Genomic DNA, 55,495 nt, shown 5'->3' on the forward strand with positions numbered 1-55,495 from the left:
TGGTCACCGTGGGCGATGCCGCCCGGCCCTTCAACATCGGCGAGGCCATCTGCTCCGCCAACGCCGCCGCCCGCGCCCTCTAGCGAGCCCCGGCGAAGCGATGTCCATCCATACCATCTGACAGCCGAGAACACCAGGGGCCCTTCACCGCTTGTGCGGTCCCCGGTGCCTCGGACAAGCTGCACCCTCCCGAGGCGGGCGACTCACCCAGATCGCCCGCCTCCCTTCGACGAATCTCGCCCTTGGCTCTCCCGTCCGTGGCATGATGCCCCGTCGAAGAGGGGAGGCCTCCATGAACATCAACCAATTGGAATGGTTCTGCCTGGCGCGTGAATCCCTCACCCAGCGCTTCATGACCACGAGCCTGTACGCCTTGGGCGTGCGCCCCTACACCCACGCTTCCATCACCTCGGTGGCCGACGGCTTCGCCACCGTGCACGGGAAGGCCCATCGGCCGCTTCGGAAATGACGGCAGCGACGAGACCCCAGACGGAGAGGCGACTCCGAACCGCGGTCCGCGACTTGGCGCCAACGCCGTCTGTCCCTAAGCGAGGGCCGCATCGTCGGCGGGGAAGGTGAGGGTGATGGCCAGCTCGTCGCCTTCCAGCGCCGCCGCGACTTCCATGCCCTGGGCAGCGGCGAGGCTCGCCACCACGGCCAGGCCGAGGCCCGCGCCGCTGCGAGCCCGGGCGGCATCGGCCCGGTAGAAGCGCTCGAAGAGGCGGTCGATGTCGATAGCCGCCGGGTCTTCCACCACATTGGCGAAGGTGATGGCGCGGCCCTTTTGGGTGATGGCGGGCGCTGCCGCTCCGTAGCGCAGGGCGTTGCTGATAAGGTTCTCGAAGATGCGAGCAAGAGCCTCCTCGTCGGCCTCCACTGCAAGCGACTCGTCGGCGATGCGCACCTCCGGCTCCCAGCCGCGCTCCTCGAAGGCGGGAAACTGCCCCGTGAGCACGGCGGCCAGCACGGGCATCACCGCCGTGGGCCGCAGATCCAGCGCGGCGGTTGGGTCGGTGGCCCGAGCGTAGGCGAACAGGGCATCCAGCAGCCCTTCCATGTCGTCGAGCCGGGTCGAGGCCGCACCCAGGTAGTGGGCCCGACGCTCGCCGTCGGCCTCGTCGGCCGCCAGGGCCACGTAGCCCTTGGCCCCCATGAGCGGCGTGCGAATGTCGTGGGACAAACTCGCCAAGTCGCGCTGGAACTGGCGCTGCTCGGCGGCTGCCTCGCGGCGCTCCGCTTCGGCATCGTCCAGGGTCTCGTTCACGGCCCGAGCCAGCGCCGCGAAACCCGGTCCCGGCATCTCGGTGGACAGCCGCCCGTTGGAGCGCCGCTCGCGCCCCCGCAGGAAGGCGGCCATGCGGCGCAACTCGCGACCGTACAGCACCACCGTCGCAAAGGCGCACAGGGTCAACGCCCCCATACCCAGCGCAAGCGTCATGAACCGCTCCTTTCCCGTCGGCGCCCCAAGCGCCCCACTTTACCCTCGTAGCGCCTGGGACGTCTCGCCTCACTCGCACGGCACCCTCTCGCCCCGCCATCCACTCGCAGCGCCCCGGCGCCCCGTTTTCCCACAGCAGCGCCCCGCACCGCCGCTCGCTATCGACGATCCCGCCGGCGGAGAGGCACCGCCGCTCGCTCACAGGTCGCGCTTGCGCAGCACGCCTAAGGCTAGGGCGCTGCACAGCCCGGCTGCAACCGCGCCCACGATCAGCACCTGCACCGCCACTGGCACCATGGTCAGGGGCGCGGCGGCCGGAGTGCCGAGCAGCGCGCCCGCAAAGGCCCCCAGATCCTGCACGCAGGATGACAGCAGCCACGGCTCCAAGGCGCCGAACCACGGAGCGATAACGGCGAGCGACAACAGCACCTGGCCCACCACGGCGCCCAAGAAGCCCGAGCACACCACGATGGCCCAGGCCACACCGGCGCCCGCGCTGCGGCTGATCCACACGATAACCGCCGCCGAGCAGCCGTAGGCGAAAATGACGAGCCACGTCAGGCCGAAGAACGCCAGCAGATCGGTCAGGCTGTTCGCGGCCTCGTAGGTAAAGCCCGCCACCGCGAAGGACGCCACGCTGGTCAGCGAGACCACAGCCAGGAAGAATGCCGCCAGCACCCCCACGAGCGCAATCTTCTCCCCGTAGTAGCGCACGCGCCCGCGACGATCCATCACGAGGTTGCGGGCGAACCGCGTTGTGAAGTCCTGGGCGCAGAACAGCGCCGCTACCAGGGCGACGATCAGAGTCAGCATGCCGCCCGACACCACCGAGTCGCCCAACATGTCCGCAGGCGTGGCGAAGGTGCGCATCTCCCGGGACACGCCCTCGAAATCGGCCTCGCTCAGAGCCTGGGGGTCCTCGGCGACCGAAGCCCACAGCTCCGCCGAAGCCGAGCCAGACGCAGCGCCCTCCTCCGCTTCCGCAGCATTTTCGGCGACGTCCTCGACCGCTTCCGCCGCAGCTGCCACCGGCGCTTCGAACGCGGCCGGGCCCTCGGCCTCATCGCCCGAAGCCGCGCCACGGGCTCCTTCGTCTTCGCAGGCCGTCACCGTCATATCCACGGCCGATGCGGTCATGGAAAGAAACTCCGGCGACGACACCGCATGCATCATGGCGACCACGAGAACGGATGCCGCCACCACGATGGCCGTTACCACCCACAGCATCTTCCCATGCGCCAAACGGTACATATCGCTCTTCAGCAGGTTAAACATGGGTCGCACCCCCTTCCATCAGCTCAACGAAGTAGTCTTCGATGTCACGGTGGTCCTGGGAGAATTCCAGGACCACCTGGCCCGCACCGCTTAAGGTGCGGGCGACGGCCTCAGCATTATAGTCGCCCGACACCACGATAGTGCCGCCCGGCTCCGCGCGAAAGGCCGCCGCCGGATAGGCCTCCTCCAGCACGGCCAGGGCCCGGGGGCTGTCGGCCGTGCGCACCCGCAGGCTGCCGCCGCACTCGGCCGCCACCTCCTCGGCGCTCATCTCGCGCACCATGCGGCCGTTGGCGATCACGCCGTAGCGGGTGGCCATGCGATCCAGCTGATCGAGCACATGAGACGAGATCACCACGGTAATGCCGAAGGTTTGGGCCAGGCGCACGATGAGGTTGCGCATGGCACGGGTGGCCTCGGGGTCCAGTCCGTTGAAGGGCTCGTCTAACAGCAGCACGTCGGGACTGCCCAGCAGGGCCAGGGCCAGGCCGAGGCGCTGGCGCATGCCGAGGGAGAACCCACGCACCTTCTGCTTGCCCGCACCGGCGAGCCCCACAAGCCGCAGCACCTCCTCGCAGCGGGCCGGCCCGTCTACGATGCCCCAGGCAAGCGCCTTGGCCTGCAGGTTCTGATAGGCCGTCAGATTCGGCAGCAGCCCCGGCTGCTCGATGAGCACGCCGATGCGTCGGGCTTGATCGCCCTCGCCGGATGTCTTCTGCACAGAGCCGATACCCGTCGGCACGCCGAACAGCGCCACCTCGCCGGCCGTCGGCGCCACCTCCCCGCAGATCATCTTCATCACCGTGGACTTGCCGGCGCCGTTCTTCCCCACGAAACCGTAGATATCGCCCGCTGCCACGGTCATGGCGAAATCATCCACCACGCGCCGACCGCCGTAGGCCTTGGCCAGACCGCACGCCTCAATCACATTCATGGCTCTCTCCTTTCTCCGTACAGATATACCCTATTTCCAGCGCTTTCCAGTGTGGAGGGGAATAGTAAAGAAAGTTCTGGCGAAGCGTTAAGAATGTTTGAAGATGGCGCCTCGCGCTGGCGCACCGTATTATGCTGCCAGAAAAGCACCTGGCGAAGGAGGCCCGAACCACCCGATGGATACCCCCTTGGACATACTGGTCATCGAAGATGACCCTTCCATCAACGAAGTGGTGACCGCCCACCTGGAACGTCAGGGCCATCGCTGCCGCCAGGCCTTCTCGGGCACCGAGGGCACCCTGCTTCTGCGCGAGCAGCGCCCCGACCTGGTCATCACCGACCTCATGCTGCCGGGCATCACGGGCGAGGAGATCGTCCGGGCCATTCGCGCCGCCGACGGCGCGCTGCCCATCATCGTCATCTCGGCCCGCATCACCGCCGCCGACAAGATCATGCTGTTGCAAGAAGGGGCCGACGACTACCTGACCAAGCCCTTCGACCTGGACGAACTGAGCGCGCGCATCGCCGTGCAGTGCCGTCACCGGACCGCGTGCAACCGCGATGGCGTCTCCGTCTCGGACGATGCGGCCGCCGATGGGCACGGGCCCGACAGCTCTGGGGCCGCCGTGCTGCGCTTCCGCGATTGGGAACTCAACGGCGACGAACGCACCTTCGCCGTAGGGGGCATCCCCGTGGCCCTCACCCGCACCGAGTTCAACATCCTGGAGCTGCTCATGGCCCGCCCGCGCAAGGTGTTCACCAAGCAGGAGCTGTTCGAGCTAGCCTGGGGCGAGCCCTATTCTGTGGAAGATTCCACCGTGAACGTCCACGTGTCGAACTTGCGCCGCAAGCTGAAGCCCACCGGCACCGACGGCTACCTGCAAACGGTCTGGGGCATGGGATTCAAGCTGACGACCGGGTAGGACTCCCACACCCGGTAGGACTCCCACACAAGGCTCCGCCGCGCCGCAGAACTCCTCCGCGCTGCGTCCCCCCGCAAGGCTCCGCCGCGCTGCGCCGGCCGCCCACCGCGGTGCGCTAGCCCGGGCCAACCGCTCCCGCGGCCCGCAAGGCCTTCCATCACGCACATCTGTCGTGCCTTCCGACCGCCCCCGCTCTGACCAACTCGCCCGCACGCGCCGATTTGCTGACAAGCAATCGCCTTCGATCAATGTTCTCAGCTCATTCCCTGGTCTTGCGACAAATCATGAGATTGGGCGACATCTCAACGCTCGGATTCGCTCGAAGCGCGACAAATCAGACGATTGAGCGACATTTCCAGCGTCCAAATGTCGCTCAATCAATCGATTTGTCGCAAAAAGCCGCCCTCACTCCGGGAAACCACAGCGCGCTTAATCGAACCGCTCTTTCTGCGCCACACAGGCCACTGTCAGCAACGTCGCCACGCGCACAGCCCTTCCCATAGTGAGGAGCAGCCCCCTTCCCAGAAGATGCAACTGCCCCCGCTGTGGGGGGCGTGTGGTGAGGTCGGGCGATTTCCCCAAGCCTCCCTTCCTATTAACGCGGGGATGTGGGACAATAGATTGACTTGACTTCTACAGCTTCCCCATGGGAAGGAGCACAGGGTGTTTGACTTTTTCCGCAAGAAGAACAACGGCGGCCGCGACGGGGACAAAGGGGGGCCGGACGGCGCGTCGCGCTCCAGCGCCGGCGAAGGCGGCGCAGCCGATCCGAGCGATAAGACCACCCGCGACGTGCTGGGCGAGTTCATCACCGCGCCGCTGCCCGATGCCGTGGACGGCCTGTTGTTCCGCGTGTCCATGGCCGACGGCGCCAACCCGGCCCCGGGCTTCGAGGCCTATGCCGCCCGCCTGCTCTCCGATGCCGAGGCACCCACCCTGCGCGCCATCGCCGTGGAGCACCCGGTGGAACTGCGCCGTCTGAACACCACCGAGCTGTTCTGGTCGGTCTTCGACGACAGCACCATCAGCGCCGGCGCCCGCGGCACCATCCTGCGCATCGAGTCGGTGCTCGACCGCCTGGCCCTTATCTCGAAGCTCATGGAGGACGGCAACGGCGCCGTGGCCGCTACCGCCTACAGCGAGGAACAGTGCAGCGAGGCCGACTGGCGCGTGCTGCGCTCCATCGCCAACGATGCCGGCGACTACCTGGGCGCCGCCGACCGCGACAACAAGCTGGACACCCAGTACGGCACCACGGGCACCCGCGGCGGCAACTGGGATCTGGCCACCCGCTTCGCCGCCGCCTGCGAGGCCATGGTGCTCCCCTTCCGCCTGGAGTACCGCTTCGTCTGCGACGCGAGCACCGGCACTATCGTGGCCGATGTGTCCACGCCGGCCCCCGACGTCTTCCCCAAGTCGCGCTACGACGCCGCGGCCGGCCAGTGGGTCGACAACACTCCCCGTCGCGCCGACGCCGCTGCGGCCTACGGCCTGCGCCTGGCGGCCCTCATTGCCGCGGCGGCCTTTGGCTGCTCGGTGGGCATCACCCGCGTGGTGATAAATGAGAAGGAGGGCTCCATCGCCGGCGCCACGGTCATGTCCCTCGAGTTCGGCCGCATCCCCTTCACTATGGGCACCATGGCGAAGATCCGCAGCGGCGAGTTCGCCTCGCCCGAGAGCGAATGCAACCCGGGGCTGCTCTTCGACATGCTGCACCTCCAGAACCGCGCCATCGATCTGGCCGATGACGGCACGCTGCGCCCCGTCGAGCCCCTGGCGGTGGAGCTGGCCGTGGTACGCACCCCCGTGGCCGAGGACGACCGCGAGCTGTCGCCCGAGCTGCGCGACCTGCTGCATGCCGATGTGGTGCGCGACCTGGACGTGATGAGCGAGCAGAACGCCGACCTGGCCGCCCGCTATCGCGCCATCATGGACGAGAAGGACGATTCCCTGCTGTTGGCCGTGGCCCAGCTGGAGGACATCGTGGCCGAAACAAGCAAGGCCACTGAAGAAGAGGAAGCCGCCCGCGCCCTGCGCGAGGCCGGCGTGACCGTGAAACCGCTGTACTGCGAGAACGTCTTCGCCCGGTACCTCACGAGCGTCGTGGAAAGCGACCCCACGGTGCGCTACCAGCGCCTGTCCGACATTGGCCAGGCAGCCCGCTCGTCGCTGTCGCGCATCTACCGCGACATGGGCGACCTGGACGCCGCCGAGGCCCAAGCCCGCGTGTGCATCGAGCTAGCTCCCACAAGCGCCCCGGCCTTCAACGACCTTATCACCTGCTTCGCCGAGGGCGACCACTACGACCGCATCATCGAGGTGACCAAGGACGCCCTGCGCGTGGCCGTGACCGGCAACGACATCTCCTATATCTTCTATCGTCTGGCCTTCGCCTACTGGCAGACCGGCCGCTTGCGCGAGGCCCTGGCCTGCTATCTGCGGGTACCCGAGACAAGCCCCATGGGCGAGGCCGCCCTGCGTGAGCGCAACGACCTGCTGAGTGAGATGGGCAACAATGTGCCCGGCAACGACTGGGATCCCACGGCCTGCCTGCGCACTGCCGGCGTGCCTCTGGCCCCCTTGGACGATGTCATGGAAGTGGTCGGTCGCGCCCTCGTGCTGCTGTGCGACCAGAACATGCCCCTGGCCGCCGCTCCGCTCGCGAGCCTCGTAGCCAGCACCCAGCGCAACGACATCCTCCACGCCGTAGCCGCAAGTTTGCGCCAGGGCGTGTAGAAGCCCGGCGAAGCCCCGAGGCAGCCGCCCTCCCGGAACGGTACCCTGGAGGCCCACCAACCTACTCCCAACACCCGAAGGGCCCGCAATGCGGGCCCTTCCCATATATCTTCTTCTCTTTTTGTCCCCGGAATGCGCCCCAGGAAGTCAGCGAGGTTCCGACCGGCGCCTGGAATTGGCCCGCCTTTGGGCCAAGCGGCCTTCGCGCCGCGCCGAGCCCAAAACAAGGGCCAAGGCCAGGTGCCCGTCGGAACCGCAGCGTCAGGCATAGGTAGGAGGGGAATCCCTCCTACCTATGCATAAAACAAAATCTCGTTGTAGGTGGGCACCGGCCAGGCCTCGCGCTCGACGATGATCTCCAGGCTGTCCACGGCCTCGCGCAGCGCATTCATCACCGGCACGATCTCGTGGGCGTTCATGTTCGCCCGCTCCTGCTGGTCGGCGATCTCACGGGAAGCGTGGTGCAGGTCGTTCAGCTTCTCCAACTGGCGGTTGATTTCGGCGGCCCCGGCCACGAGCTTACGCAGCTTGTCCTCCATAAACGAGGTGTCGCCATCGGGCAGCACGCCGCGGATAGCAGCGATGCCGTTGGCAAGCTTCGCCGCATAGCGGTTGATGGCGGGCAGGTAATCGCGGCGCACGAGACGCTTCATCACCCGGCATTCGATGTTCATGATCTTGTTGTACTTCTCCAGCTTCACCTCGTAGCGGCTGCGCACCTCAGTCTCGGTGAGCACGCCGAACTCGGCGAACAGCGCGATGGACTTCGGCGATACATAGCAGGGCAGCGCTTCGGCCGTGGTACGGTGGTTGGCCAGGCCCCGACGGGCCGCCTCGGCCTCCCACTCGGCGGAATAGCCGTCGCCGTTGAAGATGATGCGCTCGTGATCGCGCAGGGTCCGCTTGATGTAATCGATGGCCGCCGCCTCGAACGCATCGCCGGTCTTGCCCTCCATGGCATCGGCGAAACCCTTGAGCGATTTGGCCATGGCCGTGTTCAGCACCATGTTGACGTCCGACAGGTTCTGGGCGGAACCGGGCATACGGAACTCGAACTTGTTGCCGGTGAAGGCGAAGGGGCTCGTACGGTTGCGGTCGGTGTTGTCCTTGATGAAGTTCGGCAGCACATCCACGCCGAGATCCATGGACACGCGCTCGGCCGAGGTGTAGTCGTGCTCGTCCACCAGGGCCTCCACGATTGCCCCCAGCTCATCGCCGAGGAACATGGACACAATGGCCGGCGGCGCCTCATTGGCCCCCAGGCGATGGTCGTTGCCGGCGCTGGCAGCCGACATGCGCAAAAGCTCCTGATACTCGTCCACAGCCTCGATCACGCAGGTGAGAAACACCAGGAAGCGTAGGTTCTCCATGGGGTTCTCGCCGGGATCGAACAGGTTCTTGCCGTCGGCAGAGATGGACCAGTTGTTGTGCTTGCCACTTCCGTTGATGAACTCGAAGGGCTTCTCGTGCTGCAGGCACACCAGGCCGTAGTGGCTGGCCAAAAGCTTCATCTTCTCCATGGTGAGCAGGTTCTCGTCTACGCCGCGGTTCGTCTCCGCGAAGATAGGCGCCAGCTCGTGCTGGGCCGGGGCCACCTCGTTGTGCTTGGTGCGGGCCGATACGCCCAACGCCCACAGCTCGTCGTCGAGCTCCTTCATGAACTCGTTCACCGTGGGACGGATGGCACCGAAGTAGTGCTCCTCCAGCTCCTGGCCCTTGCAGGGAGAATAGCCGAACAGGGTGCGGCCCGTGAGCATGAGATCGAGGCGCTGCTCGTAGTCCCTCTCGGAAACGAGGAAGTACTCCTGCTCGGCGCCGAGCGTGGTGGTCACACGCTCACCGGCCTCGCCGAACAGGGCCAGCACGCGCTTGGCCTGAATCTCAATGGCCTTCATAGAGCGCAGAAGCGGGGTCTTCTTGTCGAGGGCCTCGCCGGTGTAGGAGCAGAAGGCGGTGGGGATGCACAGCACCTCATCTTTGATGAAGGCGTAGGAGGTGGGGTCCCAGGCGGTGTAGCCGCGGGCCTCGAAGGTGGCGCGCAGGCCGCCGGAGGGGAAGCTGGAGGCGTCCGGCTCGCCCTGGATGAGCTCCTTGCCCGAGAAGGTCATGATGGCGCGGCCGTCAGGCGTAGGATCGATGAAGCTGTCGTGCTTCTCGGAGGTGATGCCCGTCAGCGGCTGGAACCAATGGGTGAAGTGGGTGGCGCCCTTCTCGATGGCCCACTCCTTCATAGCGTGGGCCACCACGTTCGCCACGTCGATGTCGAGCGGCTCGCCGCCCTTGATGGTGCGCATGAGCTGCTTGTAGGTGGCAGAAGGCAGGCGCTCCTGCATGGTGTGCTCATTGAACACCATGGAACCGTAGATATCGGTGACTTTCGACATAATGGGCCGCTCCTCACTCGGATCAATGATCGGACAAAGATACCACGTTGCTGCGAAGTCGGCGAGCCGAGCCGCCCGTTTACCAAACTAACGGCGCATCGTTTCGGGAAGTTTCCGGTCAGGAAAACCGAGATTGCGAAACAGGAGCCCTCGGAGAAGCTGCCGCCCTCTTAAAGAGCGAAGGGGCCAGTGCGGGTAAACGGCACCCGCACGTTTGCCACGAACGGCAGCTGCGAGGGCTGCACTTCATCAGCCGAAATGAGGCAGAACCTTGTTATAGGCCATAAACCTGGCAAAGGCTCTCCGCCACTGCAGGATCGGCCATGGCAGCGAGGGCGTCCTCGGCACGGTCTTCCTCCGCAAGTCGGGCAGCGAGGGCCGCCATACGTGCAGCAAGCTCCGCGCGACCTTCCTCGCGGCCTTGGGCCATACCTTGAGCCATACCTTGGGCCATGCCTTGGGCTATACCCTCCGCCCGACCTTCAGCCAGACCCTGCTCTTGAGCATCAAGGCGAACCTCCTCCACCAAGTCTCTCACGGTCATCACGGAGCCCACCCACTCTCTGTCCTCGTTGGCTGTGGAAACCTCGGCGTCCATGGCAGTAACGAGCCTGTCGCCTGGGGCCACAGCACCCTTTCGGATGTATTCTAACAGATTGCGCATGCCCTCGGTGGGAGCGCAACCGGCAGCCCGAGCATTCAGGATCTTCCAAACGGCGCCGGTGGAGGCGCTGAGCGACGGATCCTCGCGGCACAGACTCTCAAAGGTGTAAACGGGAAGTCCCGCGCCAAACCAGTCGAAGTCGCAAGCGAAGATGATATAGCTGTCGCGCAGATCCCTCCATGCGGCACCATGCTCCATAAGTCCCGAGTCGATGCCAGCTTGATAGTAGCGCAACCGGCGGCCTGGGGCGGTGTGGGGATTCGCCTGCATCTCCACATCAACGACACCTGCGTCCGTCTCGGCGTACACATCCAGCCGCACGCCACGCGCATCGACAGCCGGTTGGAGCACCTGTTCCCGGTTGAGGTAGGCGATGTCGCCCACCTCGATGCCCAAGACACGTTCCAGGAAGCCGCGACACACCTCCTCGTTGCAGAGCACGCGCCCGAACATGAAGTTGTCGGATATAGGAAGTCGACCGGCCATGGCAGCCCCTTTCTCTCGGCGGCTGTCCCCGCAAGCGGGTTAGGGGCTCCCCAGCCTAGATTTCCTCCAATGAGCAATTTACGAACGTTTGTTTCATTATAGTCTCCTAAACCGACCAATGCAAGCAAAAATAGAACATCAGTTTTATTTTTTGGAAGACGCAGGCCGAATACTCGGAAAAGGACAACGGCAGGTGAAGAGATTGTCCGCCGGGCAAGCGAGGCGCTCCCTGATGACAAGAAGGGCGGCCCGGAGGTCGCCCTTGGTTTGCGTTGGAAGATGTCGCCGCTTCGCTACTCGATAGGCTTCCCGTATCGCTCCTCGGTGATCTCGTCGAGGGTGCGGCCCTGGGTGTTGGGGCACCACACCACACCCACCACGAGCGACACCAGCAGAAAGCCGCACATGATAATGCCGGCCATCACGAAGCCCGCAGGCGTCTCCACGCCGAGGCCCGCCACCGCCACGAGCGACCAGATGCCCAAAACACCGCGCACCAGGAAGAACATGATGCCCTGCACGCCGCCGCGGTACAGCGTGGGGAACAGCTCCGTGGACCACAGGGCGTAGAAGCACTGGGCCGAGAAGCCGGCCGAGATACCCCACAGCGCCACGAACACCCACAGCAGCCAGCCCCACGCATCAGCGGTGCCGGCCTCAAGCTGCATGCCGAAGAACACCATGATCGCCCAGGCCGCCAGGGCCATGAGGGCCGTGGCTGCGAACAGGATGCGGTGCGGGATGCGGTCGCCGAACTTCGAGAAGATGGCGAGCGACCCCACCGCCGTGAGGATCCACATGACCGCCTGCAGAAGCGAGATGGTGGTGTCGTCCAAGTGCCCGGCCGCCGCGTACATGTAGGGCATGAACTGGCCCATGGTGCCGGCCACGATGTTCCAGGTCAGGTATACCGCCACCAGAAACACGATGGACTTCACGTTCACGGAGTTCGTCAGCGCCCGGCGCATCATTTGGATGAACGTATCGCGCGGGCCGGCCGCACCCTGCTTCTCGGTCCAGTCCTTCGACTCCTCCAGCTTGCGCTGCAAATTCCACGCCACGAGCGCCACCACGAACAAGATGAGGAACAGCAGGCGCATGGCGAACAGGCCATCGAAGGGCCCGTAGGTGCCCGCGGGCAGCAGCGCGCCGTCCGGCCCGAACGTGGGAAACGCGAACGAGAACAACAGCGCGATGACGAAGATGACCGCCGGGCCGCAAGACCAGGCGAACTGGCTGATGCCGATGTTGGCGGCACGGCTCGTGGAGGACGACATCTCGGAGATGTAGCTCCACGACGACGGCACGCCGGCGCCCACCGACAGGCCAGAGACAACGATGCCGAGGCAGAGCATAGGCAGGTTCACGGCGCACATGATGATGAACACGCCGGCGGCGTACACGAGCAGGTTGTAGGTGTAGATGAACTTGCGCCCGAAGCGGTCGGCCAGAAAGCCGCCGATGAGCGCACCCACCGCCGCGCCGAAGGCGTTCGCGCCCACGGCGCCCAAGATGGACACCCACACGTTGTCGAAGTTGAAGGCGATGGCCCAGGCGGCCAGAGCCACCGACGAGGCCACAATGCAGCCCGAGTCGAGGAAGTTGGTCAGCGAAACGGCAATGGTGCCTTTTTTCTCTTGGGACAGTGCCATAGTCGGTTGGAACCTTTCTAGTCGATGGCCTCGCCGGCCACGGGAGATTCCAGCATGGCCTCGTTCAGCGGAATAGCGAACTCGCGGGCGATGGCCTTAAGGCCGTCATCGGTGATGGTGTTCATGAAGTCGTCGGAGCCCCCGTTCATGGAGCGGGCGCGCACGTAGATGTCGGCGGCCTTCTCCACGGTGTGCATGAGGCCGAAGGTGGTATCGAAGTCGGGGCCGGAGGCGAACAGGCCGTGCTGGGCCCAGATGACGGCGTCGAAGGTCTCCATCATGGCCGCGGTCTCCCGCGCGATGTCAGCGCCGCCCGGCACCATCCACGGCACCACGCCCACGCCGCCGGGGAACACCACGACGCACTCGGTCATGGCCTTCCACAGCGCCCGGGTGAAAGCGCGCGATTCCAGGGGCAGCACGAAGGTCATGGCGATGACGTTGTTCGGATGCGCGTGGTAGAGCACCCGCGAGGCGCCGCCCGTCGCCCGCATGCGCACGGCGTGGCACATGAAGTGGCTCGGGAATTCCGAGGTGGGACGGCCGCCGTCGGTCAGCCCCCACACGATGCGCCAGGCGTCGCCCTCGGGGTTGATCTCCACGATGCCGATGTTGTGGGCCGGATCAGCGGCCACATTGCGCATGTAGCGCCCCGAGCCCGTGGTGAGGAAAAACGCCCCGCCCAGATCGGCCGCTTGCACGCCCATGGGTACCCACGGACTCGGCTCCGGGTTGAAGAAGGGCCGCGCGGCGCTTGCGTCGGCCTCGGTCATGCGGTAAGTGAGGTTACCGCCGTTGCGCTCGTGCCAACCCTGGCCCCAGCCGTCGCTGCACAGGCGCACGAAGCCGCGCACGAAGCCGAGCTGTTCCACCGCCACGCCCGACACCGCCCCGCGGGCCGCGCTGGCCCCCTTCGCCAACAAATCCTGTGCCTGATCGATAAATGCCATGGTTGCTCCTCTTACTGTCGGGTCGGCAGAATCTTCGCCTCGTAGGCGGCAACGAGAGGATACACCTCGCCGTCGGTGGGACAGCCCTCGCGGCGGCAGTACTCGTCCCACACGGCGCCGAAGGGCATGGACTTCGCCTGCTCGGACAGCGCCATCTTCTCGGTGAAGCGGTAGGTGTCCTGCATCTCCTTCAGCTGAGCCGCCGGCTGCAAAAGCGCGTACAGCAGCGACTTCTCCATGGCGCGAGTGCCGATGGCCCAGGCGCCCACGCGGTTGATGGAGGCGTCGAAGAAGTCCAGTCCGATGATGACCTTCTCCCAGGCACCGGGGCAGTGGGCCACTTCCATGGCCATCTCCTTCACCGGGTCGTCGAACAGCACCACATGGTCGGAGTCCCAGCGGATGGGGCGCGTCACGTGCAGCGGCACCCTGTCGAAGAACAGCAAAAGTGCGCTCAGCTTATCGGCCACGTTCTCGGTCGGGTGGAAGTGCCCCAGGTCAAGCAGGTCGTACACGCCGGGGTGCGTGGCGGCGTAGGCCAGGTAGAACTCGTTGGAGCCCACGGTCATCGATTCCAGCCCGATACCGAACACCTTCGACTCGCAGGAGTCGATCACGCGGTCGTACTTCTCGGCGTAGATGGCGTCCAGCGAATCGCGCAGGCGCTCGCGCAGCCCGTAGCGGTCGGCCGGCACGTCCTTCAGGCCGTCGGGAATCCAGATGTTGCAGAGCGTCTCGTCATCGAGCGCCTCGGCGATCTGCTGGGAGATCTTGCGACAGGCCTTGCAGTGGCGAATCCAGAAGTCGCGCGTGGCCGCGTCGGGCGAGGACAGCGACAGCTCGTTGTTCATCATGGGATGACCGAAGATGGTGGGATTGAAATCGATGCCGAAGCCGTGCTCGCGCGCCCAGGCCACCCACGGCTCGAAGTGCCTGTACTCCAGCGCGTCGCGGTCGACCCAGGGGTTCTCATCGGTGAACACGGCATAGCTCGCGTGCAGGTTGATGCGCTTGGCTCCGGGCACGAGCGCCATGGCCACCTCGAAGTCGGCCGTGAGCTCTTCGAAGGTGCGGGCGCGGCCGGGATAGTTGCCCGTGGTCTGGATGCCGCCGGACAGACCGCCTTCCTGGTCGAAACCGAGCACATCGTCGCCCTGCCAGCAGTGCACCGAGATGGGCTTTCCCGCCAGCTTCTCCATCACGGCCTCGGTATCGATCCCCAGCTCAGCGTAGGCATCCTTCGCCAGTTCGTACATAGTGGTCATAACGCTTCCTTTCGTTTCGTCCTGTTACGGCAGTAACTCATCGAGGTCGGAACCGCCCGGTATTCCAATTCGCTCAGACAGTCCTCGCTTTGTGGAACAGGACATTAAGTCCTGTTCCAGTCGCTGCGGAACTCGCTCGGTTGGAACACCAGCCGTTTCCTCTACGCTCAGCCATGGTCGAGCAGAGCGCGGATGCCCATCACGGTTCCACCTTCGTTACCTCGAAACTCTCCGCGATGGCAGCCCGCACGGCTTTGAGGTGTGGAAACACGCCGTCGGCGAGCATCTGCACCGCCAGGTTGCCCAAAGCCGTCCCCTCCACGGGGCCGGCGTACACGGGCAGCCCGCACACCTGGGCGGTGCGGCGGTTCAGGTGGTCGTCGCGGCAGCCGCCGCCGACGATGTTGATGGAGGCGTAACCGTGACCCGCCAGCGAGGCCAGCTCGTCCACGGCGTCGCGGTAGCAGCGCGCGAGACTCTCGTACACGCAGAGCATCAGCTCACCCAAGGTCTCGGGCACCGGCTGGCCCGCCTCGTCGCAGGCCGCGCAAATCTCCTCGATCATAGAATCGGGCGCGAGGAACCGGTCATCGTTCACGTTCACGATGGATGCGATCACGCCTGCCGCCTCGGCCTCGTCGGCCGCCTTGATAAGGTCGGGGAAATCCACCTCGTGGCCGAGCCCCTCCACGCGCATGTACTGGTGCAGACGGCCCTTGCGGATGGCCTTCTCATCCACCACGTAGGTGATGCCGTTCAGCTCGCGGCGGATGGACTGGATCATCCACAGCCCCATGATGTTCTTCAGAAAGCGGTAGCGGAAATGGTAGCCGCCCTCGTTGGTGAAGTTCGCGCGGTAGGCCGGCTCGGCGCAGATGGGGCTGCGGTTCTCCACCCCCAGCAGGCTCCACGTGCCCGACGAGAGGAACACCGCCGGCGGCTCGCAAGCGGGCACGGCCAAATAGGCGCTGCCCGTGTCATGGGTGGCCGGCAGCACCACGCGCGGCTCGTAGCCGATGGCCTCGGCCACCTCGGGCAACACCGGCCCCAGGCTGGCACCGGCATGGGTCACATTGGGGAACAGACGCCGCGGGATGGCGAAGGCGGCCATGACCGTCTCGTCCCACGCGCCGGTTTCCGCGTTCAGCAGGCCCGTGGTGGAAGCGTTGGTATATTCCACCGCCTTCTGGCCTGTGAGCAGGAAGTTCAGGTAGTCGGGAATCATAAGGAAGGTGTCAGCCGCCTCCAGCTGCTCGGGGTGTTCCCGCTGCAGGGCCAGCAGCTGGTAGATGGTGTTGAAGGGCTGCCGCTGCAGACCGCAGTGACGGTACAGCTCCTCGGGGGCCATGATGGCGTCGGCCACCGCGTACATGCCCGCCGTGCGACCGTCGCGGTAGGCCACGGCATCACCTACCAGGTTGTCGTCGGCATCCAGCAGCACGAAATCGACGCCCCAGGTGTCGATGCCCACGGTCTTGGGCGCGAAGCCGGCCTCCTTGCAGCGGGCCAGGCCACGCAGAAGCTCGCTCGAGAGCAGATCGAGATCCCAGCAATCGTGGCCGTCGCGGCGCACCTGGCGGTTGTCGAAGCGATGGACCTCCTGAAGGCGGATGAGCCCCTCTTCCAGATAGCCCACCACCACGCGCCCCGACGATGCCCCGATATCCACCGCCGCGTAGCAGTCGGTTCGCGCACCTTGCGCTTGCTGCGCCATAGCCGTCCTATCTCTGAGCGTATTTCTCACCATTTACCAGGAGAAACACCTAATCGGAAATAATGCGCGGCACAGTGTACCAGTTGGCGCACCCCCGCAAGCCCGCATGCCCAAAGAGGTGCGCGCCTGTAACAAATCAACAACAATGACTCCATAGGTCGGGGAACGAGTCCTCCTGGCTTCGGACACGAAAAAGCCCGCTGCGAACAGCGGGCTTTCTGCAGGTTGTATCTCGCTGCGGCTTAGCGCTTGGAGAACTGCGGGCGCTTGCGGGCCTTCTTCAGACCATACTTCTTGCGCTCCACCATACGGGCGTCGCGGGTCAGGAAGCCAGCCTTCTTCAGCTCGGCGCGGTAGTCGCCAGCCTCCAGCAGAGCGCGGGAGATGCCGTGGCGCAGAGCGCCAGCCTGGCCGGACACGCCGCCGCCGTCGATGCGGGCCTTCACATCGAAGTGACCAGCGGTGTCGGTCACCTTGAAGGGGGTCATCGCGTAGTTGAACAGCGCCTCACGACCGAAGTACTCCTCGCCGTCGCGGCCATTGATGGTCACCTTGCCGGTGCCGGGAACGAGACGGACGCGCGCCACCGCGTTCTTGCGGCGGCCAGTGCCGTAGTACAAAGCCTCATCTGCCATGATTAACCCTCCAACTCAATCTTGCGGGGCTTCTGAGCAGCATGGGGATGCTCAGCGCCAACGTACACCTTCAGCTTCTTGCCCATCGCGCGGCCCAGCGTGTTCTTCGGCAGCATGCCCTTGACGGCATGCTCGATGACGCGCTCGGGGTGCTTGGTCATGGCCTCGGTGAACGTCTCCTGCTTGAGACCACCCGGGAACCCGCTATGACGATAGTAGGTCTTGGTGGCAGCCTTGGTGCCGGTGACCTTGATCTTGTCAGCATTGATGATGATGACAAAGTCGCCGGTGTCCACGTGGGGGGTGTACTGCGGCTTGTGCTTGCCCTTCAGAATCTGAGCTGCGCGGGCAGCCACGCGACCGAGGACCTGGTCCTCAGCGTCGATGATGACCCATTCGCGCTCAACCTCACCGGGCTTTGCATAATACGTCTTCACTGTTTCCTCCATTAACTTGCAGGTTCTGTCCGACGGGTGAAGCCTCCGCTTCTCCGTGCGTTGCAGCCTCGCGGCCGCGCTGCCTGGAAGCGCGGAACCGTCTTCCAGAGTGTTTGTTTTCAAAAGTGCACGATCCTTGGAAGTCGGTTTCCTACGCCGACACGCGGTGCCGCGGGCCTGGACAACCCTTGGCGGTTGCGTTTCCTTGAACCCATGCGTTTACGGGGCTTTTGAAAGCGAACTTTTACATTTTCACGCGCGAGCGCGTTTATGTCAACGGAAGCGGTCGACGAATACCCACAATCGCCAAAACTTTCCCGCTGAGAGGCGCGAGGAGGGCCAACGTAAGCGTTGATGGAGTCGAGATCGGCCGCATCAGACGCAGGTGCCCGATCCCTCTTAGCGCAGGCTGCGACGATGGCGAAGGCCGCCCTTACCTTCACGGACATGCCTCTCGCAGCTTCGTCGGCTTTATGGCTGGTTCGGCCAGCGCACCTTATGCGCTCAATGCCCCCACAACGAGCTCCAGATACACCGGGGATAAGGTTCCCAGCGGTTCATCGCGCAAAAGATTCTCGAAAGCAACCTCAAGCTTTTGGTCAATCCGCAGGTAGGACGGCTTAAGCAGCCCGCACTCGCGCCAGTCGATGATCGGAACACACCTGCCCGATCCATCTGCGCTCAAATCCTTCGATGTAACCTTTGCGGCAATCGCAATGCACATTTCGCTTTCAACATCAATCACGAACACCGGACGAACCTTGCCGATGCCGGGATGATCGAGAAACTCCACGTAGGCGAGCCAGATTTCTCCAGGCTTCGGATCACACGAGGGCATCGTAAACCCCATCGTCCTCTTCGTTGTCCCAATCAGCGGGCAAAACGGTCCGGCGAGTTTCCGGATCCACCCGAATTACATCCTGGGCAGCCCAATCGATATGCGGAATGCGATCACCGTAACCACTCTCGATGGGCGCAACCAGTACCCAGGGCTTCGAGTTCTTGAACACGGTCACAGGCTGCCCGGTCTCGCGCACCGTCGCGGCAATCTTCGAGAAGTTCGCCCGCGTCTCAGCTACCGTTGCGGTCATCTCGGTCATAGACTCCTCCTTGTCGCGTCAATCATAGGCCCATTGTAGCTATCTTTATGTACATTTTCATGTACATAAAATAACATTTTGATCAATGTGGGCACCAGGAGGTTCACATTCCCCAGAGGAGGAGGTTGAACGCCGCGAGGACTGCAACGCCGAGGGCCGCGACACGACGCCCGGTCTTCACCTCGCAGAAAAAGAGTGCGGCCAGATAACCGTAGAAGACTATATTTACCGTCACATCTGCCACCCCGTGAGGCACGCCCCAGAAATGCATCCCGACCATGCAGAGCACAATGATCGCCGTCCCGGCAAGTGCGATGACGATCCAGGGGTTTCTCGCACTCCAGAACGCATTGGTGTTCTCGTGCTCGATCCACCACAGAAGACCTCTCCGCTCCGATCTTCCCTCGCTCACAGCCAGCCTCCTTCTCTTGTCGAGCGCCCCGGAATGGGCGACCCGCCATCTATTATATCCCCTGGCGACTTCGCCCTCCCGCCGGCAGCCCGTTCGTGCGCGCACCGTTGCCGTGGGAAATGTTACCTCCGACTAACGTTTGGGCAGGAGGCGCTTCCGCGCGGGCGTGGATTGAAGCACAATAGGCGGCGCTGTGTGAAACCTTGAGGTGTAAGGAAGCCTGCATACTATGGAAGCAATGTCGCCGTTCGCGTTCATCACGTTGGTCACCCTCATCTCCGGCGCGGGAGGCACGGGGCTCGGCGGCCTCATCGGCGCCCTGTTCAAGAGCGAGAGCAACCGCACCATCAGCCTGCTTTTGGCCTTCGCCGGCGGCGTGATGACCGCCATGGTGTGCTTCGACCTGCTGGCCGAGGCCGAGGAAGCCGCCAACCAGGTGGTCGAGCACGGCGTGCTGCTGGTCATCTTCGCCGTGGCCCTGGGTGTGGCCGTGGTGTATTTGCTGAACCACCTGATCGACCGCAAGACGCGGACCGAGGTGTCCCACACTGCCGACGCCGCGCACCCCGATACCCACGACAATATCGACGAGTTGGTGCACGCCGACCATCTGAACATGCACAAGCGCCACAACGATTCGCGGCTGTCGCTGTTCGTGGCTGGCGTGGTCATGGCCTGCGCCATCGCGCTGCACAACATCCCCGAGGGCATGACCATCGGCGCAAGCTTCGCCGTGTCGAGCGACCTTATGTGGGGCACCGGCATGATCATGGCCGTGCTCATCGGCCTGCACAACATCCCCGAGGGCATGGCCGTGGCCGTGCCGCTCATCTCCGGCGGCACGAGCCGCGTGAAGGCCACCCTGCTCACGGCGGCCTGCGGCCTGCCCACGGTGCTCGGGGCGTGGCTCGGTTTCTGGCTGGGCGACATCGGGCCTTTGGGCCTCACCCTGTCCCTCGGCTTCGCCTCGGGCGCCATGCTGTATGTGGTGTTCGGCGAGATCATGCCCGAGAGCTACCTCATCTACCGCAGCAAGCTGCCCGCCTTCGCCGTCATGATCGGCCTGGCCCTGGGCATGCTCATGATCTTCTTCTAGCAGATCCAGCGGTTGCCCCGCAAAGACCGTCCGTCCCGAAAGGATTCCCTATGCGAGCTGTTGTGCAGTGTGTGAGCGAAGCCAGCGTGAGCGTGGCGGGGAACGTCGTCGGTCGCATCGGGCGCGGATACCTGATCCTTCTGGGCGTGGGCCACGGCGACGGCGAGGCCCAGGCACAGCGGCTCTGGGAGAAGATTCGCAAGATGCGCGTGTTCGAGGACGAGAGCGGCAAGACCAATCTGAGCTTGGCCGACGTGGGAGGCGAGGTGCTCGTGGTCAGCCAGTTCACGCTCTTCGCCAACTGCCGGAAGGGCAACCGCCCCTCGTTCACCGATGCCGCCGCGCCCGATGAGGCCGAGCGGCTCTACGAGCACTTCGTCTCCCTCGCCCGGCGCGACGTGCCCCGCGTGGACACCGGCGTCTTCGGCGCCATGATGGACGTGAGCCTGGTGAACCGCGGCCCCTTCACCCTCTGCCTGGACACCGACAACCTGTAGGGCCGCCGCCGAGAGCGGCGGCGTTCGATACCGGCAACGGGCACTTAGGGCACGGGAGGCCCCGGCGGGGACAGCGCGAGCACCGTCATCTTCCCCATCGTCTCCATCGAGGGAAAGAATCGGCCGCCTTGTTTTGGGGTCAGCCCGAATCACCTCGGCCAAGGGAAGACGCTGGGAGTCGCAAGAAAAACAGCCTTACCAGTAGAGCTTCTCGTAGATGAGGCGGTGGGACTCATGGCCGTGCCAGTCGCGCAGGGCGATGGTGCCGGCGACGGTCCAGCCCTCGCGGGCGAGCAGGTCGCGCATGGGGGCGTTGGCCTCGTACACATCGCAGCACAGATTGTGGCAGCCGGCGTCGCGGGCGATGCGCTGGGCGGTTCCCAGAATGTAGGCGCCCACGCCGCAGTGGCGCGCCGACGGCGCCACGTTCACCCAGTGCAACGCCCCATAGTTGCCGTCGCCCTCGGTGATCCAGGTAAGCCCGCGCCCTTCCTCGTAGGCCGCGTCGCCTTCTACGTCCACGTCGAACATGGCGATGATGCGGCTTTCACCGACCTTCCCCGCGGGGCCCTCCCCACAACCTTCCGCAGCATCCTCAGCGGAAAGGCACTCGAGTGCCGTGGTGTCTTCGGCGGAAAGGCCCCCGGCCGCCGGCGCCTCCTCCGACTTGCGGGCCTCCACGCCGAGCCAGGCGGGATTGCTCACCACCACGTACACACTGCCGGCGTCCACGGCGCGCAAGAGGCGGCGCGACGAGGGGTAGCGCTTCGTGCCCTCCTTCACGCCGAGTTTCGCCATGGTGCGGCGCCCGTCGGCCAGAAGCTGCTGCAGCAGCGGCACATCCTCGCGCGCGGCCACCCGGGCCGCATAATAGCCCAACTCGCTCGCGCGTCCCTGGAACACGGGCACGTTGCCGCGAGCCCCATCGTAGCGGCTCGGCGCCGCGCCCGTGCCGCCTTCCACAGCATGATCGTCATCGCCCTCGCCGCCCCGGTCGGTGACGAGGAACACCATCGCCACGATCATGGCGCAGCCGAGCACGTCCATCGGCGTGACCGCGGTGCCGAGCCACGCCGCCGAGATGATGGTGGCCGACACCGGCTCCACGCAACCCACGAGACCCGCGCGCACCGGGCCCGCGTCGGCGATGCCCTGCAGGTAGAACAGGTAGGCGGCGAAGGTGCCCACGAGCACCATGAGCGCCATGATGCCCACCACCGCCGGCGTCACCTCCACGCCGAGGGTCCACGGCTGCACGCCGGCCATGGACACCGTGCCGCCCATGGCCATGGCCAGCCCCGTCACGATGAAGCTGCCCCATTTCGCCAGGGGCTTGCCGGGCATCAGCGTGTAGAAGGCCAGCGCCACCGCCGACACGAGGCCCCATCCGAGGCCCGCCGGCGCGATGGCCAGCCGCGAGAAGTCGCCTTGGGTGGCGATAAGCACCGTGCCGCCGATGGCGAGCACGAGCCCCGCCGCCTCGCGCGGGCGCGGCAGGCGGCGGGTGCGCAGGCACACATAGCCCATGATGAGCACGAGCCCCGTGCGCTCGAGCACGGTGCCGGTGCCGGCGTTGGTGTAGGCAATGGCCGAGAGATAGCTCACCTGGGTGAGCAGCACGCCCAAAATGGCGAACCCGGCAATGTAGGCGAGGCTGCGCCCGTCGCGCAGAGCCGCCAGCAGATGGCGCGGCTCGCGCACCAGGCAAATGGCCAGGAAGATAACGGCGGCCACCGTCAGGCGCACGGCGGTGATCCACAGCACCGGCACGTCCAGCTCGGCCGTGAGCATTTGGGCGCAGTTGCCCGAGAAGCCCCAGCAGATGCCGCCAAGCGCCGCAAACACGATGCCGCGCAGCACGTGGCTTTTTGCCGCCGGCATCTTCACGGTCGCCTCGGCCGACGGCGCCCGCTCGCCCGCGGTCGCCCCGGCCGGCGGCGCCTGCGTACCAGCGGCCGCCCTGGTTTCCGCCGCGTTCGCGCCAGCCGCTCCTGCGTCCGCGGCCGCGGCCGTCGCCTTCTCGCCCATCGCGCCCCTCCTCCCATCGCGCCCAGCTTCCAAGGCGATTTTGACAGGTTGCACAATTCCCGTAAAGGGGTGCGCGCGAAGTATCTTGCCGCCTAGGCCCAGGGATCCTCTTGGAAGAGAGGCTCGGGCGGGGCCGGGCGGTCGGAATAGGGGTCGTAGCCGTCGTCGTCCTCGTTGGCGGCCCGCAGGAAGGGATCGTCGGGCGCGACGTGCGAGGATGCGATGCGCGGGGACGCAGAGGACGGGGGGACAGAGCCCGTCGCGCCGGCTGATCCCACGCCAACCCCGCCGGCGGCTTCCGCACTCTCCACCGCCGCCTTCGCCTTAGCGGCCGCCACCTGGCTCGGCAGCGGCTTCACCACGATGTGCGCGTGGGGGTCGCGCATCGGATCGATGCTCACCACGATGCCTCCTCTTCCCCGTCGCGCTCGCCGGCGCGGCTGATATCGTAGGGGGTGGTCTGGTACACGTAGTAGTTCAGCCAGTTCGTGTACAGCAGCTGCGCGTGGGAGAACCACGTGGCCACGGGCTCGCGCGCCGGGTCGTCGCCCGGATAGTAATGGGCCGGCAGCGCCATGGCCATACCGCGAGCCACGTCGCGGTCGTACTCGGCCTTCAGGGTCTCGCGGTCGTACTCGGGATGCCCGAACACGAAGAAGTTCTGCGAATCGGTGGACTTCGCCACGTACACACCGGCCTCGTCGGACACGGCGATGAGCTCCAGGTCGGGATGGGCCTCAATGTCGGCGGCCCGCACCTCGGTGAAGCGCGAGTGCGGCGCGAAGAACTCGTCGTCGAATCCGCGCACGAGCGGCGAGGTGCGCTTGGCCAGCGTGTGCGGGAACACGCCGAACATCTTCTCGGGCAGCGCGCGCTTGGGCACCCCGTAGTGGTAGTAGATGCCGGCCTGGGCGCCCCAGCAGATGTGGAACGTGGAGTGCGCGTGGGTCTTCGACCACTCCATGATCTCGCACAACTCGTCCCAGTAATCGACCTCCTCGAAATCCAGCTGCTCGACAGGGGCGCCGGTGATGATGAGGCCGTCGAAGTGCTCGTCGCGCACCTCGTCGAAGGTGGTGTAGAAGGTCTCCAAGTGCTCGGCGGCCGTGTTCTTCGCGTCGTGGCTCACGGTCTGCAGCAGCTCCACCTCAACCTGGATGGGCGTGTTGGAGAGCTTGCGCAGAATCTGCGTCTCGGTGGTGATCTTGGTGGGCATGAGGTTTAAGAGCAGCACGCGCAGCGGACGAATATCCTGGTGCATAGCGCGATGCTCCGTCATGACGAAGATGTTCTCGCTCTCAAGGGCCGCCGTGGCGGGCAGTGCGTCGGGAATGCGAATGGGCACAGCTCCCCTCCTACTCTACGGCAGCCAGGGCCGCATCGATGTCGGCGATAAGATCGGCGGCGTCCTCGATGCCACAGGACAGGCGGATGAGATCGGAGGTGATGCCAGCCGCTTCCAGCTCGGCATCGTTCATCTGGCGATGGGTGGCGTTGGCCGGATGCAGCACGCAGGTGCGCGCATCGGCCACGTGGGTGGCAATTTGGGCCAGCTTCAGGTTCGCCATGAAGGTCTCGGCCGCGGCACGGCCCCCGGCCACGCCGAAGCTCACCACGCCGCAGCTGCCCTCGGGCAGGTACTTCTCGGCCAGGGCGTACTCGCTATCGCCCGCAAGCGACGGATGGCGCACCCAGGCCACCTTCGGGTGAGCTGCCAGGTGCTCGGCCACCGCGCGGCCGTTGGCAGCGTGCCGGGCCATGCGCAGATGCAGGCTCTCCAGACCCAAGTTGATGAGGAAGGCGTTCTGCGGCGCCTGGATGCACCCCAGATCGCGCATGAGCTGGGCCGTGGCCTTGGTGATGAACGCGCCTTCCAGCCCGAAGCGCTCGGTGTACACCACGCCGTGATAGCTCTCGTCGGGCGTGGTGAGCCCGGGGAACTTGTCGGCGTGGGCGTTCCAGTCGAAGGTGCCCGCGTCCACGATGACGCCGCCGACGGAGGCGCCGTGGCCGTCCATGTACTTGGTGGTGGAATGCGTCACGATGTCGGCGCCCCACTCGATGGGGCGGCACAGCACCGGCGTGGGGAAGGTGTTATCCACGATGAGCGGCACCCCGTGATCGTGGGCCGCCGCCGCAAAGCGCTCGATATCGAGCACCGACAGCGCCGGGTTGGCGATGGTCTCGCCGAAGACGCACTTGGTGTTGGGACGGAAGGCCGCCGCCAGCTCCTCGTCGGTGCAGTGCGGATCCACGAAGGTGCACTCCAGCCCCATGCGGGCCATGGTGTGGGCGAACAGGTTGTAGGTGCCACCGTAGATGGCCGAGGAGGCCACCACATGATCGCCCGCGCCGGCAATGTTGAACACGGCGAAGAAGTTCGCCGCCTGGCCCGAGGAGGTGAGCATGGCCGCCGCGCCCCCTTCCAGAGCGGCGATCTTGGCCGCCACCGCGTCGTTGGTGGGGTTGGCCAGGCGCGTGTAGAAGTAGCCGGACTCCTCCAGATCGAACAGGCGCCCCATGTGCTCGCTCGTATCGTACTTCCACGTGGTGTTCTGATAGATGGGCACCTGGCGCGGCTCGCCATCGCCGGGCCGCCAGCCGCCTTGCACGCAGATGGTTCCAATGCGCTCGTCCATGGAGGGCTCCTTTGCTGATCTCTTGTCTCATAGAAGGGGTTCGCCCATTATAGGGGCAACGGGCCCGCACCCGTTATAGGAACTACCCAGTCAATGCCATCGGAAAAACCGAGGAACGCGACCGCCGCAGGTCAGCAAGACATTCTTTCCCTCTGTGAAGCCGACGGAACGGCTTATTTCCCGCGCACGGCGTCGGCGGGATGGATGGTCATGGACTGGAAGCGGTCGGCCATGACGGTATCATCGAAGTGCTGGTCGTAGAACTGCTGGATGGGCGTGTCCACTTTGTCGCCGGAAAGGCGCTCGTACCAGCAGTCCAGGGCCTGCAGGGTCATCACGGCATCGGCCAGCATGAACACGGCGGCCACCACGGTCAGCCCGTAGCGCCAGTTCCAGGGAATGAAGTTCACGAGCCGCAGCATGAAGGGCAAGAGCAGCTTGATCCACACCACGCCGAGCAGCCCCCAGCAGGCCATGAACGGCAGGCAGGTGCGACCGCCGAACAGCGACCCGGGCATGTTGGAGTAGTCCCAGGCCACCGCGCCATAGGCGTACTGCATGAACAGGCTGGTCAGCGCTTCGAAGCCGCCGCCGATGACCGCGGCCACCACAAAGATGACGAGCCAGTTGCTCTTGTGGAAGCGATTGAGGAACACGGTCATGAGCACCGCCCCGCACCCGTAGATGGGCGAGAACGGCCCGAACAGAAGCCCCGCGCGATCCTGCCACTGGCCCGGCACCACGAACAGGAAGTGCACCACCTCTTCCATGATAAGCCCCAGCACGCTGGCCACCACGAAGATCCAGAACAGGTTGAAGAAGTTCAGCGTGATGTAACCCTTGCCCGTGAGATCGCGGCCCAGGGTGCCGGCCTCACCCTCGGCGTGCTCCTCGGCCTCGCGGGCCTTGCGGTGGCGCCGACGCTCCTCCAGAAGCGAGGGGTCCAGATAGCTTTGCAGCCCGATGGTCACCACGAAGGCCACCAGATAGAACACCAGATCCGGCGTGATGCCCTGCAGCATGATGGAGCACAGCACCCCAGCGATCAGCAGCACGTACAGGCCGTAGGAAATGATGGCGGCCCAGCGCCGCTGGTTGCGGAAGAGACGGTAGCCGAAGATGACCGCCGTCAGCGCCAAAACCGAGAGCACGCCCAGGTACAGGAAGTTCACCACCACCGTGGAGACGCCCTCGGTACCCAGGCCGTGGGCCTCCACGCTCGTCACCGACCGATAGATGGCCGCACCGATGCCCGGCAGCGTCGCTAGCGACACCAAAGCCAACAGCACGCCGAACACCTTCAGCACCCGGGGCAACTTGCGGGCGTCGGCGGGGCTCGTGAACTCGGCGGCAATAGTGGCCGTGGTGCGGTCGAAAGCGGTCTTCTTGGCAGCCACGGCGTGCTCGGCCTCGGCGACGGTCACACCGGGGTGCTCAATGGCGCGGGCCGCTGAGGCCGCCTCCTCGGCGCCGTGCTCCACCCGCGCTTCCACCGCAGCGGCGATGCGCTCGGGGTGGCGCAAGTCGTCGACCGCCTGAGCGACTTTCTGCTTGTCACGAGCCACATCGGCACGCAGTTCGGCGCCGTCGTTGTGCAGCTGCTCGCGCCACTCGTGCTCGGTCTCGGCGAGGTCGGCCCGCTCGAAGGCCACGGCCGCCCGCGCCGTGTCGGTCACCTTCTCCTCAGCGGCGCGGACGACCCGGGCAACGCGCTTTTCGCGCTCGGGACGCTCGGTGTTCTCGGGTTTCGGCGCGCTCACGGCTCCCCCTTCCCTGCTGACAGTGATTCACCTTGTCAGTATAGAAAGGCGCGGCGATCATTGATGACCACCGCGCCCAACATCTGCCAACCTGGCACGCCCCCGTCACGATACGGTTGCCCACCTCGGAGTTGTCGGGAAAGCCGCGCGGCGCAGGAGCCGCGTGGGAGCCGCCCACGCGGCTCCCGTAAGCCGTCGCCTTTCGTTCTTCCCACACCCCTCCCTTGACCGAAAAGGGAAAAAAGGAAAAAATAGGAAAGAAAGGAAAACTAAGGAAAGAAAGGAAAGGGGCGCGCCCATGAACGACATGATCTTCTCGCCCTCTTTCGGGAACAGGCCCTCCTCCTTCGTCGGACGCGACGAGATGCTGGAGCAGCTGGTCGGCGGCCTCACCTCTGCCCCTGGCAGCCGCGAGCGCGCCGTTGTTCTTCTCGGGCAGCGCGGATCGGGCAAAACCGTGCTCCTCTGGGAACTGGCCGACCGCATGCGCCAGCAGAACTTCGTGGTCGCCACCCCCACCATCGTCTCCGAATCTATGCTCGAGCGCATCGTCGAAAAGATCATCGATGACGCCGATGCCGCTTCGAAGGGCAAGACCCGCATCAGCGGGGGCAGTGTGGGAGTGTTCGGCTTTTCGGCCGGCCTTCAGTTGCAGCGCGAAGCCCACGAGCCCGGCAGCCCTCAGCACCAGCTGACCCAACTCTGTCGCACGCTGACCAAGCAGGGCCGCGGCGTCCTCATCCTGGTGGACGAATTGCAGGCCAATACGCCCGAAGTGAAGCAGCTCATCATTACCTATCAGGAGCTGGTGGGAGAAGGACTCAACGTCGCCATCGTGCTGGCAGGATTGCCGGGTGCCGTTTCCGCCACCCTGAACGACAAGGTGCTCACCTTCCTGAATCGTGCGCGCAAGATTGCGCTGGAACCCCTCGCACTCGGCGATGTGGATGCGTTCCTCGCCCGCTCGTTCCGCAAGATCGGTCTCTCTATCGATGGCGACCTGCGACGCACCGCCTCCGCGTTCACGGCGGGCTCGCCCTATCTTCTGCAACTCGTTGGCCACAACACCGTGCAGTATGCCGAACCCGATGGAGCGGTCACCGCAGAGACACTGGCCGACGCCTTGCGCACCTCCCAGGAGGACTTCGAGAACGACGTGTGCCGCACCACCTTGGCCGCGCTCTCCGAAAAGGACGTGAAGTTCCTGGAGGCCCTCGCCGTCGAGGGAGCCGAGAGCAGCATGGCGGCCATAGCCGACCGCATGGGCGTCACCCCCGATTACGCCCAGAAGTACCGGAAGCGCCTCATCGATGCGGGCATTATTCAGGTCGCCGGGCGCGGTCGCGTGGCCATGGCCGTCCCCTACCTGAGCGACCACCTTCAACGCCAGCGCAATTAACACCTTACTTTGTACTCGCAAGGACACAACGATCCCGCTGGCAGAAGCCGGAACACGGTCTAGCAGTGAGGGTTGATGGGCATTTCGACAACTGCAATCCCACCGCAGCGGCACAAAGCGCGCCCCTTTCCCTCCCCGTGAACGCGGCCGGCCAGCTTGAGGGCAACTTTGCAGTGCCGCGGATCGGATCCTCCGCTAGCCCCCACTTGAGAGTGCCCCTCTTTCGATAGCGCGGGGCGGGACGCAGCCCCCCCTCTGTGTCCCGCCCCGCTGCTGGTCGCCGCCGGCCGATGCCGTCCCTTCCTTCCCCGCCGCCCTCCTACGAGGCCTTGCAGGCGTATTCGAGGATACGGCGGGCGGTGCCTTGGCTTACTTTTGTGTCGTCACCCTTGCCGAGGAAAGCGTAGATGTTTCCCTTGTTCAGGCCCAAATCCTTGCAGAGACGATAGACCGTGACGTTGCGGCCCTCCATGGCTTGCAGCGTTTTCTCGCGCATGCCCGCGATGATGCGGCGCTCGCCCGCGATGGCGTAGCGCTTCGCAATGTAGGCGTTCCACACCGCCCGGTATCGGGGCGGCGCCTCGGGCGACTGCAGGTAAAACGATACCTCTTCGGGATCGCGCAGCTGTTCGGCCATCTGGGCGTAGCCGGATTCCATCCACGTTCCCTGGCTGATGGTCGCCAGATAGCCCGCTTTGTCCTGAACAGCCGCGAACACCATGAGCGCCTCGGCAGCAGCTGGCATCGACGTCGCCACTGAATCGCGGAGTTTCCGCAGGTTGTCCGTCTCTAATCCCGTTAGTTCGCGACAGTACCAACGCAGAAAACCCTTGAACGTCAGGTTCACGCTCAACCCCTTTCTGAATAGTATTATTCGTAACGAGTAATACTAACATAAGCCAATTCATCATCGCTGACTTTTTCGATGACTGGCCGCAAAAAGACGCAGCGCATTGAAGGCTCAGGCGAATATCGGAGATGCGAAACCGCCGGCAATCGCAGCGCAAAGCAGCACGACCCCACGCGCTCTCCAGCAGCAAGAAAGCCGCCCCCTCGGGGACGGCTTTCCGCGCTTGATGGGCTATTTCTGCCCGCAACGACGCGCCAACGGCCGACACGTTACTTGGTGAGCCACTCCTCAAGCCACACCTTGGACGGGGCCGCACCCTCAACCGGGTCGCTCGCCGAGCTCTCATCCGGCGCAGCTTCCCCATTGGAAGCACCCTCCGCCTCTTCCCGAAAGCGCGCCGGGTCATCCAGGTGCGTCTGGGTAAGGCCCCTGAAATCCCTGTCGTAGTGGGTCACGAAATCGTCCACGCGCTTCACTTGATAGCGCGTCGGACCATGCTGCACATAAGCCAAACCGTCGATCTTCCCGCCGATAGCGCTGGTGAAGGCCACATTCGCCCAGCCGACTTCCTCGTGCTGCTCGTTGTGCAGCAGATATAAATTAGGATTCTCGGTCGCCTTGAAGTACCCGTTCAGCGGCGCCGTGCGCGAGAAATCGGCAATCTGCCACACACCCCCGTCGGCACTGGTAAAGCCGAACGACACCGTGGTAAAGGAGCCCTCCTCACTCGGCACCTTCCACGTTCCCTGAAGTTGGAACCCCTGCTCGAGCCCCTCGACGAACCGATTCGCCTGCGTGCCCAGCAAGTACGCAAGGCCGCCCGCCAACGCCAGCACGCAAACCACGACCAGCTGCTGCTGCGACAGCCCACGCGCCTCGCGAAACTTCCGCAGATTGTCCCTCAGCATAGGCCCTCCTTCGCCCGGCGCGCCTCGCTCACTCCCCACGCCGCCCCCCCAAAGCGGGCAACCGTGTCAAAACGTGCCGAAGCAGCCGACCCCTGTCACGCCTTCCGTCCCTTCCAGCCTACCACAATCGCTCTCCCAAACAAGCAACGCTCGCTAACATGGGACGTGCGGAGAAGAAGAGAAGTCCGAACATGAAAGCCCCCAGCCAGGGATTTCCAGCTGGGGGCTTAAATCTCACGTGCCACAGGCTCTGCTACAGAGCCGCGGCTCCGATGCAGCCGGCCAAAGCGGCGATGGCGAAGGTGAACAGAGCGGCTCCGGCGACGATGGTAATCATGGCGGATCTCCTTTCCGTGCGACGGGGCAATCTCTTTCGCCGCCCCGCCTTCGTGCGGAATAATTTCGATGAGACCACTATGACGGCCCTAACTTACCACCCCCTTGCGCGCCCATTACAGAAATGTCGCTTTCGGGACGGCGTTCGGCGGTGTACTTCTGCATGCCGCTCCCGGGGCCGGGCGGGGAGTTTTCGAGTAAATCTCGACGAAAGTGGCGCTGGATTGCGAAAAGTTGACGCCGGCGACAGGTTTTACGCGGTCCGGTGGCTATCGCTGCTGCCGTGGCCCCTGTTTTCCCAGGTGAGCGCAATATGGCTCAGAGAGAGCCCAGCGCTCCGAACAGACGGCGTCAACTTTTCGAAGTTCAGTGCCACTTTCAGCGACTCTTTCCGAAAAAGAAAGCCGCCCCGACACCACGCCCCTGCGGAATCGCCCTAGGCGCGCACCTTGTCGAGGAAAGCCTCGGCAGTGAGGTCTTCCCAGGTGGGGATGAGCAGTTCGGCGCGCGCGGCGAGGGCGTCCCACGAACCGGAAATGTCGTTGTCGTAGATGGCGCCGGTGCGAAAGCCCGCCGCCCTCAGGGTGTCCAGGGCATAGGCGGCATCCTCGAAACCCCAGGTGTGAGCGCGGTCGGTGCCGAGGAAGCTGCGCGCGTGGTCGTAAACGGCCGGCTCGCGCTTGCTGGTGCGCAGGTCGTCCACCGACACGACCGCCTTCATGTAAGGGGCGAATCCGCAGCGCTCAACGCAGATGGCCAGCATGTCGGGCGACGTGGAGGAGGCCACGGCCATGGGCACGCCGCGGGCATGCAGCCCCTGCACGAAGGCGAGCGCCCCGGGCCGTGCTTCCACTTCATGGGCGTAGAAGGCGCGCATGCGCTCGAAGATCATCTCCTTCACCGCCGATGCGCTGGTGCCCAGGCCGCATTGCTCGTGCAGGTAGGCACTCGCCTCGTCAAGCGACATGGTGGTGATGGCATCGGTATCCGCCTTCGTGAGCGCGATGCCCGCCTCAGCCGCCAGCGTGCGATCCACCTCGTGCCACGCCCCCATGGAATCCACGAGCGTCCCATCGCAATCGAAGATAACGCCGATATCACTCATCTTCTACAACCTCACATTCCAGGCAAAATCAGCGAGAGGCTCTGGCGCGTTTCAGATTCGCCCGCCTTTGCGCCAAGCTGGCTTCGGCCAACGCCGCGTGCAAAACCAGGGTGAAGATGAAACGGGCCAGAGCCTCGCAGCGTCGAGCAGTCCGCGTGGCCGTCAGACCACACGGAACAAGCTACTCCTCCACGCGGATGACCGAGGGAGTGTCAAGCACCACGTTGTCCAGGGAGAGTGCCTCTTCCAAAGCCTCGCGGATGTCGCGCTCGCTGCAGCGATGGGTGACCACCACCTGGTCCACCCGCTCGGCACCCGAGCGGCCGCGCTGCACGATGGACTTCACCGAGATGTTGTGGCGAGCGAACACGCCGGCCATGGTCTCCAGGACGCCGGGACGGTCGGTCACCGAGAAGCGCAGGTAGTAGCGCATGACCAGCTCGTCCATGGGAAGAATGGGCAGCTCATCGGTGCAGGTGCAGCCCACCATGGGGGCCACGCCCTGCTGAATGTGGCGCGCCACTTCCAGCACATCGCCCATGACGGCACTGGCCGCCGCACCGGCACCGGCACCTTCGCCGAAGAACATGGTCTCGCCCACGAAATCGCCCACCACGTAGATGGCGTTGAACACGCCGTTCACCGTGGCCAGCTGATGGCTCTCGGGAATCATGGTGGGGTGCACGCGCACGTCCACGCCGCCCTCGCGGCGATGGGCGATGGCCAAAAGCTTGATGACGTAGCCCATGTCGCGGGCCGCCTCGATGTCCACGGGCGTGATGTTGGTGATGCCGTCGGTGAACACGTCGTCCAAGGTCACGCGCGAGTTGAAGGCGATGGAAGCCAGAATGGCGATCTTGGCGGCTGCATCGAACCCGCCCACATCTGCCGTGGGGTCGGCCTCGGCGAAGCCCTTGGCCTGGGCCTCGGCCAGCGCATCCTCGTAGGACAGACCATTGTCGGCCATACGGGTGAGCATGTAGTTGGTGGTGCCGTTCACGATGCCCATGACCGAAGTGATCTCGTTGGCGATGAGCGAGTGCTTCAGCGGATCGATGATGGGAATGCCGCCGCCCACCGACGCCTCGAAGGCCAGCTCCTTGCCCGCGGCTGCCGCGGCGTCCATGACCTCCTTGCCGTGGGTGGCCATGAGCGCCTTATTGGCCGTGACCACGTTCTTCCCCGCCGCCAGGGCATTTAGCACCACGGTGCGCGCGATGGTGGTGCCGCCGATGAGCTCCACCACGATGTCGATCTCGGGGTCGTTGATGATGTTGTTGAAGTTGTCGGTGAACAGGTGCCCCACGCCGTGGGCCTCGGCCTCTTCCGATGAGAGCGAGCACACGCGGGCCAGCTCCAAGTCGATGCCGAAGTGGCGGCGGAAGGCGTCGCCGTGCTTCAAGATGATATCGATGCATCCGCCACCCACGGTGCCGGTGCCCACCAAGCCGATCTTCACTGCCATATTGCGTCCTCTCCCGAGCGCGAACGTTCTCTCTGATCGGACGATTATAAGGGCGCACGGCGCAAAAGCCGCGACGGCTCAGGGGAGAGGGCCGTGGCTCAGGGGAGAGGGCCGCAATTCGCGACTGCCCGAGGCCTTCCCAGTGCCAGACAATGCCCTGTCGCGCCCCTCTTCCACAGAACGTCGATGCAGTTCGGGCGCGGCAGCAGACAGCTCGCTCGAAAAGGCAAGCAGAGTTGCGTGCGCCAGCGAGGGGCTGCATGCGCCTTCGAGAGGCCGCGTGCACCAGCGAGGGGCCACCTGCGCCAGAGAGGGCCCGCCTCCACGGCGACGCCCACCGACAGTGGCGCCGAGGCGAGCGGAATCGCGTGCGCCAGCGAGGGGCCGCAGCTCGTCTGCCTAGCCGCCGATGCTGAAGGAAGTAAAAGCTGGCGCATGTTTCTGAAGAGATTGATTCTGTGCAGTAAACTCCGCGAGATAGATACCGCACGCAGCTGACTTCACCACACGCGATCCGAAACTGATTTGTCGAGGCTATTTTCCCAGGTGAAAAAACGCGGAGGGCTCCATTGCACTAGCTCTTGCGACGGAGGTATCTATCTCGCGGAGTTTACTGCACAGAATTGCAGAATAGAGAAACAAGGGAGCAGCAAGAGGGAGCGACAAGAGCACGCAGAAGCCAATCAAACACAGCCTGATGAGGAGAGCATAGCGCCAGGACGCCGAAGCGGCCGACCGGCGAGCAGCCCCCCTCACGCTCGGCCGTCCGGCGAGCAGCTCCTCCCCTCACGCTCCGCCGGCCCGCGAGCAGTCCCGTCCGCTCGGCCGTCCGACGAATATCTCTACGCGAAGATCTCCTTCTCCACGACGAGGTTGTTCTTGATATGGCCGACGAGCTTCTGCAGGGCGTCGATGCAGTTCGGGCGAATGTCGGCTCCGATGAGCACGTACATGAGCGAGTCGCCCACCTCGCAGCGGCCCTCGTTCAGCCACGTGCGCACGTAGTACACGCCGGGCCAGGTGAGCGCCTCGGCCTCGGCCGCCGCGAGCCCCTCGGCGTCGTAGGAAAATTCCACGGCCACCACCTCGCCGAGGCCTTCCACACCCTCGCGCACCTGGGCCTTCGGCGTGATGCGCACCACGCCGTTATGGGTGAGGAACATGCCGCACTGGGCCGCTGTCGGATCGGCCTTGGCCTCGCGCAGCCACTGATCAACAGAAGGTTCGGTCTTTGCCATGATGGGTCCTTTCCCTATACCATTCGTTCCGAAATATTATACGGATACCCTGCGGTGTTTCGCGTTGGAAATAAAGCCTTGCTACCATGGGCGCACGCTCATACCCGTACAGCCCCGCGCGATCCGCGAGCCCGCGACCAGAACCCCGCGCGACCCATACCCCGCGGCCGTGCCCGACCGCCCAAACGAGACACCGAGAAGAAAGGAAGCGGAAATGGCCCTGCCTGCCTCCGACCTTACCAAGAAGCCCGACCTGCGCACCACCATGGAGCTGGGCGCCGTGCTGCCCGAGACCGCCGAGGTGCGTGACGACCACCTATTCATCGGCGGGGTCGACATGGTTCAGCTGGCCCGCGAAGAGGGCACGGCGCTCTATGTGTTCGATGAGGCCGACCTGCGCCACCGCATGGAGGCCTACCGCGAGGCCTTCCGCAGCCGCTACGAGAACTCCGACGTCATTTACGCCTCGAAGGCCTTCCTCAACAAGGAAGTGGTGCGCATCGCCCAGGCCGAGGGGCTGTGCCTGGATGTGTCCGGCGGCGGAGAGCTGGCCTGCGCTCAGGCCGTGGGCTTTCCCATGGAGCGCGTGTTCGTGCACGGGAACAACAAGACGCCGCGCGAGCTGGAAGAGGCCATTGCAGCGGGCGTGGGCCGCATCGTGGTGGACAGCCGCATCGAGCTGGCCCGCGTGAACGAGATCGCCGGCCGCCTCGGCGTGGTGCAGGACATCTACATGCGCATCACCCCGGGCGTGGAGGCCGACACCCACGAGTACATCCGCACCGGCTGCGAGGACTCCAAGTTCGGCTTCACCATGCGCGAGGACTTCGCCTTCACCTGCGTCGCCGACGTGCTGGCCGCGGAAAACGTGCGCCTGGCGGGCCTGCACTGCCACATCGGTTCGCAGATCTTTGCCCTGCACTCCTTCCGCGAGGCGGCGGCGGTCATGGTGGAGTTCATGGCGCGCATCCGCGAGCGCTACGGCTACGAGATCGAGGAGCTGGACTTGGGCGGCGGCCTCGGCATCGCCTACCTGGCCGACGACGCCCCCTCCTCCATCGACGACTTCGCCGAGGTCACCTGCACCGCCGTGCGCGACCTGTGCGAGCGCCACGGCCTGGCGCTGCCGCGCCTTCTGGTGGAACCGGGCCGCAGCCTGGTGGCCAATGCCGGCGTGACCCTGTACACCGTGGGCATCCTGAAGACGCTGCCGGGCATCCGCAAGTACGTGGCCATCGACGGCGGCATGTCCGACAACGTCCGCACGGCGCTCTACCACGCCGACTACGAGCCCACCATCGCCAACAAGGCATCCCAGCCGCGCACCGAGATCGTCACGCTGTGCGGCAAGCACTGCGAAAGCGGCGATGCCGTGGTGGTGGACATGCCGCTGCAGAAGGCCGATGTGGGCGACATCGTGTGCGTCTTCGGCACCGGCGCCTACAACATGACCATGGCCAGCAACTACAACGGCCAGCCGCGCCCCGCCGTGGTGTTCGTGCGCGACGGCGTGTCGCGCGTGGTCACCCGCCGCGAGACTTACGAGGACCTCTACCAGCGCGATCTGTAAGGGCCGTCGAGGCTGGCGCGGTCACGCCTCGGGAAGTTCGGGAAACTGGGGAAGGCGGCGAAGCGATGCGACCTCATCGAGGCACCACTGGGAAACCGGTCGGCGCTCAACGGGCCGAGCTGCGACTCCAATGCCGCGACTCCAATGCCGCTCCTGCAACATCCATCCCTTTTCGGGCGACCTTCGGGTCGCCCTTTTCTTGTCGGTTCCGTAGCGGGGAGTTCGCAGGTCAGTAATGGGGAGAGCCTTCGCCGCCTTCTGTGCCCCCTGGCCGCTAGAGTGGGAATCCGATGCGACTCTCGTGCCCCTCGGGCGCGTTTTCCCGACGGCTCCGTGTGCCTTTTCGCCGCGGAATCATCCCTTCGACAGCAAGCAGGATCGAGGCAGTCTTATGAACGCCATCTTCAAGCGGAGCAGCGTGCGACAGTTCACCGACGAACCCGTGGCCATCGACGATATCGAGCGACTCATGCGCGCCGCTATGGCCGCCCCCTCGGCGGGCAACCAGCAACCCTGGGAGTTTTACATCGCCCGCGACGAGACCACGCGCATGGCCCTGGCCGCCACGAGCCCCTATGCCGCGCCGGCCAAGCTCGCTCCCTGCGTCATCGTCGCCTGCACACGCACCGACGGGTTGCGCTTCGTCCCCTGCGCCCCCCTCGATATGAGCGCCGCCGTGGAGAACATCCTGCTGGAAGCGGCCAACATCGGCCTGGGTGCCGTCTGGCTCGGCGTGGCCCCCGACCCCCATCGCATGGCCGCCGTGGCCGTGGCCCTCGGCAGCCCCCGGGGCGCGGAGCCCTTCGCGCTGGTGGCCGTGGGACATCCCGCACACCGCCCCGAGCCCAAGGGCCCCAGCCGCTACGACGAAACCCGCGTCCATTGGATTTGAGCGACCGCATCATTGCGAGCGGTGGGCATCGGGCGGCAGCCAACGCAACCGCGCCGCATCGTCGCAGGGACAGGCTTGAGCCCACTCGGAAGCTGATCGGACGTGCGAGATGGTGGCCAGCTGAGCGGGCGGCCTGAAGGCCGCCCCTACGGACCGCCCCCGCTAATCGGCCCCGCAAATCACTCCCGCTAATCGTCCCCGCAAGGTCGGCCCCGTAGGTCGGCCTGCAGGTCGGCCTCGGGGCCGTGCTACTTCTTTCCAGCTCTTCGGACGTTGTTGCGGGCGGCGGTCACGTCGCTGAAGGCGCGAGTGAGGCCGCGCAGGGCGTTGAGTATGGTGGTTCGGTCGGCCATGGGGGCCCGCATGACGCCGTCCCGCAGAATGGCCCACTCGCGACCGCCGGCGAACAGCTGGGCGGCATCGGTGATGCCTGCGGCTTTCAAAGCGCTGAACAGGGCCTCCACCATGCGCTCGCGATCTTCCCCGTCCATGGAGGCGAGCCATGTGGCCAGTGCCTCGGCCCGGCGCTCCGTGCGATCGGGCAGTGCGCCCAACGTAGCGAAGATCGCAGGCGCCCCGCCGGGCTTGGCAACATGGGCGGCGTCCCCCCGCAGCCCGGGTCCGGCCTCTGCATCGGCCACCACCCAGCGGTACACCGTGTGCTGCTCGAAGCCGCGCCCCGTGGCCTGCACCACTTCCGTGGGCATCAGCGACTCCATGAGAATGCCCACCATGGAATCTCCCGGCACCTGCTTGGTCATGCGACCCACCAACGGCTCATAGTCGACTGCCGTGAAGGTGCCGGGCATGAAGCCCGGGCCATCGTGGTTGTACAGGTGGACAATGCGCTCCTGCACCGCCGGCGATACCTTCAGCGCCGCGTACTCGGCCAAGTTGCCGCCCTTGGAATGGCCGCCCACGATGAGCCGTCCGGGCAGTCGGCGGTCGGCGGCCACGGCCTCCAGATAGCGCACGGCCAAATCCTGGGCCGGCACCGGCACCATGTAGGCCATGTTGAAATCCTCGCGCCACCCGGTAAGCGTCGTGTCGGTGCCGCGGTACCCCACATAGGCGAACCGCCCCGGGCACACGAAGGTCGTGGCGGCGAACTGCATATCGAGCGCCTCGTCGAAAGCGGCCTCGTGATCGTAGATGAGCAGCTCGCGAAAGCGCGGGCTCGCGGCCATCCGGAACAGCTGCTGGGTCATCGAGGTCGCATGCATACCCGAGAACATCGTGGGGAACAGCTCGGCCCGCAGCAGGTCGGCGAAGCGAACGGGCGCCGTGGGCGCCGTTGGACCCTGGGCCTCTTCGGCCCGATCGGCGCCATCGGACGTGGTCGAGGCGGCCCCGACCGCAGCCGCCTTCCCCGCCGCGGCCGCCTTCCCCGCCCTCTCGTCGCGACCGCTCTCGCGCCGCTCGCGCAGGCGGCGACGCAGCGCCGCGAAGGGGGCGCGCCAGCGGGTCGTCCTCTCGGCGCTCCCCTCTTCCCCGGCGCCTTCCCCTAAAGCCACCCGCGGCATGATGCCCTCGCCCCGGGCCATACAGAACTGGGCGAGCAGCGCCGAGTCCACGGCGTTGAAGGGCTCCTCGTCGAAGGTGGCCAGCTGCGTTTCCAGATATGTGAGTATATCGCTCATGGGTCTATTATGCCCCACTCCGCCGAAAGGTGCACTGCGCCGACCCCGCCAGACACAAAGCCGTTGCCTGCACTTCGCAGCCTTACCATGACCGCACCTCTCACCTTCGGCTACAATGGCACCGCAATTTCGTTCAAATGCGGGCATCTCCCGGCGCGGCGAGTGCACCGCCGCCATGACCGCGAGCCGCCATCGGCCCTGCCATTCCCGCAGCGGCCGTCGCGCCCGGTCACTCGCCGTGCCGAGGGGCGCCCGCGCGCCCAACCCAGGAGGTTCCCGTGTCCACCGATCCCGCCTCTATCCCCGCGCCGGCCCGCGATGCCGCCGTTCCGGCCGCCGACAGCAACCCCGCCGGCGCCGACATCCCCGCCGGCATCGGCAGCGCCGCCGCGCCCCGCGAGCACTTCGCCAGCCGCCTCGGCTTCATCCTCATCTCAGCCGGCTGTGCCATTGGCCTCGGCAATGTGTGGCGCTTCCCCTATATCGCCGGCGAGTACGGCGGCGCGGCGTTCATTTTGCTGTACCTGATCTTCCTCGTCATTTTGGGTCTGCCGGTCATGGTGATGGAGTTCGCCGTGGGCCGCGCCTCCCAGCGCTCGGCGGCCCTGGCCTTCGACGTGCTGCAGCCCTCCCGCCGTTGGCACTGGTTCAGCTGGTGGGGGTATATCGGCTGCATGCTGCTCATGATGTTCTATACCACCGTGTGCGGCTGGATGCTCGCCTACACCGCCAAGATGGCCACGGGCACCTTCGACGGGCTGGATCCCGAGGGCGTCGGCGGCGTGTTCGGCGCCATGCTGGCGAACCCCTCCGAGATGGTGGGCTGGATGCTCGCCGTCATCGTCATCGGCTTTTTCGTATGCAGCTTCGGCCTGCAGAAGGGCGTGGAGCGCATCACCAAGATCATGATGATCTGCCTGCTCGGCGTCATGGGCCTGCTGGTCGTCCGCTCGGTCACCCTGCCCGGCGCCGCCGAGGGTCTGGCCTTCTACCTCGTCCCCGACTTCGGGCGCATGTTCGCCGGCGGCATCGGCGGCTTCGGCGAGGCCGTGTACGCCGCCATGGGCCAGGCGTTCTTCACGCTGTCGCTCGGCATCTCGGCCATGGAGGTCTTCGGCAGCCGCATCGGCAAGCAGAACTCGCTCACCGGCGAGGCCCTGCGTATCTGCGGCCTGGACACGCTCGTGGCCATTCTCGCCGGCCTCATCATCTTCCCCGCCTGCTTCGCCTTCGCCGTGGCCCCCGACCAGGGCCCCTCGCTCGTGTTCGTCACCCTGCCCAACGTGTTCAACCAGATGCCCTTGGGCCAGCTGTGGGGCACCCTGTTCTTCGTGTTCATGAGCTTCGCTGCCTTGTCTACCATCATCGCCGTGTTCGAGAATCTCATCACCTTCACCATGGAGAAATGGGATCTCTCTCGTCGCGACGCCATCAAGCGCACGGCCATCCTCGTCACCGTGCTCAGCCTGCCCTGCGCGCTGGGCTTCAACGTGCTGGCCGGCGTCACCGTGCCGGGCATCGGCGACATCCAGTCCATCGAGGACTTCATCGTGTCGAACAACCTGCTGCCTTTGGGCAGCCTCCTGTACGTGGTGTTCTGCGTGTCCCGCAAGGGCTGGGGCTGGAAGAACTTCCTGGCCGAGGCCGACACGGGCACGGGGGCGAAATTCCCCCGCTGGGCCCGCGGCTGGCTTGCCTTCGGCCTGCCGACGCTCATTATCATCATCTTCATCATGGGCTACGTGCCGAAGATCATGCTGTGGTGCGGATTGGCCTAGCGAATCTCTCCCACACGTTGGCACCGTGCGACGGCGCACCGTGCCAACGCCACGACCGCCCTGGCACTTCCTCGCGTCTGTGAGCCGCGACTGCCACAGCCGATCCAGCGTCGAAGACCACTGTGGCCGAGCCAACCCCACCCCGCATGGCGCCAGCGTGCGGGCCTTCGACGGTTTCTTCTCGACGGCGCACCGCGTTTCCGCTATACTGCGTAGATGCGCCTAGGCCCGGGTGGTGGAACGGCAGACACGACGGTCTCAAAAACCGTTGCCGAAAGGTGTGCGGGTTCAAATCCCGCCCCGGGCACCACGAACCTCAAACGGCTCCCTTCGGGGAGCCGTTTTTCGTTGGGAGCGAGCTGGCCGACGGAGCCGTTTTTCGTTGCAGGCCACGGCCGTCGCCTCCGCGCCTCAACCATCGGCTTCATTCCCTTGTTTCCCTATTTCGCAATTCTGCGCAGCAAACTCCGCGAGATAGACATTGAGCTCACCTGTCCTTGCCAGGAAGGGATCGAGATGCGGGTGTTGCCCGCGTTTTTCCAGGTGAAGAAAGCACGAAAGGGCGGTGTACGATCGTCTCTGCGGGAGGCGCATCTATCTCGCGGAGTTTGCTGCGCAGAATCGGCCCTTTCGGAAACAAAACCCGGGAAGGCAAAGGGCATCTTCTCCCGGAGCACGGGCCTGCCCCCCGTCACCTTCCGCGCCAAAGCAGAACGGCCCGCGGCGACCGGTCGACAGGCAGGGGGGCATTTCGCGCCTCGGCTCAGAGCTGCTCGCGATGGAACTTCCCCACCTGCCAGCGCAAATCCGTGTGTTTCTCAATCTGCCCGGGAAGCCACCCCCGAAAGCGCTTCCCCGTCTTCTCGGACACCTTGCCCATCAAGCTCGCGAACTCATACACATTCGAGAACTGCGCCGACGTCACGGTGACCACATCGACGCCCTCGGCAAGCAACGCGTCTCTTCGCCGCGAATCGCGCGCCTGGGCGAGACTGCCGCTGTGGGCGTCGCGACCATCGTACTCAACCACAATGCCGCATTCCCACCAGCACAGATCCCCGACAACATACTTCTGTCGCGCAATACGACGCCCCCGATCGCCCAGTGCGCGGGGTTCGTTCAGGCGGGCATCGGGAAGCCCCAGCCCTCCTCGGCGCCTCGGAGTGAGCGCAATGATGGCCAGCTCGGTCTCCATAACGGACGCCGATTTACGACGCACCTGCTTCGCCGCCGAGCGCGCCAACTTGATAGCGCGAACATCGGTAAGCTGCTCGAGAAACGCCAGCAGTCGCTCCGGAGTCGTTAGGGGGCGGCGCACCATGTCGCCTCCGCTTCCCTCAATCGGGTAGCTGCCGCAAAGCTCATAGCCGAGCGCGAGCAGCTCCCCATAGGTGAGCCGCGACGCCATCTGCGCGAAAACCAACTCGGGCGACGAGGCCCACACTCCAGGCGCGACCTCGAGAAACGCATTGCGCGGCATACTGCGGCCGCACTGGCGCCGGCACACCGAGGCCGCCGATCGCACACCGGGTTTCTTGCCCACGAGCACCTCAAGGGGAAGACCCCCAGGTGTGACCGGCTCGCATCCCGCGAGCAACGCGCGCGACTCCGGGGGAAGTTTCCCGAGAATATGCGCTATATCTTCGTGCGTCGACGCGCACGTCTTCACCGCCGTAGAGCCGGAGAGCATTGATGCGGGCAGGTCGACGCCTCGGCGCTTACCGGACAGGTGAAACTCACTCAACGGAATCGAATGTGCCACCGACCAAGTGCGCCACAGGAGAAGGGCGGAAGTATGACTCGGATATATGTTCATTGGTGCAGGATACTGTGCCGATTCGACGCTCGGCAGGCCATGCCGCGAAATTAACTGAACGACCATTCATGAGGGAATTGCTTGCTTTTGGAATTGCCTTGGAATGGCGCTTACGCTTCCTATGCCGCAGCCGGCACAAGAAGGATAACGATTAAGGCTCAGTGCTCCGATCGAGGTGCGCCTAATTCCCTCGCAGGATCAGTTCGTGTTTCCGAAACGGGGAAATTTGCGCAGCAAACTCCGCGAGATAGATGCTCCCCGACACACATTCCAGCTCGAACGGCTTTGCGGCCATATAGCACCAGGGAAAACGCTGCATAGGCCGCATCTCAACCAAGCCAGCCGCCCCTTCCCGGAGACTTTACATCTACTTCGCGGAGTTTACTGCACAAAACCGGTCTCTTCGGGAACAAAATCCAGGCCGCAGCACCGAAAATCGCGCTGGGAGAGCCTCAGCCGACCGCACCGATACTCCTCATGCGGTGGCTCCCCGCAAACCCGCGAGCGCGCTCATTCGCAAGCCCGATTGGCTTCGCAGCTTAGCGACTCCACACCAGCGGATCGCCGCGACCCTGCAGGCCCGCAACGCCACACGCCAATGATCCACCGGAAATTGACACCCACAGCGGGAAAGGGGCCGCCATTCGCAGTACGCGGCTCCCTACCGAAACGCCCCGGGCGCCGCGAACCTCAAACGGCTCCCCGCGGGAGCCGTTTTTCGTCGCAGGCAAGGGCGGCGGCCCCGGCGGAGCGCTCAAGCAGTCTCGTGGTAGTAGATGAAGATATCCTCGTAGACGCCATCCTTGTTGCGGAAACCGCCGGGAATACGCCCGATGCGCTGGAAGCCCAGATCTTCGTAGAGGGCGATGGCGCGCTCGTTGCTGGCCACCACGGCGTTGAACTGCAGACCGCGAAAGCCGAGACGCGCCGCCTGACGCAGCGAGTCCTCCACCAGAAGACGCCCGACCCCGTGGCCGCGCACCTCCGACGACACCGCATAGCTCGCGTTGGCCACGTGTCCGCAGCGACCCACATTGTTGGGATGCAAGATATACAGCCCCGCCACGCGTCCAGCCACCGTGGCCACCGCCGTATGAGACTGCTCGGCGAAGAACGCGCTCGCCTCCTCCGTCGTCAACGGATCGGTCTGCGGAAAGGCGCGACCGGCCTCCACCACGGCGTTCCAAATCTCCATCATGGCGGCCACGTCCTCCTCGCGGTACGGCCGCGTAACCCGCATCGCCAATCCATCAAGCGCGCTCATTGCCACTGCTCCCCTTCTCTATCTCATAAAGAAAGGCTCCCTTTCGGAAGCCTTTCCTACAAGTACTATGCCAGCAGCCTAGATGTCGGCCAGCGTGAAGTCGCGCTCGCCGTTGAACACGGCCAGGGCATCGGCCACCGTCCAGTCGGCCAAGGTGATGGCAGAGATGGCCTTGGTCAGGCGCACGGCCTCGTCCAGGGAGCGCTGATGGATGTTGCGGCCCGTGGCGTTGCCCACGGCCCCGCCCACGTGAATCTGATCGTAGAGCTGGGTGAGGAAGGTGTCGGCATCCACCGTGGAACCGCCCGCGCACACCAGGCCGCAACGGCCAGCGGCGGTGGAGGCGATCTTCAGGGCCTCGGCAGCCGGGGTGCCGTCCTCGGGCTTCGGCGGGTTCACCTTCACGAAGTCGGCGCCGAGGCACAGGGCCACGCCGGCGGCACCAGCGATGAGATCCGGATCCTTCTCGGCGGTGACAGCCTTGCCGCGGGGGTAGATCCACAGCACCACGATAAGGCCGTTGGCATGGGCCTGGGCGATGAGCTCGCCGGCCTCGGCCATCATGGTGGCCTCGTACTCGCTGCCGAGGTAGATGGTGTAGCCGAGGCCCACCACGTTCACGCCGGCCTCCTTCATGGCCAGCACGGCGTCCAGATCGTACAGCTGCGGGGAGTAGGGATCCTCCTGCTTGGTGCCCACGAGGTTGGTCTTGGAGTTCATCTTCACGAGGTAGTTGATCTCCGGGTAGTCGGCCGCGTACTGGGCCACCAGGCCGCGCTGGCCGGCGAGCACGCCGCAGACGCCCTCGGAGCCGATCTTGAACAGGTGCTCCGGATCCAGGTCGGCGATGTCGATGCCCTCGCCGTAGAAGTCCTTGTTCAGATGCTCGATCTTCTGATCGCAGGCGAACAGCATGAGACGGCCGGTCTCGCGCGTGGCCTTCATGTAGTTGGAGATGTACTCATCGCGAGCCTCGGGCATGACGTCGGCGGGAACGCGCACCTGATCACGGGTGATCTTCGGCATGGGGATCCTCCTTGGAATTCGTATCAATAACGGCGACTATTGTACAGAAAAGTAAGCCTGACCGCGCATTCTTTCACAAAGAAAGTGGCGAAGGGCCGACGCGGTATCGGGGACCCTACTCCTTCGGGTCGGCGGCCTTCTTCGTCATGCGGCTGTACACCACCAGCGCCACAATGGCGATGGCCGCCGTCGCCGCAAAGATGACGACGGACTCCGCGATGTTGCCCGACACGAGCCCGGACGCTGCATAGGTGGACAGCACGATACCGGGGATGCGGGCAAAGTTCGAGATGAGCACGAAGTTGCGCATGGACATGTGCGTCAGCGGCGTGATGTAGGTGAACACGTCCTTCGGCAGCCCCGGGATGAGGAACAGGATGAACACGATGACGTTGAACTTCTCGGAGGTTTCCCATTCGCGGAACTTGCCCATGTACTTCTCGGGCACCATGGCCTGCACGAAGGGGGCGCCCAGCTTGTGCACGAGCACAAAGATGAACGAGCTGGAGATGATACAGCCGAGCCAGATGATGAGCGCGCCCACCCAGGGGCCGTAGATCATGCCGGCGGCCACCTGCACCACTTCGCCGGGAATGAAGGCCACCACGATCTGGAGGAACTGGATAGCCAGCAGAATGAGGAAGCCCCAGGGGCCGGCGTTGCGAATGTCGGAGGTGACGCGGTCCACCCCGCCGGGCTCGAACAGCTCGTGGATCATGGGCCAGAGAGCCGCGCACACCACGATCATGATGACGAAGAACGCGATGAGGCCCGCGAACTTGAAGATGTTCGCCGCAGGCATCTCATGGCCGGCAACGGACTTCTCCTGGTGGGCCTTGGCGTCCAGCTTCTGGAGGCGCTCGGATTTGGGGGTTTTGTTATCGTGTGTATTCATGGGCTCCAGTGTAACGGAGCGCCCCGCGGGGCGGGGCGCATCTTAAAGAACTCTATAGCTTAGTGACGAAATCGTAAGGGCTGCCCGCGAAGAGCCCGAGACGCCCGGCCGGACCTTCGCGCCAACACGCCCCCCATACTGGGACAATGTTACCGGGCAAGTCCGCCCCCGCGCTCATCGTCGTCCTTGCGGGCCTTGTCGTACTCCTCCTTGAAGGCGGAGAACATGCCACTAGCCCGCTTGATCTGGCGGCCCGTGGCGAAGGCGCCGGCGTTGACGGCCTTGCCCGCGGCCTTCGTGGCTGTAGACACCGCCGGCTTTACCGCCTCCACCGTTTCCCGGGCCCGATCGGCCACCACGGCCGTGGCCTCGCCGGCCTTGGCGGCCAAGCCGCCCTCGACTGTCAACTCGGCCACCTCGTCGCTCACGAGGATGGCCCCCAGCTCGGGGTTCTCGGCGTCGGCCTGGCCGTTCACGGACAGCGCCGTGCCGATGCCGCGGCGGAAACCCCGGATCATAGAGCCGGGAATCTCCCTCACGCCGAGCAGGGCGTTGGCCGTGGCTCCCTGGGTCACGGCCAGAAAGCGCACCTCGCCAGTCTTGGGATCGAAGGACACGTCGCCCACCGTGCCGTAGACGGTGCCGTCCTCGCCGATGACGGGCAGCCCCGCCCACAGCACGCAGTCGTCGTAATCCACGCCCAGAGCCTTGCAGGCGCCCTTATCGGTGGCCGCGGCATCTTGCAGCACGAGGATACGGCCGTCCACCACGTCGTAGCCGTTGTAGGCCACGAACACATCCTTGCGGTGGAACATCCACAACAAATCGGGCCGTTTCACGATGAAGCCGACGAAGCGGCGCTGGATGGGATGGAACACACAGTGGCGCACCTTCCCCAGCCTTTTGACCGCCTCGGGCCTCTTCGGCGTGCTCCTATCGAGGAACACGCGCTTGCCGACAATCTCTCCGGTGGTGCCGTAACGCTTGGCCATGGTCTACTCGGCGTCCTTCTTATCGTCCGCGACAACTTCCTTCACGGTTTCCTTGGCCTCGTGGGCGGCGGTCTTTACAGCCTCGGTGCCGTCGACAGCCGCGGCCTTCACATCCTCGGCGGCATCGGCCACCGCGTCGGCGTCCTCGCCGGCGTTCTTGGCCACCTGGTCGGCAATGCGCTGGCGGGCTGCCTCGATCTTCTCGCGCAGCTCGTCGCCCTTCTCGTTGATGGTGGGGGAAATGTTGCTGGCAGCCTCTTGGATGGACGCGGCCATATCGGCGCCGCGAGCAGCGGCCTCGGAGGCGATCTCCTGGCCGCGGGCGGTCACGCTGTTCACCACTTCGGCTCCCTTGGTGGCAGCCTCTTGGTAGATGTGCTGGGCTCCAGCGGCGGCCTGGCCGCCCCACTGCTGGGCATCGCCCAGGATGTCGTTGGCCTTGTCGGCCACCATGGCGCGGGTCTCAGCGCCGGGACGCGGCGCGGCCAGCAGGGCTGCGACGGCACCGACGACGCCACCGATCAGAAACATTCCAAATTTGTTGGCCATAACTGCCTCCTTTATCGACAGGTTATCAAGTCCGCTCATTATAGGGTGAGCGCACCCGAAACGGGGCCGCGAAAGCCCGCTTCTCACCTTACGGTAAACAAGCCGTCAAACATCATCGATGAGGAAAACTCTCAGAGAAAACCTCAGCCTGTGCGCAAGAGCGACACAGGCCGAGGAAAAGGGGCGGGATCGGGGAAACTCAGATGGCCCCCGTGCGAAAAATTACGTTATCGCGAGCCCTGCTCCAACGATAGCCGCTTCAAACTCGCGATAACGCGCATTTTCGCACTGAGGGGAATGTGTAGCGGCCTAGAACTTGGCGCCGCGGGCGTAGGCTTCTTCCACCAGGGTGTCGAGCACCTTGGGCAGGGTGAGGCCGGCAGCCGAACAGGCCATGGGGAACAGGGAATGCGGCGTCATGCCCGGGGACACGTCCAGCTCGAAGCAGCGGGCGGCACCGCCGTCCCACACAAGGTCTACACGGCCCAGATCGCGGGCGCCGTAGGCGCGATACACTTCCAGCGCGGCCCGTTCGATCTCGGCGCGGATGGCGTGGGCCGTAGCCTCATCGGGCGAGAGCGACGCCGGGCGCACAGGGCAGAAGAACTCCGCGGCGTCGTTGCGCATGCGGGCCGCTGCGTCGAAGAACTCCCCTTCGCGAGCCACAATCTCCACCGGCGGGAGCGCATAGGCGTCCCAGCCGGTGCCGAGAATGGCTACGGACAGTTCCACGCCGTCGACCCACTGCTCGATGTTCACAGCCTCGTCGAAGGAGAGCGCATCGAGCACCGCCTCGCCGAGCTCGTCTTGGCTCTCCACCTTGTGTACGCCGAGTGCGCTGCCGCCGTGGGCCGGCTTCACGCACACCGGGTAGCCGCCGATCACGCGGTCGGCCACCAGGTCGAGAGCCGTGGCAGCACCCATGTCCTTGAAGGCGTCACGAGACAGGTACACGCCCTGGGGCCAGCTTGCGATGCCCTCCTCGCCCGTGATGTCGCGGTACTTCTCCAGAGAGGAGTGCAGCGCGTCCTTGTTCCAAGCGCAATGGCACACGCTGGCTGGCGAGCCCACGAAGGGCAAGCCGACGAACTCCATCAGGCTCTGGATGGTACCATCCTCACCGTGCTTGCCGTGCAGGGCGTTGTAGACCACATCGGGGCGCTCGCTGCGCAGGGTGGGCACCAAGTCGGCGTTCGTGTCCAGCGGCACCACCTTGTGACCGGCCTCTTCCAGGGCCTCGCAGACCACCTTGCCCGATGCCAGCGACACCTCACGCTCGAAGGACTTGCCTCCCATGAGCACTGCTACTTTCATCGAGCCTCCTCTTCGGCCTCGGCCACCTTGTCCTCGGCAATCTCGATCTGGGCGGCATCACCGTCGTGGGACTGCATGACGGCCTCCTCGTTCTGCTCGGACGCCACGATGACCTCGTCCCAATTCTCGCGCTCGTTCTCGGCCATGACGGCCTCCTTTCCGTAACCCGGCAGCGCGCCGGCATTGATGAACACACGGTACAGTTCCAGGCGCTCCTCGATGACCCCGGCCAGCCGGCGGATGGCCTCGGTGATGGATTCCGGCGTCTCGAAGCTGAAGTTCACGCGCATGGAGTTCTTGCCGGTCACGCCATCGGGGAAGAAGGAGTTCCCTGGCACATAGGTTACGCCCGCCTCCAGCGCCTCGGCAAGCATCGAATCGGTATCCATATAGTCGGGCAGCGTGATCCAGAGGAACATGCCGCCAGCGGGATGGGTCCAGGAGGCCTCGGGCGGGAAGAACTCTTCCAGGGCCGCCAGCATAGTGTCGCGCCGCTCCTTGTATAGGGCGATGAACTTTTGCAGCGTGCGCTGCCAGGGAATATCGGCGAAGTAGTGCTGCACCACGAGCTGGTCGAAGGCGCTGCCGCACAGATCGGCCCCCTGCTTCACCAGGTTGACGCGGGCGAGCACCGATTCCGGCGCCGCAATCCAGCCCGTGCGCAGGCCCGGCCCCAACATCTTCGAGATAGTGCCCAGGTAGATGACCGAATCGTCCATGGCCTTCAAAGGCACCTGATGGCCGCCGTCGTAGCGCAAGCGGCCGTAGGGGTCGTCTTCCACCACCATGAAGCCGTACTCGTCGGCCAGTTCCAGCAAACGGCGCCGGCGCTCGGCGTTCATGGTCACGCCACCGGGGTTCTGGAAGTTCGGAATGGTGTAGCAGAACTTCAGGCGCGGATTGCCCTTGCCGATGCGCTCGAGCTCGGCCTCCAAGAGATCCATGCGCATGCCGTCCTCGTCGAAGGGGATGGCGCGGATATCGGGCTCGAAGGCGGAGAAGGCCTGCAGCGCCCCCAGATAGGTGGGGCCCTCGGTGATGATGATGTCACCTGGATCGATGAAGGCCTCGGCGATGAGCGTGAGGGCCTGCTGGGCCCCCGATGTAACGAGAATCTGGTCAGCCTTCACGCGAATGCCCAGATCGCGCATCATATCGGCGAGCACGGCCCGCAGGCCGGCCAGGCCGTCGGTGGGGCCGTACTGCAGCGACACGGCCCGGGCCTGGGGACTTTCCACCGCGGCCAGCACGGCGCGGCGCACGTCTTCTTCGGGCAGGAGCGACACGGCGGGCATGCCGCCCGACAGCGAGATCACGTCGTCGCGCGTGGCGGCGGCGAAGAGGTTGCGCACCGCCGAGGGTCGCATGATGCGCACGCGATGGGCGATCTTGTCGCCCGTGGTGTCGAAGGTGATGTGAGCTGATGACATGGCTAATCCACCATCCCTTCCATAAGCGCGCAGGCAGCTTTCAAGGCCGCCAGTGCGATGAGGTCATCGGTAAAGTTTACTTCAACGCGGGCCAGACCCTCGCGCTCGTTCAGCCATTCCGTCGTACCGACAAAAGTTGCCGCCGAACGGTCATCGAGCTCGGCTTGGAAATCGATGATGAGATGCTCCAGGATATGGGGAAGGGAGGTACGGTCGAGGATGGCGCCGAAGGGCTCGCCGGCCTCGTTGAGGCAGGCGTGGGCTGCCAGAGTGGGGCGCTCCCGCAGCAGCCGGGCCGCGGCCGCCGGGGACAGCCGGGCCCTCGCGCCGCCGGCCACGCGCACGAGCAGGGCCATGCGGTCGCGCTCGATGGCCGCTCGCTCGAGGACGAGGGCCGCCATCAGGCCCCGCGGCCGGCCGAGATTCCGGCACCGTCGTCGTCAGCCCCCGCACCCGCCGCGCCAGCGCCATCCGGAGCGCTCGCGCCGTCTCCGGTGCCGCCCGTCGTGCCACCCGCGCCGTCGGCGCTGCCAGACGCCCCGGCGCCGCCTGTGTCATCGGCGGCCTTGTCGCGGGGCTCGTCGATGGCGGCGGGCACCTTGCCCGACAGGTCGCCCACGGGCTCGTCCTCGATGGTCTGGGCGCCGCCGTCGGTCTCCGAATCATCGTCGGCGCCGTCAGCGCTGCCAAGGGAGCCCTCCCCCGGCGCCGGGGTGTCGCGCACCGACTGAGGGTTGGCCGTGGCCCCGGCGGTGGGAGTGCGCGAGAGCAGAGTGAGACCGCGGCCCGCTTCCTCGGCCGGGGGCAGGTCGCCGTCCCGCAGCTTCTCGATGAGAGCCTCCAGAGTCCAGCCGATATCGCGGCCCAGGGTGTCGGTGGCCGAGAAGGAGCCGTCCACCAGGGCCAGCTCGTCGCGATCCAGCGAGAAGCGGTAGCAGCCGCCCCCCGTGAGGTTCCCGAAGGTGAATTGGATGGTCTTGGCAACCGGATCCAGGGCGTAGTGGTAGGCCACGTCCTCGGTCAACTGGATGCGCTCGTCGGTGATGGTGATGGGGGTGGAGGTACCGGCCAGATACCAGGTGCCCTGGATGTCGGCGCCGTCGTCGGCGGAGAACCAGCGCAGCCACGAGAAGCCGGCCACCACGGCGGCCGCCAGGGACAATGCGAGCAGCGACAGCACGAGGGCCGTCACTTTCCCCTTCGTCCAGCGGCGCTTGCGCACGGCGGGACGGCTCGCGCGATCCGTGCGGCCGCCGCGACCGGTACGACCCGAACGGCCCGCCTCGCCCCCGGCCGCACCGGCGCGCTGGGCGAGGCGGGCCGCGACGCGCTCCTCGGCCGAAGGCGGCTCATCATCCCAGGCGGCCGTCCCGCGGCGCGCGGCGCGGCGCTCTGCCGACGGCCCGCTTCCGCGGCCGAAACGCTGCGCCGAGGCGCGGCGCCGGGACTCGCGAGGCCCCGGCTCGCGCGATTGTGCACCCATGATGGCCTTAGACCTCTTCCGGCCCAATCACCGTTTTGCCGCCCATGTAGGGCACAAGCACCTCGGGCACCGTGATGGTGCCGTCGGGGTTCTGGTAGTTCTCGATGACCGCGGCCATGGTGCGGCCCACGGCCAGACCCGATCCGTTCAGGGTATAGGCGAAACGGGTGCCCTTGAAGTTAGCCGGATCGCGATACTTGATGTTGGCGCGGCGGGCCTGGAAGTCGGTGCAGCAGCTGCACGAGGAGATTTCCTTGTAGGCGTTGTAGCTGGGCAGCCACACCTCAACGTCGTAGGTCTTGGCGGAGGAGAAGCCGATGTCGCCGGTGCACAGGCTGATGACGCGATAGGGCAGCTCCAGCTTCTGCAGGATGTTCTCGGCGTCTTCCACCATGGACTCCAGCTCGGCGAAGCCGGTCTCGGGGGTGGCGAACTTCACCATCTCCACCTTGGAGAACTGGTGCACGCGGATGATGCCGCGGGTATCGCGGCCGGCCGAACCCGCCTCCTCGCGGAAGCAGGGGGTAAAGGCGCAGTAGTGCAGCGGCAGCTGACTGGCATCCAGCACCTCGCCGGCGTGCAGGTTGGTCAGCTGCACCTCGGCCGTGGGAATGAGGTAGAGCCCCTCGGTGGTGTGGAACAGATCCTCCTCGAACTTCGGCAGCTGGCCGGTGCCCGTAAGCGTGGCGGCGTTGGCCATGGCCGGCACCCACCACTCCTTGTAGCCGCGGGCAGTGTGCTGATCCAGCATGAAGGAGATGAGGGCGCGCTCCAGGCGGGCGCCGGCGCCGCCGAGCACGTAGAAGCGGCTCTCGGCCAGCTTCACGCCGCGCTCGAAGTCGATGATATTCAGGGCCGGCCCCAGATCCCAGTGGGCCTGGGCCTCAAAGCCCTCGGCCGCGAAATCGCGCGGGGTGCCCCAGCGGCGCACCTCGGGGTTGTCGTCCTCGTCCTCGCCGATGGGGGTGGAGGCGTCGCACAGGTTCGGCACGCTCATGAGCAGCGTTTGCAGCACGCCATCGGCCTCGGTGCGGGCGGCGCTGGCCGCTTCCAGCTTCTCGTTGATCTGGCGCACCTGCTCCTTGGCGGCCTCGGCCTCGTCCTTCTTGCCCTGGCCCATAAGCGCGCCGATCTGCTTGGAGATACGGTTGCGCTCGGCCTGGAGAGCCTCTTCCTCGGCGATGACCTCGCGACGCTGCACATCGAGGGCAGCGAACTGCTCCGGATCGAACGACGCATGGCGGTTCCGCATGGCCTCGGCCACTTCATCAAGATGGTCGCGAACGTATTTGACATCCAGCATAGGGGCGCTCCTCGAATCGTGCGTTTTGCGTTCGACCAGTATAGCGCAACCAGTGGGCGTGGAGATTGCGTTTGCGGTGAAGAAGCATAGTATACTTTCCCCAGCAAAACACCAACCCGCCGCCGCGTTCGGCACCAGGGGCCCCGCGGCGTTTCAGGCAGACGAGGACGACGCCATGAACATGAACTTTGAAGAGATCTACCATTTCCTGTTCGAGACCATGCCCGGCATTGGTGTACTCGTCGGCATCGGCCTGCTCGCGAGCATCATCGTGTGCGTCATTCTGGAACGCAAGACCCGCAAGCAGTTCAAGAACCACGAGAAGACCGAGGACGACTGGTCGCTGTTCGACGATGACGAGGACGGCGAGGAGAACTAGCCCGCCTTCGCCACTGACCCGCGCATCCACGCGAGCCCGGCCATCACGGTCGGGCTCGCGGTGTTTCTGGGCTCGAAGCCGAGAGCGCCCCGGCCGGGGCCGGGGCCGAGCGCAAGCGGCCCGAGATCGGGCGCAGCCTGGGACCGAGCACGAGCGGCGGCCGCAGTCCGGGCCGAGCACGAGCGGCCCCGGGCTGGGACAGGCCCTACCCTTCCAGCTCCTCGTCGTCGAGGTACCACTCCTCCTCGGCCCAGCGGGCGCGGTCGGGAATGCCCATGACCGCGGCGACAATGCCGAGGGCACCGGGCACGAGGGCGCCCAGCAGAGCCGGCGGCGCGGGCAGCCACGAGCCGCCGAAGGAGCCCAGGTGGGCCGCGGCGCACACGCCGAGCATGAGCAGAGCCGCGGCCGCCACCGACCCGGCGATATCGAAGTTGCGGGTGCCGCGCACGCAGAACAGGCTGTAGGCGGCGGCCGCGGCGATCCAGCTGACGCCGATGGCCCACGGCGCGCTCTGGGAGACCATGGAGATGCAGGCCGCCTGGGGGTTGCTGCCGAACTCCACATGGAGCAGAGCGTCCCAGTTCAGCAGATCCAGGGAGCCGAAGGAAGCCATGACCAGAGCCGTCGCGAAGGTGAAGGCCGCCGTGATGGCCGATTGCAGCACCGGCAGCAACACGCCGCAGCACACCGGCGCCAGCCCCGCGAAACCGAAGGAGCCGAACAGGGGCTGAGCCAGGGCCGCCACGGCCTGGGTAGGACCGCGCCGACCGACGTAGTACCACCACAGCCCCGTAACCGCAGCCAGGAACAGGGCGAGCACCCAGCTGCCCGAGGCCCCGAGCCCCACCACGAGGGCCCCGTAACCGAGAAGCGAGCCCCAGGCGGGTCGCAGGGCCGCCGCACCGGCGCAGAGGGCCACCAGAACCCAGTACACCACCGGCGCATCGGTGGCCAGGCCCATGGCCGAGCCCGGGCTCAGGGAGATGTTCGCCATGCCCACGGCGGCCATGAGCCCCACGGCCACGGCGGCCAGGCTGTGGCCCACCACCATGGCGCCCCGCAGACCGAGGCGGTCCACCAAGGGGGGCAGGGGCTCGGCGGGCTCCACCGGCTCAGGGGCGGCGACAGCGTCTTCCTTCCCCTTCACGATGTCGGCCAGCACCTTCTTGCCCTTCTTCGCGTTGCCGAGCAGGGGCATGAGGGCCTCGGAGAAGTCGGCTACGGTATCGAAGCGCTCGTCGCGGTCGGGGTCGAGGGCGGCGAACATGATGTCGTCGGCCTCGGCGGGCAACTCGTCCCAGCACAGAGAGGGCAGCACCAGCTCCGCCTCCTCGATGGCCTCCTCGGCCTCGGGCAGGTCGTTGGCGAAGAAAGGGTTCTCGCCAGAGAGCATCTCGTAGGTGAGGCTCGCCAGGGCCCACTCGTCGGTGCGCACGTCCAAAGGCTCCTGGCGCATCTGCTCTAACGGCATATAGCCGATAGTGCCGCCGCCGGTGGTGCCCGATCCCGTGGCGTCCATGAGGGCGGCCAGGCCGAAGTCGGTCACCTTCGCCACGCCCTTGGAGTTCACGATGACGTTCTCGGGCTTGATGTCCAGGTGCAGCGTGTTCGCGCCGTGGGCCACCTCGAGGGCATGGGCCACGGCCGAGAAGACGGCGGCCACCACATCCAGGGTGATGCTGTCGTCGATCTCGTCGATGATCTGCGCCAAGGTCTTGCCCTCGACGTACTCCATGATGACGTAGGCGCAGGCGTCCTCTACAGCGCAGTCGTACACAGTGACGATGTTGGCATCGGACAGCTTCGCCACCGATCGGGCTTCCTCCAAGCCGGGAATGTGCTCGAAGAGATCGGCGTCGTCGGTCTCGTCGAAGTCGGTGGAAGCCGGGGGCACGGAGGCGCCGGCCCCGCCCACTGCGGCCGATACGCTCGACACGGCGACGGAGGCGGCCGCGGCGCGGCCCCCGCGGCGGCGGCGCTTCTCGGCGGCCCCGTCGATGGTGCGGGATGCCCGGATGCCCCGCAGATGGCGCACATCCACGGCACTCTCGTCGAAGTAGTCGCTCATGGGGGCGGCATCCTGCACCTCCACCGGCGGTACGTAGGGGGCCTCGGGGGCATGGCGCGTCTTGCGGGGCCCCACCCGGCCGTCCAAGCTCGGCCGCGAACGGCCGGCGAAGCCGCCGGTAGCGGCGTTCCAGGGAACAAGGGAGTCGTCCTCTTCCTCGGCAAAGGCCATGTCCTCCCAGGGGGGCACCTCCTCGGCGCTGCGCACAGTCGCAGCCGAGTGACGACCGCTACGACGTTCGTCGACACCCCGGAGGAAGGCGGGGTCGGCGGGGAAATCGGCGGCACCGGAGGCCGGGGCGGAGGCGCCGGAAGGCGCGGCACCCGCAGGAGCCGTAACGCCAGCGGCTACAGCGCCCGCGGAGGGCTCTCCGTCCTCCAGATCGGCGGCCATGCGGGCCTCTAGGGCCACGAGGCGCGCCCGGGCCACCTCGTCTTCCGAGAGCTCGATGCACTTGATGGCCACATCGCGTTTGAGATGGGTGTCGAAGGCGTGCACGACGGTGCCGTAGCCGCCGGCACCGGCCTGGTCGATAACGCGATAGCGATTGAGGATGAGCTGAGATCGTGCCATGGGGCGAGAACCTCTTCTGTCTTCGTTTGGGCTGCATGTTCTTGAGGTAGGGCCATTCTACCACCCGGGCAACGCCGCGGCGACCGTTGATCGGCGGCTTCCACGGGCCAAACGGTGCCGCGCCAACGTGGGAGGGACGAAGCACGGTGTGCGGGAGGTGGGTGCGCCGGGTGCGAGGGTACGGGGTGGGGGGTG

Annotated in this window: 48 protein-coding genes and 1 tRNA gene (1 of these 49 running past the window's edge); 12 read left to right on the forward strand and 37 right to left on the reverse strand. The window is 65.6% G+C overall.

The window, feature by feature from the left end; genetic code table 11:
• Positions 1 to 83 carry the 3' end of an oxidoreductase gene (locus tag F8D48_RS01585; protein WP_151429693.1) on the forward strand. It extends 2,191 nt beyond the left edge of the window, so the window shows 83 of its 2,274 coding nt (coding positions 2,192-2,274); the start codon falls outside the window, past its left edge; it ends in the stop codon at positions 81 to 83.
• A gap of 209 nt (positions 84 to 292) precedes the next feature.
• The gene (locus tag F8D48_RS11545; protein WP_160324893.1) at positions 293 to 469 is read left to right on the forward strand and encodes a hypothetical protein; all 177 of its coding nucleotides are present in this window, start codon (positions 293 to 295) and stop codon (positions 467 to 469) included.
• Positions 470 to 544: 75 nt separating this feature from the next.
• Here the strand turns inward: F8D48_RS11545 and F8D48_RS01590 are convergent, their stop codons facing one another.
• The 3 genes from F8D48_RS01590 to F8D48_RS01600 form a co-directional block, all read right to left on the reverse strand.
• Complete coding sequence (locus tag F8D48_RS01590; protein WP_151429694.1) at positions 545 to 1,438, reverse strand: sensor histidine kinase; 894 nt, start codon at positions 1,436 to 1,438, stop codon at positions 545 to 547.
• Positions 1,439 to 1,636: 198 nt separating this feature from the next.
• Positions 1,637 to 2,713, reverse strand: coding sequence for a hypothetical protein (locus F8D48_RS01595; RefSeq protein ID WP_151429695.1), 1,077 nt, complete (start codon positions 2,711 to 2,713; stop codon positions 1,637 to 1,639).
• The gene (locus F8D48_RS01600) at positions 2,706 to 3,647 is read right to left on the reverse strand and encodes an ATP-binding cassette domain-containing protein (RefSeq protein ID WP_151429696.1); all 942 of its coding nucleotides are present in this window, start codon (positions 3,645 to 3,647) and stop codon (positions 2,706 to 2,708) included. Before F8D48_RS01600 ends, F8D48_RS01595 begins: the two co-directional genes overlap by 8 nt.
• Before the next feature lie 175 nt (positions 3,648 to 3,822).
• On the opposite strand from F8D48_RS01600, the gene F8D48_RS01605 reads away from it, so the two are divergent.
• Both F8D48_RS01605 and F8D48_RS01610 read left to right on the forward strand, forming a co-directional pair.
• Positions 3,823 to 4,569 (forward strand): response regulator transcription factor, encoded by a 747-nt coding sequence (locus tag F8D48_RS01605; protein ID WP_135970033.1) that lies wholly within the window; start codon positions 3,823 to 3,825, stop codon positions 4,567 to 4,569.
• 663 nt (positions 4,570 to 5,232) lie between these two features.
• Positions 5,233 to 7,305, forward strand: a complete 2,073-nt coding sequence (locus F8D48_RS01610; protein ID WP_151429697.1) for a tetratricopeptide repeat protein — start codon at positions 5,233 to 5,235, stop codon at positions 7,303 to 7,305.
• A gap of 293 nt (positions 7,306 to 7,598) precedes the next feature.
• On the opposite strand, the gene F8D48_RS01615 is transcribed toward F8D48_RS01610, so the two are convergent.
• The 11 genes from F8D48_RS01615 to F8D48_RS01665 all read right to left on the reverse strand — a co-directional run bounded on the left by F8D48_RS01615 (position 7,599) and on the right by F8D48_RS01665 (position 19,004).
• Positions 7,599 to 9,689 (reverse strand): glutamine synthetase III family protein, encoded by a 2,091-nt coding sequence (locus F8D48_RS01615; protein ID WP_135970031.1) that lies wholly within the window; start codon positions 9,687 to 9,689, stop codon positions 7,599 to 7,601.
• 274 nt (positions 9,690 to 9,963) lie between these two features.
• Positions 9,964 to 10,839: an Rpn family recombination-promoting nuclease/putative transposase gene (locus tag F8D48_RS01620; protein ID WP_151429698.1), complete on the reverse strand. Its 876-nt coding sequence runs from the start codon at positions 10,837 to 10,839 to the stop codon at positions 9,964 to 9,966.
• Positions 10,840 to 11,132: 293 nt separating this feature from the next.
• On the reverse strand, positions 11,133 to 12,491 hold the full coding sequence (locus F8D48_RS01625; protein ID WP_151429699.1) for an MFS transporter: 1,359 nt from the start codon (positions 12,489 to 12,491) through the stop codon (positions 11,133 to 11,135).
• Between the two features lie 17 nt (positions 12,492 to 12,508).
• Positions 12,509 to 13,441: a rhamnulose-1-phosphate aldolase gene (gene rhaD, locus F8D48_RS01630; protein WP_135970028.1), complete on the reverse strand. Its 933-nt coding sequence runs from the start codon at positions 13,439 to 13,441 to the stop codon at positions 12,509 to 12,511.
• 11 nt (positions 13,442 to 13,452) lie between these two features.
• Positions 13,453 to 14,706, reverse strand: a complete 1,254-nt coding sequence (locus F8D48_RS01635) for an L-rhamnose isomerase (RefSeq protein ID WP_151429700.1) — start codon at positions 14,704 to 14,706, stop codon at positions 13,453 to 13,455.
• A 199-nt stretch (positions 14,707 to 14,905) separates the two neighbouring features.
• A complete protein-coding gene (locus F8D48_RS01640) occupies positions 14,906 to 16,420 on the reverse strand; it encodes a rhamnulokinase (protein ID WP_151429701.1) in 1,515 nt (504 codons plus the stop codon).
• A 242-nt stretch (positions 16,421 to 16,662) separates the two neighbouring features.
• Positions 16,663 to 17,055, reverse strand: a complete 393-nt coding sequence (gene rpsI / locus F8D48_RS01645; RefSeq protein WP_135970025.1) for a 30S ribosomal protein S9 — start codon at positions 17,053 to 17,055, stop codon at positions 16,663 to 16,665.
• A 2-nt stretch (positions 17,056 to 17,057) separates the two neighbouring features.
• Positions 17,058 to 17,492, reverse strand: coding sequence for a 50S ribosomal protein L13 (rplM, locus tag F8D48_RS01650; protein ID WP_028027495.1), 435 nt, complete (start codon positions 17,490 to 17,492; stop codon positions 17,058 to 17,060).
• 496 nt (positions 17,493 to 17,988) lie between these two features.
• Positions 17,989 to 18,342: a hypothetical protein gene (locus tag F8D48_RS01655; RefSeq protein WP_022926530.1), complete on the reverse strand. Its 354-nt coding sequence runs from the start codon at positions 18,340 to 18,342 to the stop codon at positions 17,989 to 17,991.
• Complete coding sequence (locus F8D48_RS01660; RefSeq protein ID WP_016309685.1) at positions 18,317 to 18,592, reverse strand: type II toxin-antitoxin system Phd/YefM family antitoxin; 276 nt, start codon at positions 18,590 to 18,592, stop codon at positions 18,317 to 18,319. The genes F8D48_RS01655 and F8D48_RS01660 overlap by 26 nt, the downstream gene beginning before the upstream one ends.
• Before the next feature lie 103 nt (positions 18,593 to 18,695).
• Positions 18,696 to 19,004 (reverse strand): hypothetical protein, encoded by a 309-nt coding sequence (locus tag F8D48_RS01665; protein WP_151429702.1) that lies wholly within the window; start codon positions 19,002 to 19,004, stop codon positions 18,696 to 18,698.
• A gap of 229 nt (positions 19,005 to 19,233) precedes the next feature.
• On the opposite strand from F8D48_RS01665, the gene F8D48_RS01670 reads away from it, so the two are divergent.
• Both F8D48_RS01670 and dtd read left to right on the forward strand, forming a co-directional pair.
• A complete protein-coding gene (locus tag F8D48_RS01670; RefSeq protein ID WP_240806168.1) occupies positions 19,234 to 20,100 on the forward strand; it encodes a ZIP family metal transporter in 867 nt (288 codons plus the stop codon).
• Between the two features lie 50 nt (positions 20,101 to 20,150).
• Positions 20,151 to 20,597, forward strand: coding sequence for a D-aminoacyl-tRNA deacylase (dtd, locus tag F8D48_RS01675; protein ID WP_151429703.1), 447 nt, complete (start codon positions 20,151 to 20,153; stop codon positions 20,595 to 20,597).
• 195 nt (positions 20,598 to 20,792) lie between these two features.
• Here dtd and F8D48_RS01680 read toward each other — a convergent pair whose 3' ends face one another.
• The 5 genes from F8D48_RS01680 to F8D48_RS01700 all read right to left on the reverse strand — a co-directional run bounded on the left by F8D48_RS01680 (position 20,793) and on the right by F8D48_RS01700 (position 27,024).
• Positions 20,793 to 22,625, reverse strand: a complete 1,833-nt coding sequence (locus F8D48_RS01680) for a GNAT family N-acetyltransferase (RefSeq protein WP_240806169.1) — start codon at positions 22,623 to 22,625, stop codon at positions 20,793 to 20,795.
• Positions 22,626 to 22,717: 92 nt separating this feature from the next.
• Positions 22,718 to 23,026, reverse strand: a complete 309-nt coding sequence (locus F8D48_RS01685; protein WP_170272685.1) for a hypothetical protein — start codon at positions 23,024 to 23,026, stop codon at positions 22,718 to 22,720.
• On the reverse strand, positions 23,023 to 23,970 hold the full coding sequence (metA, locus tag F8D48_RS01690) for a homoserine O-acetyltransferase MetA (protein ID WP_151429705.1): 948 nt from the start codon (positions 23,968 to 23,970) through the stop codon (positions 23,023 to 23,025). The genes F8D48_RS01685 and metA overlap by 4 nt, the downstream gene beginning before the upstream one ends.
• 10 nt (positions 23,971 to 23,980) lie before the next feature.
• Positions 23,981 to 25,264 carry an O-acetylhomoserine aminocarboxypropyltransferase/cysteine synthase family protein gene (locus F8D48_RS01695; protein ID WP_151429706.1) on the reverse strand — a complete coding sequence of 428 codons (1,284 nt, stop codon included), beginning with the start codon at positions 25,262 to 25,264 and terminating at the stop codon, positions 23,981 to 23,983.
• A gap of 173 nt (positions 25,265 to 25,437) precedes the next feature.
• The gene (locus F8D48_RS01700) at positions 25,438 to 27,024 is read right to left on the reverse strand and encodes a putative ABC transporter permease (RefSeq protein ID WP_240806170.1); all 1,587 of its coding nucleotides are present in this window, start codon (positions 27,022 to 27,024) and stop codon (positions 25,438 to 25,440) included.
• 298 nt (positions 27,025 to 27,322) lie between these two features.
• Between F8D48_RS01700 and F8D48_RS01705 the strand changes: the two genes are divergently transcribed.
• The gene (locus F8D48_RS01705; RefSeq protein WP_151429707.1) at positions 27,323 to 28,423 is read left to right on the forward strand and encodes an AAA family ATPase; all 1,101 of its coding nucleotides are present in this window, start codon (positions 27,323 to 27,325) and stop codon (positions 28,421 to 28,423) included.
• A gap of 319 nt (positions 28,424 to 28,742) precedes the next feature.
• Here F8D48_RS01705 and F8D48_RS01710 read toward each other — a convergent pair whose 3' ends face one another.
• The 5 genes from F8D48_RS01710 to F8D48_RS01730 all read right to left on the reverse strand — a co-directional run bounded on the left by F8D48_RS01710 (position 28,743) and on the right by F8D48_RS01730 (position 34,325).
• Positions 28,743 to 29,270 (reverse strand): hypothetical protein, encoded by a 528-nt coding sequence (locus F8D48_RS01710; protein ID WP_151429708.1) that lies wholly within the window; start codon positions 29,268 to 29,270, stop codon positions 28,743 to 28,745.
• Between the two features lie 272 nt (positions 29,271 to 29,542).
• Entirely contained in the window at positions 29,543 to 30,181 is a 639-nt protein-coding gene (locus F8D48_RS01715) for a hypothetical protein (protein WP_151429709.1), read from the reverse strand.
• Positions 30,182 to 30,953: 772 nt separating this feature from the next.
• Complete coding sequence (locus F8D48_RS01720; RefSeq protein ID WP_151429710.1) at positions 30,954 to 31,622, reverse strand: HAD family hydrolase; 669 nt, start codon at positions 31,620 to 31,622, stop codon at positions 30,954 to 30,956.
• 181 nt (positions 31,623 to 31,803) lie between these two features.
• Entirely contained in the window at positions 31,804 to 33,087 is a 1,284-nt protein-coding gene (locus tag F8D48_RS01725; protein ID WP_135970018.1) for a homoserine dehydrogenase, read from the reverse strand.
• An 842-nt stretch (positions 33,088 to 33,929) separates the two neighbouring features.
• Positions 33,930 to 34,325, reverse strand: coding sequence for a molybdenum cofactor biosynthesis protein MoaE (locus F8D48_RS01730; RefSeq protein WP_135970017.1), 396 nt, complete (start codon positions 34,323 to 34,325; stop codon positions 33,930 to 33,932).
• Positions 34,326 to 34,539: 214 nt separating this feature from the next.
• Here F8D48_RS01730 and lysA point away from each other — a divergent pair, with 214 nt between their 5' ends.
• Together lysA and F8D48_RS01740 are read left to right on the forward strand one after the other, a co-directional pair.
• Positions 34,540 to 35,895, forward strand: a complete 1,356-nt coding sequence (lysA, locus tag F8D48_RS01735; protein WP_151429711.1) for a diaminopimelate decarboxylase — start codon at positions 34,540 to 34,542, stop codon at positions 35,893 to 35,895.
• 391 nt (positions 35,896 to 36,286) lie between these two features.
• The gene (locus F8D48_RS01740; protein WP_151429712.1) at positions 36,287 to 36,787 is read left to right on the forward strand and encodes a nitroreductase family protein; all 501 of its coding nucleotides are present in this window, start codon (positions 36,287 to 36,289) and stop codon (positions 36,785 to 36,787) included.
• A 248-nt stretch (positions 36,788 to 37,035) separates the two neighbouring features.
• Here the strand turns inward: F8D48_RS01740 and F8D48_RS01745 are convergent, their stop codons facing one another.
• Positions 37,036 to 38,427, reverse strand: coding sequence for an Mbeg1-like protein (locus F8D48_RS01745; protein WP_151429713.1), 1,392 nt, complete (start codon positions 38,425 to 38,427; stop codon positions 37,036 to 37,038).
• Between the two features lie 374 nt (positions 38,428 to 38,801).
• Between F8D48_RS01745 and F8D48_RS01750 the strand changes: the two genes are divergently transcribed.
• Positions 38,802 to 40,205: a sodium-dependent transporter gene (locus F8D48_RS01750; protein ID WP_420868746.1), complete on the forward strand. Its 1,404-nt coding sequence runs from the start codon at positions 38,802 to 38,804 to the stop codon at positions 40,203 to 40,205.
• A 226-nt stretch (positions 40,206 to 40,431) separates the two neighbouring features.
• A tRNA-Leu gene (locus F8D48_RS01755) sits at positions 40,432 to 40,515 on the forward strand.
• 453 nt (positions 40,516 to 40,968) lie between these two features.
• Here the strand turns inward: F8D48_RS01755 and F8D48_RS01760 are convergent.
• The 11 genes from F8D48_RS01760 to serS form a co-directional block, all read right to left on the reverse strand.
• The gene (locus F8D48_RS01760; protein WP_151429714.1) at positions 40,969 to 41,748 is read right to left on the reverse strand and encodes a hypothetical protein; all 780 of its coding nucleotides are present in this window, start codon (positions 41,746 to 41,748) and stop codon (positions 40,969 to 40,971) included.
• A gap of 1,027 nt (positions 41,749 to 42,775) precedes the next feature.
• Positions 42,776 to 43,285: a GNAT family N-acetyltransferase gene (locus tag F8D48_RS01765; protein ID WP_240806171.1), complete on the reverse strand. Its 510-nt coding sequence runs from the start codon at positions 43,283 to 43,285 to the stop codon at positions 42,776 to 42,778.
• Between the two features lie 78 nt (positions 43,286 to 43,363).
• The gene (locus F8D48_RS01770) at positions 43,364 to 44,311 is read right to left on the reverse strand and encodes a beta/alpha barrel domain-containing protein (protein WP_135970011.1); all 948 of its coding nucleotides are present in this window, start codon (positions 44,309 to 44,311) and stop codon (positions 43,364 to 43,366) included.
• A 115-nt stretch (positions 44,312 to 44,426) separates the two neighbouring features.
• On the reverse strand, positions 44,427 to 45,206 hold the full coding sequence (locus F8D48_RS01775) for a TVP38/TMEM64 family protein (RefSeq protein WP_151429715.1): 780 nt from the start codon (positions 45,204 to 45,206) through the stop codon (positions 44,427 to 44,429).
• Between the two features lie 149 nt (positions 45,207 to 45,355).
• Complete coding sequence (locus F8D48_RS01780) at positions 45,356 to 46,198, reverse strand: PRC-barrel domain-containing protein (protein ID WP_151429716.1); 843 nt, start codon at positions 46,196 to 46,198, stop codon at positions 45,356 to 45,358.
• Between the two features lie 3 nt (positions 46,199 to 46,201).
• Positions 46,202 to 46,747 (reverse strand): YtxH domain-containing protein, encoded by a 546-nt coding sequence (locus tag F8D48_RS01785; RefSeq protein WP_205717304.1) that lies wholly within the window; start codon positions 46,745 to 46,747, stop codon positions 46,202 to 46,204.
• A 309-nt stretch (positions 46,748 to 47,056) separates the two neighbouring features.
• On the reverse strand, positions 47,057 to 48,061 hold the full coding sequence (locus F8D48_RS01790; protein WP_151429718.1) for a D-alanine--D-alanine ligase family protein: 1,005 nt from the start codon (positions 48,059 to 48,061) through the stop codon (positions 47,057 to 47,059).
• On the reverse strand, positions 48,058 to 49,491 hold the full coding sequence (locus F8D48_RS01795; protein WP_135970006.1) for an aminotransferase-like domain-containing protein: 1,434 nt from the start codon (positions 49,489 to 49,491) through the stop codon (positions 48,058 to 48,060). Before F8D48_RS01795 ends, F8D48_RS01790 begins: the two co-directional genes overlap by 4 nt.
• Before the next feature lie 2 nt (positions 49,492 to 49,493).
• A complete protein-coding gene (locus F8D48_RS01800; RefSeq protein ID WP_151429719.1) occupies positions 49,494 to 49,892 on the reverse strand; it encodes a cyanophycin synthetase family protein in 399 nt (132 codons plus the stop codon).
• Entirely contained in the window at positions 49,892 to 50,974 is a 1,083-nt protein-coding gene (locus F8D48_RS01805; RefSeq protein ID WP_151429720.1) for a hypothetical protein, read from the reverse strand. The genes F8D48_RS01800 and F8D48_RS01805 overlap by 1 nt, the downstream gene beginning before the upstream one ends.
• Before the next feature lie 7 nt (positions 50,975 to 50,981).
• Positions 50,982 to 52,277: a serine--tRNA ligase gene (serS, locus tag F8D48_RS01810; RefSeq protein WP_151429721.1), complete on the reverse strand. Its 1,296-nt coding sequence runs from the start codon at positions 52,275 to 52,277 to the stop codon at positions 50,982 to 50,984.
• Positions 52,278 to 52,452: 175 nt separating this feature from the next.
• Here serS and F8D48_RS01815 point away from each other — a divergent pair, with 175 nt between their 5' ends.
• Positions 52,453 to 52,656, forward strand: coding sequence for a DUF6724 family protein (locus tag F8D48_RS01815; RefSeq protein ID WP_338070807.1), 204 nt, complete (start codon positions 52,453 to 52,455; stop codon positions 52,654 to 52,656).
• A 205-nt stretch (positions 52,657 to 52,861) separates the two neighbouring features.
• On the opposite strand, the gene F8D48_RS01820 is transcribed toward F8D48_RS01815, so the two are convergent.
• On the reverse strand, positions 52,862 to 55,300 hold the full coding sequence (locus F8D48_RS01820; protein WP_151429722.1) for a protein kinase domain-containing protein: 2,439 nt from the start codon (positions 55,298 to 55,300) through the stop codon (positions 52,862 to 52,864).
• Positions 55,301 to 55,495: the final 195 nt, after the last annotated feature.

The organism is Adlercreutzia muris (genome assembly GCF_008831045.1).
Lineage (GTDB): Bacteria > Actinomycetota > Coriobacteriia > Coriobacteriales > Eggerthellaceae > Adlercreutzia > Adlercreutzia muris.

Bases quoted from the DNA above. Each gene is read 5' to 3' on its own strand.
- F8D48_RS11545 (WP_160324893.1), top strand. From the start codon at position 293: ATGAACATCAACCAATTGGAATGGTTCTGCCTGGCGCGTGAATCCCTC.
- F8D48_RS01590 (WP_151429694.1), bottom strand. From the start codon at position 1,438: ATGACGCTTGCGCTGGGTATGGGGGCGTTGACCCTGTGCGCCTTTGCG.
- F8D48_RS01595 (WP_151429695.1), bottom strand. From the start codon at position 2,713: ATGTTTAACCTGCTGAAGAGCGATATGTACCGTTTGGCGCATGGGAAG.
- F8D48_RS01600 (WP_151429696.1), bottom strand. From the start codon at position 3,647: ATGAATGTGATTGAGGCGTGCGGTCTGGCCAAGGCCTACGGCGGTCGG.
- F8D48_RS01605 (WP_135970033.1), top strand. From the start codon at position 3,823: ATGGATACCCCCTTGGACATACTGGTCATCGAAGATGACCCTTCCATC.
- F8D48_RS01615 (WP_135970031.1), bottom strand. From the start codon at position 9,689: ATGTCGAAAGTCACCGATATCTACGGTTCCATGGTGTTCAATGAGCAC.
- F8D48_RS01620 (WP_151429698.1), bottom strand. From the start codon at position 10,839: ATGGCCGGTCGACTTCCTATATCCGACAACTTCATGTTCGGGCGCGTG.
- F8D48_RS01625 (WP_151429699.1), bottom strand. From the start codon at position 12,491: ATGGCACTGTCCCAAGAGAAAAAAGGCACCATTGCCGTTTCGCTGACC.
- rhaD (WP_135970028.1), bottom strand. From the start codon at position 13,441: ATGGCATTTATCGATCAGGCACAGGATTTGTTGGCGAAGGGGGCCAGC.
- F8D48_RS01635 (WP_151429700.1), bottom strand. From the start codon at position 14,706: ATGACCACTATGTACGAACTGGCGAAGGATGCCTACGCTGAGCTGGGG.
- F8D48_RS01640 (WP_151429701.1), bottom strand. From the start codon at position 16,420: ATGGCGCAGCAAGCGCAAGGTGCGCGAACCGACTGCTACGCGGCGGTG.
- rpsI (WP_135970025.1), bottom strand. From the start codon at position 17,055: ATGGCAGATGAGGCTTTGTACTACGGCACTGGCCGCCGCAAGAACGCG.
- F8D48_RS01655 (WP_022926530.1), bottom strand. From the start codon at position 18,342: ATGGGGTTTACGATGCCCTCGTGTGATCCGAAGCCTGGAGAAATCTGG.
- F8D48_RS01660 (WP_016309685.1), bottom strand. From the start codon at position 18,592: ATGACCGAGATGACCGCAACGGTAGCTGAGACGCGGGCGAACTTCTCG.
- F8D48_RS01670 (WP_240806168.1), top strand. From the start codon at position 19,234: ATGGAAGCAATGTCGCCGTTCGCGTTCATCACGTTGGTCACCCTCATC.
- dtd (WP_151429703.1), top strand. From the start codon at position 20,151: ATGCGAGCTGTTGTGCAGTGTGTGAGCGAAGCCAGCGTGAGCGTGGCG.
- F8D48_RS01680 (WP_240806169.1), bottom strand. From the start codon at position 22,625: ATGGGCGAGAAGGCGACGGCCGCGGCCGCGGACGCAGGAGCGGCTGGC.
- F8D48_RS01695 (WP_151429706.1), bottom strand. From the start codon at position 25,264: ATGGACGAGCGCATTGGAACCATCTGCGTGCAAGGCGGCTGGCGGCCC.
- F8D48_RS01705 (WP_151429707.1), top strand. From the start codon at position 27,323: ATGAACGACATGATCTTCTCGCCCTCTTTCGGGAACAGGCCCTCCTCC.
- F8D48_RS01715 (WP_151429709.1), bottom strand. From the start codon at position 30,181: ATGCTGAGGGACAATCTGCGGAAGTTTCGCGAGGCGCGTGGGCTGTCG.
- F8D48_RS01720 (WP_151429710.1), bottom strand. From the start codon at position 31,622: ATGAGTGATATCGGCGTTATCTTCGATTGCGATGGGACGCTCGTGGAT.
- F8D48_RS01725 (WP_135970018.1), bottom strand. From the start codon at position 33,087: ATGGCAGTGAAGATCGGCTTGGTGGGCACCGGCACCGTGGGTGGCGGA.
- F8D48_RS01730 (WP_135970017.1), bottom strand. From the start codon at position 34,325: ATGGCAAAGACCGAACCTTCTGTTGATCAGTGGCTGCGCGAGGCCAAG.
- lysA (WP_151429711.1), top strand. From the start codon at position 34,540: ATGGCCCTGCCTGCCTCCGACCTTACCAAGAAGCCCGACCTGCGCACC.
- F8D48_RS01740 (WP_151429712.1), top strand. From the start codon at position 36,287: ATGAACGCCATCTTCAAGCGGAGCAGCGTGCGACAGTTCACCGACGAA.
- F8D48_RS01745 (WP_151429713.1), bottom strand. From the start codon at position 38,427: ATGAGCGATATACTCACATATCTGGAAACGCAGCTGGCCACCTTCGAC.
- F8D48_RS01765 (WP_240806171.1), bottom strand. From the start codon at position 43,285: ATGAGCGCGCTTGATGGATTGGCGATGCGGGTTACGCGGCCGTACCGC.
- F8D48_RS01770 (WP_135970011.1), bottom strand. From the start codon at position 44,311: ATGCCGAAGATCACCCGTGATCAGGTGCGCGTTCCCGCCGACGTCATG.
- F8D48_RS01775 (WP_151429715.1), bottom strand. From the start codon at position 45,206: ATGAATACACACGATAACAAAACCCCCAAATCCGAGCGCCTCCAGAAG.
- F8D48_RS01780 (WP_151429716.1), bottom strand. From the start codon at position 46,198: ATGGCCAAGCGTTACGGCACCACCGGAGAGATTGTCGGCAAGCGCGTG.
- F8D48_RS01785 (WP_205717304.1), bottom strand. From the start codon at position 46,747: ATGGCCAACAAATTTGGAATGTTTCTGATCGGTGGCGTCGTCGGTGCC.
- F8D48_RS01790 (WP_151429718.1), bottom strand. From the start codon at position 48,061: ATGAAAGTAGCAGTGCTCATGGGAGGCAAGTCCTTCGAGCGTGAGGTG.
- F8D48_RS01795 (WP_135970006.1), bottom strand. From the start codon at position 49,491: ATGTCATCAGCTCACATCACCTTCGACACCACGGGCGACAAGATCGCC.
- F8D48_RS01800 (WP_151429719.1), bottom strand. From the start codon at position 49,892: ATGGCGGCCCTCGTCCTCGAGCGAGCGGCCATCGAGCGCGACCGCATG.
- F8D48_RS01805 (WP_151429720.1), bottom strand. From the start codon at position 50,974: ATGGGTGCACAATCGCGCGAGCCGGGGCCTCGCGAGTCCCGGCGCCGC.
- serS (WP_151429721.1), bottom strand. From the start codon at position 52,277: ATGCTGGATGTCAAATACGTTCGCGACCATCTTGATGAAGTGGCCGAG.
- F8D48_RS01815 (WP_338070807.1), top strand. From the start codon at position 52,453: ATGAACATGAACTTTGAAGAGATCTACCATTTCCTGTTCGAGACCATG.
- F8D48_RS01820 (WP_151429722.1), bottom strand. From the start codon at position 55,300: ATGGCACGATCTCAGCTCATCCTCAATCGCTATCGCGTTATCGACCAG.